The organism is Rhodococcus sp. ARC_M6, assembly GCF_022810305.1.
In the GTDB taxonomy this organism is placed as follows: domain Bacteria; phylum Actinomycetota; class Actinomycetes; order Mycobacteriales; family Mycobacteriaceae; genus Rhodococcus_F.
This window is the reverse complement of sequence record NZ_JALGQH010000001.1, coordinates 519045-576715: the sequence shown is the minus strand read 5'-3', so window position 1 is coordinate 576715 and position 57671 is coordinate 519045. Positions and strand designations below refer to the sequence as shown.

Annotated in this window: 51 protein-coding genes (2 of these 51 cut by a window edge); 28 read left to right on the top strand and 23 right to left on the bottom strand. The window is 60.8% G+C overall.

All coding sequences use genetic code 11. From position 1 onward, the window contains the following. Window positions 1-1269, top strand: partial view of an MFS transporter gene (locus MTX36_RS02590; RefSeq protein ID WP_243618177.1) — the 3' portion only. It extends 351 nt beyond the left edge of the window; the window shows 1269 of its 1620 coding nt (coding positions 352-1620); its start codon lies beyond the left edge, outside the window; it ends in the stop codon at window positions 1267-1269. 55 nt (window positions 1270-1324) lie between these two features. On the opposite strand, the gene MTX36_RS02585 is transcribed toward MTX36_RS02590, so the two are convergent. Both MTX36_RS02585 and MTX36_RS02580 read right to left on the bottom strand, forming a co-directional pair. Further along, window positions 1325-2821 (bottom strand): MFS transporter, encoded by a 1497-nt coding sequence (locus MTX36_RS02585; RefSeq protein WP_243618176.1) that lies wholly within the window; start codon window positions 2819-2821, stop codon window positions 1325-1327. A 30-nt stretch (window positions 2822-2851) separates the two neighbouring features. Further along, complete coding sequence (locus MTX36_RS02580) at window positions 2852-3703, bottom strand: SDR family oxidoreductase (protein ID WP_243618175.1); 852 nt, start codon at window positions 3701-3703, stop codon at window positions 2852-2854. Window positions 3704-3819: 116 nt separating this feature from the next. Here MTX36_RS02580 and MTX36_RS02575 point away from each other — a divergent pair, with 116 nt between their 5' ends. Continuing rightward, on the top strand, window positions 3820-4242 hold the full coding sequence (locus tag MTX36_RS02575) for a helix-turn-helix domain-containing protein (protein ID WP_243618174.1): 423 nt from the start codon (window positions 3820-3822) through the stop codon (window positions 4240-4242). Between the two features lie 86 nt (window positions 4243-4328). Here MTX36_RS02575 and lpdA read toward each other — a convergent pair whose 3' ends face one another. Together lpdA and MTX36_RS02565 are read right to left on the bottom strand one after the other, a co-directional pair. Further along, window positions 4329-5732 carry a dihydrolipoyl dehydrogenase gene (gene lpdA, locus MTX36_RS02570; RefSeq protein ID WP_243618173.1) on the bottom strand — a complete coding sequence of 468 codons (1404 nt, stop codon included), beginning with the start codon at window positions 5730-5732 and terminating at the stop codon, window positions 4329-4331. 49 nt (window positions 5733-5781) lie between these two features. Further along, entirely contained in the window at window positions 5782-6768 is a 987-nt protein-coding gene (locus tag MTX36_RS02565) for a dipeptidase (RefSeq protein WP_243618172.1), read from the bottom strand. 238 nt (window positions 6769-7006) lie between these two features. Here MTX36_RS02565 and MTX36_RS02560 point away from each other — a divergent pair, with 238 nt between their 5' ends. The 3 genes from MTX36_RS02560 to MTX36_RS02550 all read left to right on the top strand — a co-directional run bounded on the left by MTX36_RS02560 (window position 7007) and on the right by MTX36_RS02550 (window position 11447). Beyond that, window positions 7007-8071, top strand: coding sequence for an alpha/beta hydrolase family protein (locus tag MTX36_RS02560; RefSeq protein ID WP_243618171.1), 1065 nt, complete (start codon window positions 7007-7009; stop codon window positions 8069-8071). Window positions 8072-8252: 181 nt separating this feature from the next. Beyond that, a complete protein-coding gene (locus MTX36_RS02555) occupies window positions 8253-9317 on the top strand; it encodes an alpha/beta hydrolase family protein (protein ID WP_243618170.1) in 1065 nt (354 codons plus the stop codon). Between the two features lie 81 nt (window positions 9318-9398). Further along, on the top strand, window positions 9399-11447 hold the full coding sequence (locus MTX36_RS02550) for a prolyl oligopeptidase family protein (RefSeq protein WP_243618169.1): 2049 nt from the start codon (window positions 9399-9401) through the stop codon (window positions 11445-11447). On the opposite strand, the gene MTX36_RS02545 is transcribed toward MTX36_RS02550, so the two are convergent. Next, complete coding sequence (locus MTX36_RS02545; protein WP_243618168.1) at window positions 11425-12258, bottom strand: alpha/beta fold hydrolase; 834 nt, start codon at window positions 12256-12258, stop codon at window positions 11425-11427. The genes MTX36_RS02550 and MTX36_RS02545 overlap by 23 nt on opposite strands. Before the next feature lie 45 nt (window positions 12259-12303). Further along, window positions 12304-13218, bottom strand: coding sequence for a polyphosphate kinase 2 (gene ppk2 / locus MTX36_RS02540; RefSeq protein ID WP_243618167.1), 915 nt, complete (start codon window positions 13216-13218; stop codon window positions 12304-12306). Window positions 13219-13355: 137 nt separating this feature from the next. Here ppk2 and MTX36_RS02535 point away from each other — a divergent pair, with 137 nt between their 5' ends. Then, a complete protein-coding gene (locus MTX36_RS02535) occupies window positions 13356-13559 on the top strand; it encodes a PspC domain-containing protein (protein WP_243618166.1) in 204 nt (67 codons plus the stop codon). A 130-nt stretch (window positions 13560-13689) separates the two neighbouring features. Here the strand turns inward: MTX36_RS02535 and MTX36_RS02530 are convergent, their stop codons facing one another. The 3 genes from MTX36_RS02530 to MTX36_RS02520 form a co-directional block, all read right to left on the bottom strand. Next, window positions 13690-13833, bottom strand: coding sequence for a hypothetical protein (locus MTX36_RS02530; protein WP_243618165.1), 144 nt, complete (start codon window positions 13831-13833; stop codon window positions 13690-13692). Between the two features lie 63 nt (window positions 13834-13896). Continuing rightward, window positions 13897-14085: a hypothetical protein gene (locus MTX36_RS02525; RefSeq protein ID WP_094271649.1), complete on the bottom strand. Its 189-nt coding sequence runs from the start codon at window positions 14083-14085 to the stop codon at window positions 13897-13899. A 339-nt stretch (window positions 14086-14424) separates the two neighbouring features. After that, window positions 14425-15861: a wax ester/triacylglycerol synthase domain-containing protein gene (locus MTX36_RS02520; RefSeq protein WP_243618164.1), complete on the bottom strand. Its 1437-nt coding sequence runs from the start codon at window positions 15859-15861 to the stop codon at window positions 14425-14427. A 452-nt stretch (window positions 15862-16313) separates the two neighbouring features. Here MTX36_RS02520 and MTX36_RS02515 point away from each other — a divergent pair, with 452 nt between their 5' ends. After that, on the top strand, window positions 16314-17108 hold the full coding sequence (locus MTX36_RS02515; RefSeq protein WP_243618163.1) for an IclR family transcriptional regulator: 795 nt from the start codon (window positions 16314-16316) through the stop codon (window positions 17106-17108). 3 nt (window positions 17109-17111) lie between these two features. Here MTX36_RS02515 and MTX36_RS02510 read toward each other — a convergent pair whose 3' ends face one another. Beyond that, complete coding sequence (locus MTX36_RS02510) at window positions 17112-17651, bottom strand: VOC family protein (protein WP_243618162.1); 540 nt, start codon at window positions 17649-17651, stop codon at window positions 17112-17114. A 765-nt stretch (window positions 17652-18416) separates the two neighbouring features. Here MTX36_RS02510 and MTX36_RS02505 point away from each other — a divergent pair. Then, on the top strand, window positions 18417-19253 hold the full coding sequence (locus tag MTX36_RS02505) for a type IV toxin-antitoxin system AbiEi family antitoxin domain-containing protein (protein ID WP_243618161.1): 837 nt from the start codon (window positions 18417-18419) through the stop codon (window positions 19251-19253). Window positions 19254-19510: 257 nt separating this feature from the next. On the opposite strand, the gene groL is transcribed toward MTX36_RS02505, so the two are convergent. From groL to MTX36_RS02490, 3 genes are all read right to left on the bottom strand, one after another. Further along, window positions 19511-21133 carry a chaperonin GroEL gene (gene groL, locus MTX36_RS02500; RefSeq protein WP_094274835.1) on the bottom strand — a complete coding sequence of 541 codons (1623 nt, stop codon included), beginning with the start codon at window positions 21131-21133 and terminating at the stop codon, window positions 19511-19513. Window positions 21134-21378: 245 nt separating this feature from the next. Then, entirely contained in the window at window positions 21379-21936 is a 558-nt protein-coding gene (locus MTX36_RS02495; protein ID WP_243618160.1) for a DUF6764 family protein, read from the bottom strand. A gap of 80 nt (window positions 21937-22016) precedes the next feature. Further along, window positions 22017-22802 (bottom strand): HAD-IIA family hydrolase, encoded by a 786-nt coding sequence (locus MTX36_RS02490; protein ID WP_243618159.1) that lies wholly within the window; start codon window positions 22800-22802, stop codon window positions 22017-22019. 80 nt (window positions 22803-22882) lie between these two features. Here MTX36_RS02490 and MTX36_RS02485 point away from each other — a divergent pair, with 80 nt between their 5' ends. Beyond that, complete coding sequence (locus tag MTX36_RS02485; RefSeq protein WP_243618158.1) at window positions 22883-24031, top strand: CdaR family transcriptional regulator; 1149 nt, start codon at window positions 22883-22885, stop codon at window positions 24029-24031. Window positions 24032-25457: 1426 nt separating this feature from the next. Then, window positions 25458-26918: a wax ester/triacylglycerol synthase domain-containing protein gene (locus MTX36_RS02480; protein WP_243618157.1), complete on the top strand. Its 1461-nt coding sequence runs from the start codon at window positions 25458-25460 to the stop codon at window positions 26916-26918. 462 nt (window positions 26919-27380) lie between these two features. On the opposite strand, the gene MTX36_RS02475 is transcribed toward MTX36_RS02480, so the two are convergent. After that, on the bottom strand, window positions 27381-28088 hold the full coding sequence (locus MTX36_RS02475; RefSeq protein ID WP_243618156.1) for a hypothetical protein: 708 nt from the start codon (window positions 28086-28088) through the stop codon (window positions 27381-27383). A gap of 1138 nt (window positions 28089-29226) precedes the next feature. Here MTX36_RS02475 and MTX36_RS02470 point away from each other — a divergent pair. After that, window positions 29227-30480 (top strand): FAD-binding oxidoreductase, encoded by a 1254-nt coding sequence (locus tag MTX36_RS02470; protein WP_243618155.1) that lies wholly within the window; start codon window positions 29227-29229, stop codon window positions 30478-30480. Here MTX36_RS02470 and MTX36_RS02465 read toward each other — a convergent pair. Continuing rightward, complete coding sequence (locus tag MTX36_RS02465; protein ID WP_279394082.1) at window positions 30452-31876, bottom strand: amino acid permease; 1425 nt, start codon at window positions 31874-31876, stop codon at window positions 30452-30454. The genes MTX36_RS02470 and MTX36_RS02465 overlap by 29 nt on opposite strands. Window positions 31877-32181: 305 nt before the next feature. Between MTX36_RS02465 and MTX36_RS02460 the strand changes: the two genes are divergently transcribed. Then, on the top strand, window positions 32182-32649 hold the full coding sequence (locus MTX36_RS02460; RefSeq protein ID WP_243618245.1) for an SRPBCC family protein: 468 nt from the start codon (window positions 32182-32184) through the stop codon (window positions 32647-32649). Window positions 32650-32699: 50 nt separating this feature from the next. Here MTX36_RS02460 and MTX36_RS02455 read toward each other — a convergent pair whose 3' ends face one another. Next, window positions 32700-33368: an NAD(P)-binding domain-containing protein gene (locus tag MTX36_RS02455; RefSeq protein ID WP_308198179.1), complete on the bottom strand. Its 669-nt coding sequence runs from the start codon at window positions 33366-33368 to the stop codon at window positions 32700-32702. A 57-nt stretch (window positions 33369-33425) separates the two neighbouring features. Here MTX36_RS02455 and MTX36_RS02450 point away from each other — a divergent pair, with 57 nt between their 5' ends. The 7 genes from MTX36_RS02450 to MTX36_RS02420 all read left to right on the top strand — a co-directional run bounded on the left by MTX36_RS02450 (window position 33426) and on the right by MTX36_RS02420 (window position 40916). Continuing rightward, the gene (locus MTX36_RS02450) at window positions 33426-33827 is read left to right on the top strand and encodes a helix-turn-helix domain-containing protein (RefSeq protein ID WP_243618153.1); all 402 of its coding nucleotides are present in this window, start codon (window positions 33426-33428) and stop codon (window positions 33825-33827) included. Between the two features lie 94 nt (window positions 33828-33921). Continuing rightward, window positions 33922-34311 (top strand): helix-turn-helix domain-containing protein, encoded by a 390-nt coding sequence (locus tag MTX36_RS02445; protein WP_243618152.1) that lies wholly within the window; start codon window positions 33922-33924, stop codon window positions 34309-34311. Window positions 34312-34434: 123 nt separating this feature from the next. After that, window positions 34435-35367, top strand: a complete 933-nt coding sequence (locus MTX36_RS02440) for an arabinofuranosidase (RefSeq protein ID WP_243618151.1) — start codon at window positions 34435-34437, stop codon at window positions 35365-35367. A gap of 128 nt (window positions 35368-35495) precedes the next feature. Further along, window positions 35496-36209 (top strand): phosphatidylserine decarboxylase, encoded by a 714-nt coding sequence (locus MTX36_RS02435; RefSeq protein ID WP_169635197.1) that lies wholly within the window; start codon window positions 35496-35498, stop codon window positions 36207-36209. Beyond that, entirely contained in the window at window positions 36206-37105 is a 900-nt protein-coding gene (locus MTX36_RS02430) for a phosphatidylcholine/phosphatidylserine synthase (protein WP_374230408.1), read from the top strand. Before MTX36_RS02435 ends, MTX36_RS02430 begins: the two co-directional genes overlap by 4 nt. Before the next feature lie 21 nt (window positions 37106-37126). After that, a complete protein-coding gene (locus MTX36_RS02425; RefSeq protein ID WP_243618149.1) occupies window positions 37127-39283 on the top strand; it encodes an AAA family ATPase in 2157 nt (718 codons plus the stop codon). Between the two features lie 10 nt (window positions 39284-39293). After that, entirely contained in the window at window positions 39294-40916 is a 1623-nt protein-coding gene (locus MTX36_RS02420) for an amidohydrolase (RefSeq protein WP_243618148.1), read from the top strand. Between the two features lie 89 nt (window positions 40917-41005). Here MTX36_RS02420 and MTX36_RS02415 read toward each other — a convergent pair whose 3' ends face one another. The 4 genes from MTX36_RS02415 to MTX36_RS02400 all read right to left on the bottom strand — a co-directional run bounded on the left by MTX36_RS02415 (window position 41006) and on the right by MTX36_RS02400 (window position 45367). Next, the gene (locus MTX36_RS02415; protein WP_243618147.1) at window positions 41006-41914 is read right to left on the bottom strand and encodes a hypothetical protein; all 909 of its coding nucleotides are present in this window, start codon (window positions 41912-41914) and stop codon (window positions 41006-41008) included. A gap of 310 nt (window positions 41915-42224) precedes the next feature. Beyond that, entirely contained in the window at window positions 42225-43247 is a 1023-nt protein-coding gene (locus MTX36_RS02410; protein WP_243618146.1) for a DUF2804 domain-containing protein, read from the bottom strand. Then, window positions 43244-43996 (bottom strand): isocitrate lyase/phosphoenolpyruvate mutase family protein, encoded by a 753-nt coding sequence (locus MTX36_RS02405; RefSeq protein ID WP_243618145.1) that lies wholly within the window; start codon window positions 43994-43996, stop codon window positions 43244-43246. The genes MTX36_RS02410 and MTX36_RS02405 overlap by 4 nt, the downstream gene beginning before the upstream one ends. A gap of 90 nt (window positions 43997-44086) precedes the next feature. Continuing rightward, window positions 44087-45367, bottom strand: a complete 1281-nt coding sequence (locus MTX36_RS02400; RefSeq protein WP_243618144.1) for a cytochrome P450 — start codon at window positions 45365-45367, stop codon at window positions 44087-44089. Between the two features lie 129 nt (window positions 45368-45496). Here MTX36_RS02400 and MTX36_RS02395 point away from each other — a divergent pair, with 129 nt between their 5' ends. Genes MTX36_RS02395 through MTX36_RS02385 form a run of 3 tightly spaced genes read left to right on the top strand, consistent with a single transcriptional unit; the run spans window position 45497 to window position 48853 of the window. After that, a complete protein-coding gene (locus MTX36_RS02395; RefSeq protein WP_169635203.1) occupies window positions 45497-46111 on the top strand; it encodes a TetR/AcrR family transcriptional regulator in 615 nt (204 codons plus the stop codon). 26 nt (window positions 46112-46137) lie between these two features. Continuing rightward, window positions 46138-47484 carry a hypothetical protein gene (locus MTX36_RS02390; RefSeq protein WP_243618143.1) on the top strand — a complete coding sequence of 449 codons (1347 nt, stop codon included), beginning with the start codon at window positions 46138-46140 and terminating at the stop codon, window positions 47482-47484. Between the two features lie 40 nt (window positions 47485-47524). Further along, on the top strand, window positions 47525-48853 hold the full coding sequence (locus MTX36_RS02385; protein ID WP_243618142.1) for a hypothetical protein: 1329 nt from the start codon (window positions 47525-47527) through the stop codon (window positions 48851-48853). Here the strand turns inward: MTX36_RS02385 and MTX36_RS02380 are convergent. Continuing rightward, window positions 48810-49223, bottom strand: a complete 414-nt coding sequence (locus MTX36_RS02380) for an NUDIX domain-containing protein (protein WP_374230407.1) — start codon at window positions 49221-49223, stop codon at window positions 48810-48812. The genes MTX36_RS02385 and MTX36_RS02380 overlap by 44 nt on opposite strands. A gap of 180 nt (window positions 49224-49403) precedes the next feature. Between MTX36_RS02380 and MTX36_RS02375 the strand changes: the two genes are divergently transcribed. The 6 genes from MTX36_RS02375 to mnhG are packed head-to-tail and all read left to right on the top strand — an operon-like array spanning window position 49404 to window position 55650. Further along, window positions 49404-52238 carry a Na+/H+ antiporter subunit A gene (locus MTX36_RS02375; RefSeq protein WP_243618141.1) on the top strand — a complete coding sequence of 945 codons (2835 nt, stop codon included), beginning with the start codon at window positions 49404-49406 and terminating at the stop codon, window positions 52236-52238. After that, a complete protein-coding gene (locus MTX36_RS02370; protein ID WP_243618140.1) occupies window positions 52235-52840 on the top strand; it encodes a Na(+)/H(+) antiporter subunit C in 606 nt (201 codons plus the stop codon). Before MTX36_RS02375 ends, MTX36_RS02370 begins: the two co-directional genes overlap by 4 nt. After that, on the top strand, window positions 52837-54474 hold the full coding sequence (locus MTX36_RS02365; RefSeq protein WP_243618139.1) for a Na+/H+ antiporter subunit D: 1638 nt from the start codon (window positions 52837-52839) through the stop codon (window positions 54472-54474). The genes MTX36_RS02370 and MTX36_RS02365 overlap by 4 nt, the downstream gene beginning before the upstream one ends. Then, a complete protein-coding gene (locus MTX36_RS02360) occupies window positions 54471-55040 on the top strand; it encodes a Na+/H+ antiporter subunit E (RefSeq protein ID WP_243618138.1) in 570 nt (189 codons plus the stop codon). The genes MTX36_RS02365 and MTX36_RS02360 overlap by 4 nt, the downstream gene beginning before the upstream one ends. Then, complete coding sequence (locus tag MTX36_RS02355) at window positions 55040-55309, top strand: monovalent cation/H+ antiporter complex subunit F (protein WP_279394080.1); 270 nt, start codon at window positions 55040-55042, stop codon at window positions 55307-55309. Before MTX36_RS02360 ends, MTX36_RS02355 begins: the two co-directional genes overlap by 1 nt. Further along, entirely contained in the window at window positions 55306-55650 is a 345-nt protein-coding gene (gene mnhG, locus MTX36_RS02350) for a monovalent cation/H(+) antiporter subunit G (protein WP_243618137.1), read from the top strand. Before MTX36_RS02355 ends, mnhG begins: the two co-directional genes overlap by 4 nt. On the opposite strand, the gene MTX36_RS02345 is transcribed toward mnhG, so the two are convergent. After that, window positions 55616-56908 carry a phosphatase PAP2 family protein gene (locus tag MTX36_RS02345; protein ID WP_243618136.1) on the bottom strand — a complete coding sequence of 431 codons (1293 nt, stop codon included), beginning with the start codon at window positions 56906-56908 and terminating at the stop codon, window positions 55616-55618. The two genes, mnhG and MTX36_RS02345, sit on opposite strands and share 35 nt — an antisense overlap. Window positions 56909-57071: 163 nt before the next feature. Next, a protein-coding gene (locus tag MTX36_RS02340; RefSeq protein ID WP_243618135.1) for a glutamate--cysteine ligase crosses the window boundary here: on the bottom strand, window positions 57072-57671 show its 3' portion. Its footprint extends 525 nt past the window's final position; 600 of the gene's 1125 nt are visible here — the last part of the coding sequence; its start codon lies beyond the right edge, outside the window — the gene reads right to left on this strand; it ends in the stop codon at window positions 57072-57074.

Below are 57671 nucleotides of genomic sequence, written 5' to 3'. Positions count from 1 at the left end.
GGCATGGAACTCTTCATAGCCCGCGCCGGCCAGGGCGTGTTCGCGGCTCTCCTCGCGCCTGCCGCACTCTCGATGCTCACCACCACCTTCATCGGAGAGAAAGAGCGCGCCAAGGCTTTTGCCGTCTACGGCGCAATCTCCGGCGGTGGCGCTGCCATCGGCCTGCTGCTCGGCGGCGTTCTGACACAGTACGTCGACTGGCGCTGGTGCCTGCTTGTGAACATCCCCATCGCACTCATCGCCATCGCCGCTGCGGTTCCCGTCATCAAGGAGACCAAGGCTCACGGCGATACCAGCTACGATCTGCCCGGCGCAGTCCTCATCGCACTCGGGCTCGGCTCCCTGGTCTACGGATTCACGCGCGCCGAGCATGGTTGGGGTCAGACCGACACACTTCTGTTCATCGGCTTGGGCCTCGTCTTCCTCGCCCTCTTCGTCTTTGTCGAGAGCCGCACCAAGAACCCGCTTCTGCCACTGAGTGTTCCGTGGCATCGTGACCGCGGCGCCGCACTGATCGGCTCCATGCTCGTGGGCGCAGCACTGCTCGGCGGCACCCTGTATCTGACGTTCTACCTGCAGATCGTGCTCGGCTTCAGTCCCGTCATGGCCGGCGTCGGATCTCTCCCGATGGCCTTCTTCATCGTCATCGCATCAACCATTGCGGCGCAGCTGTCCACCAAGATCGGGCCCAAGCCTCTGATGCTCACCGGACCATTGGTCTCGGCGGTCGGCCTGTTGATGCTCACTCAGATCGAGGTTCACAGCTCGTACTGGACCCATGTTTTCCCCGGACTCGCAATCTTCGGCTTCGGCTTGGGCCTGCTCATGGTGCCCATGCAGAACCTTGCCCTGATCGGCGTTCCCGACCATGACGCCGGCGCAGCCAGCGCCCTCGTCAACGCCACCCTGCAGATCGGTGGCGCACTGGGCACCGCGCTGTTCACGACGATCTACGCGTCTGCCAAGTCCGCCTTCAGCGCAGACAACGCGATGCCTGCGCCTCCCGAAGGCCTTCCCGCAGAGATGATTCCCACCGATATGGCTAACGCAGCCTTGCCGAGCGCCGACCAACTGTCGCTTCTCCCGCAGCCGGTTCAGGACTTCATTTCTTCGCTCACCGACTACTTCTTCGGCGCCGAAGTTTCGGGCTACTCCGCCGCATTCGGCTGGGCTGCAATCCTTCTCGCCGTCATCACTCCGGTGGTGTTTGTGCTCGTCCGCGCCAAGAAGGGTGACTTGCCCGCTGAGGGCGCAGTCCACATGGGCTAGACCCCTGTGCGCCTTTTTGGTAGTGGACGCTACCAAAAAGGCGCACAGGCGGAGCCTACTTCGACGACGGAATCACGCGCCATGCAATGACAGCCGCTACTGCCAGCAGCACTGCTGACGTCACGGATGTCCATTGCATGGCGTGCACGAATGCAACTTTTGCGTCGTTGAGTAACTCTGATTCCGGCGGCAGCACGTTAACCGCAGATGCAAGGGAATCCGTAACCTTGTCGGCCAGTGCCGGCGGTAACGAGTCTGTGTTCAGCCCAGCTCGGTAGAGCGTCGCGATCAAACTTCCCAACAGCGCAATTCCCAGTGCAACACCGAGCTCGTAGGCTGTCTCGGATACCGCTGATGCCGACCCAGCTTTGTCCGGTGGAACTGCCGTCATCACAGCATCCGTCGTCAATGTAAAGGCAAGCCCCACACCTAATCCCACCAAGACCAGGGCAAGTGCCAGCCAAAAGTACTGCGCGGCGTCACTGGCAATCGCGATGCCGCCCATTCCGATCGCGGCAAGTGCCAGCCCACCGCCGATGACGTAGCCTCGCCCGAAACGTAGGACCAGGCTGCCCGCGATTCCCACCACTGCGACCGACGCGAGTGTCACCGGAAGTTCCCGAATACCCGCTTGCAGTGGTCCGTTCCCTCGCACGAGTTGCAGGTACTGCGAGAAGAAGAACAGCAATCCACTGAAAGCCAGCACGGAGACAAATGTTGCGGTGACAGCACCCGCGAATGCCGGATGACGGAACAGCGATACGTCGATCAGCGGGGACGACGAATACTGCTGTCTCCGAATAAAGATCCAGCCCGCAGCGACCCCCACGACGAGTGCCCCCATCGGCACCCACAGATTCCCGCCACTGACTGCTGCCTTGACGGCATACACCAGGGCAACAATCGCGATCATGGACAGAGCTGCACTGAACAGGTCAAATTTTCCCGGGTTGGGATCACGCGATTCGGGAATCAGGATGTACCCGAACACGATCAAGATGATGATCACGGGGACGTTGATGATGAACACCGATCCCCACCAGAAGTGTTCCAGCAGAGCGCCACCCACGAGCGGACCGATGGCGGCACCGCCAGATGCTGCCGCCGCCCAGATCGCGATCGCGGTGGTCCGCTGCCGTGCGTTCTCGAACATGTTCCGGATGATGGACAACGTCGACGGCATCAGTGTCGCGCCGGCAACGCCGAGAAGGAAACGTGCGGCGATCAACCACCCTGCCGTCGGCGCGAATGCCGCCAACAGAGAGGCCAAGCCGAATCCTGCTGCACCGATGAGCAGCAGACGCTTCCGACCGACGCGATCGGCGAGCGTGCCCATCGTGACCAACAGTCCAGCCAGGGCGAGAGAATAGATATCGCCGATCCAGAGAAGCTGGTTCGACGTGGGCGCCAGATCTGCACTGAGCGCCGGTACAGCGAGCGACAGGACTGTGCCGTCGACCGCGAGCATCACCACCGCGAGTACAAGAACCGACAACGCCGCCCACTCGCGGCGTCCCGCCAAACTGACATCTTCGCGATCGTCATGGGACATAGCGACACGCTACCGCCTGAGCGGTCGAATTTATGCCTGACGCAAGACCTCGATCACCGGCGTGCTGCTGCGGCCGATCAACTTCTGTAGGTCACCGGATTCGGTATCCAACGCGCCCTTGGCAATTGCCGCATCGGAATCGGCAAGAATCTGTGCAACGGGAGCAGGCAATCCGACACTTTCCAGAATTCCCCGATAGACGTCCTCCGAGACAAACTGATACTCGATGGGCTTGCCCGCGAATTCACTGATCTTCGCAGCCAATTCGGTGTATGTGAGCCTTTCGTCGCCGCCCAGTTCGTAGACCGCGCCGTCATGTCCGTCGGTGGTGACTACTACTGCGGCAGCGTCGGCATAGTCCGCACGCGCAGAAGCAGCGATCTTTCCGTCCGCTCCCGCTCCGACCAGTGCGCCGCGTTCGACGACACCGGTCAGGTCATTGGTGAAGTTTTCCCAGTACCAACCGTTGCGTAGGAGTGCGAAGGAAACGCCGCTCTTGGCAAGAACATCCTCCGTTGCCTTGTGCTCGGCGGCCAACTTCATCGGAGTGTCCTGTGCACCCAGAATGCTGGTATACGCAATGAATCCGACGCCTGCAGCCTTGGCTGCGTCAATGATGTTGGTGTGCTGTGTAAGCCGTGAACCCACTTCGCTGCCCGAGATCAGAATCAGCTTGTCGACGCCGATCAAAGCTGCTTCCAATGCCGCGGCGTCGGAGTAGTCCGCCTGCCGGACCACAATTCCGCGGGCCGCGAGATCGGCAGCCTTCTCCGGATTACGAACCACGGCCACGACGTCCGACGAGCGTGTCCCCCGCCCGATCAGTGCCTCGACGACAAGTTGTCCGAGGTTTCCCGTTGCGCCGGTGACTGCGATGCTCATGCGATCTCCCAATTTAGGTTGAAGCGTAAAGTTCTTACAACCATCATGCACTAATTTTTCGTAAGTGCAACATGAACAGATAGCACTGTTGCTTGGTGCAGTAGTAACCTGAATCCATGACCAGCACCGATACCCCGCACAGTGCTGCCGAAACAGCTGATCCCAATGTGGACCCCACCCTCGAATCCGACGTCTTCGCTCGTGGTTGCAACTCGCGGATGGCCCTGCAGAACGCCACCGGACGCTGGGGAGCACTTGCGCTCGCAGCATTGAACGAAGGCCCGTACCGGTTCAGCGCACTGCGTCGCCGCGTCGACGGCGTCAGCGAGCGCATGCTCTCACAGACCCTGCAAACACTCGAGCGGGACGGCCTCGTGCACCGTGAGGTGCTTGAAACCATCCCACCCAAAGTGGAATACAGCTTGACCGAACTCGGCGCCGACGTCGCCGAGAAGATCACAGCACTGATCGAATTACTCGAATCCCAGGTACCGAAAATCGTTGCGTCCCAGACAGAGTACGACGCCCGACGTCAGTGAGCCCCGACCGAAAACTGGGCAGGAACGGAAAAAGCCCCGTTCGTCTTTCCTGATCGGAAAGACGAACGGGGCTTGCCCGGAAAAGATCAGAAGTTGATCATGTGGCCCGCGAGGCCGTGGATCGCTTCCTGCAGCGCCTCACTGAGCGTGGGGTGCGTGTGGACGTTGCGTGCCAACTCGTTGACCGTGAGGTCCCACTTCTGGGCCAAGGTCAGCTCGGGCAGCAGTTCCGAAACATCGGGTCCGATGAGGTGGCCGCCGAGCAGTTCGCCGTGCGTCTTGTCGGCGATCAGCTTGACGAAGCCCGTCGGGTCGCCCAGGCCGTGGGCCTTGCCGTTGGCAGCGAACGGGAAGTTCGCGACCTTGATGTCGTAGCCCTCGGCGATAGCCTGCTCTTCGGTCAGACCGAAGGATGCAACCTGCGGCTGGCAGAAGGTGGCGCGCGGCATCATGCGGTAATCGCCGAGCGTCTGAGTCTCGGCGCCGCCGATGGTCTCGGCTGCAACCACTGCCTGTGCTTCGGCGACGTGTGCCAGCTGTAGCTTGGCGGTGACGTCACCGATGGCGAAGATGTTGGGAACGTTGGTGCGCATGTAATCGTCGATCGCGATCGCGCCGCGGTCGGTGAGTGCAACACCGGTGTTCTCGAGACCGAAGCCCTCGACGCGAGGTGCGAAGCCGACGGACTGCAGAACCTTGTCCACGACAACGGTTTCGATGTTGCCGGACTTGTTGTCCTTGATCGTGACGGTGACCTTGCTGCCGTCGTCACTGATGGACTGGACGCCGGCACCGGTCTTGACGGTGACGCCGAGTTTCTTGTACTGCTTGGCGATTTCCTTGGAGATGTCTGCATCTTCGTTGGGCAGCGCGCGGTCGAGGAATTCCACGATCGTCACGTCGACGCCGTAGTTCTTGAGGACGTAGCCGAACTCCATGCCGATGGCGCCGGCTCCGACGATGAGGATGGACCCGGGGAGTTCCCGCGTCATGATCTGCTCTTCGTAGGTCACGACGTTCTCGCTCAGCGAGGTGCCCGGCAGCAGCTTGGTGTAGGAACCGGTGGCGATGATCGCATTGTCGAATGTGATCGTCTCGGTGCCTCCCTTGCTGAGTTCCACGTTGATGGTGTTGGCGTTGACGAAGGTTCCCTTACCGTCGTACTCAGGGATCTTGTTCTTCTTCATCAGGAAGTGAATGCCCTTGACTCGCCCGTCCGCGACCTTGCGGCTGCGGTCGAAGGCGGAGCCGAAATCGAAGGACACGTCTCCGGACATGCCGAACGTCTTCGCTTCTTTTGTGAAGATGTGCGCGAGTTCGGCGTTACGGAGAAGCGCCTTGGACGGGATGCAGCCGACATTCAGGCATACACCGCCCCAGTACTTCTGCTCGATGATGGCGGTGCTCAGGCCCAGTTGTGCCGCGCGGATAGCAGCGACGTACCCACCGGGGCCGGCTCCAAGGACAACGACGTCATAGTGTGAGGTCACGGTTAGTCAGGGTAGTCCTGCGTTGTTTCCTTGTCCCCGGATGGTCGCATTACTCGTCGGTAGACCAGACTTGCGCGGCAACTCGGGCGAAGTTTCCGCCGTATAGGGCCTCGATGGCCGGTTCGTCGAAGCCGCGCCGACGCAGGACGACGTCCAAGGTGAGAGTGTCTTCCGGCGGTACCCACTGCAGCGGACCCCACTTTGTGTACATGTCCGAGAACGACGACGCATGGTGGTCGATCTCCTCGAGAAAATCTTCGGCGTCGAAGGAATAGTCCGAGCCGATTCCGACGTGATCGACGCCGACGAGGTTGACGGCTTCCTCGATGTGGTCTGCCATCGCCTCGAGACGAGCCTGTGTGTCGGTCGGTCCGTTGACACCGAGGAAGATGCCGACGCCGTTGATCCCGATAACTCCACCGGTGCCGGCGCAGGCCTTGGCCTGGTCGTCGGTGATGTTGCGAGGGTGGTCCCACAATCTGCGGAGGTTGGAATGGCTATAGATCATCGGCCGCTCGGTAGCTGTCGCCAGATCCAGTCCGGTTTGCACCGAGCAGTGCGATCCGTCCACCATCATTCCGACGCGATTCATCTCGGCCACGAGGTCGCGTCCATAGGCGGTCAAACCGGTGTCGTCGGCGTCGAGGCACCCACAACCCGCAGCGTTGACGTGGTTATACGTCGGCAACATGGACCGCACGCCGAGGTCGTAGAAGTACGCGATGTTGTCGGGATCTCCGTCCAGCGGATTGGAATCTTCGAGGTCGAACCCCAAGGCGATTCCACCCGACTGTTGAATCTCGACAACTTCGCCGATTGTCTGAACCGGGGTGATTTCAGGATATTCGACGCGGGCCTGCCAGGCGAAGCTCTTGACTAACGCTGTCGAATCGGCCCGAGACTGCGGCGCGTAACCAACGTTGACCGAAACGTAACTGCCTTCGGGCCGCTTGTACCGCAATAGGTCCGCTATGGAGGCATTGGACTGCAACGGCAGGCAGCAGTGCTGTTCCCAGATTGGATATGTCCGGTTCACCCAATAATCATATCCGTAAACATCTACCTTCGACCGAGACTGGTCATTCGTTCAGCAAATCCTTGGTTCACTAGCAAATAGCGCGCTGATCCTGTAGAAAGATCAAGACTTACACGCTCTCTATGCGTCGGAATTTGCAACTCGTACAGAGCAGTGTCGAAGAATGCAGTGCCGAAGAAAGACCGTTCCACCCCGGGGCGGATCTGTAGGGGCAATTTAGGTGGAGGGTTCTGAGCGTATGCGTGCTCGTACATTCAAGCGTGGCCGTTTGGTCGCCGCGATAGCAGCAGTGTCCGTACTGCCGATGCTGATCAGCCCGGCTATGTCCTCTGCTGACAGCGGAGCAACCGACGCAGCGACAGCCACGGCGGCGGCAGCCAAGGTCAACACCACGGGTTCCAAGCTCACGAGCAAGACCACCGCCGGTGGCAAGACCACCATCAAGGTGTTCTCCCCGTCCATGGGCCGCGATATTCCGGTCGAGGTCCTCACGCCCGCAGATACCACCCAGCAGTACCCCACGCTCTACCTCCTCAACGGAGCGGGCGGCGGCGAAGATCGCGCGACCTGGCAGCGCAACACCGACATCATGAACTTCTTCCAGGACAAGAACGTCAACGTCGTCACCCCGATCCAGGGTGCCTTCAGCTACTACACCGACTGGGAAAAGGCCGATCCGGCTCTCGGTGTTCAGAAGTGGCAGACGTTCCTCAACGAGGAACTCCCGCCCGTCATCAATGACACGTTCAACACCAACGGCGTCCAGTCGATCTCCGCGATCTCCATGACCGCCACGTCGGTTCTGAACCTCGCCATCGCAAAGCCCGGCTTCTACAAGAGCGTCGGCGCGTACAGCGGTTGCGCCGAGACCAGCACTCCGGTCGGCCAGGCTTCCATCGAACTGGTTGTCGGCATGCGCGGCGATGCAGACGTCACCAACATGTGGGGCCCCGTCGGCGGCCCGGGCTGGATTGCCAACGACCCGGTTGTCAACGCCGAGAAGCTGCGCGGCACCGAGCTGTACGTCTCCACCGGATCCGGCCTGCCCGGCCCGCATGACACCCTCGCCAACCCGGCAATCAACGGTCAGGTCGGCACCTTGGCCAACCAGGTCATCGTCGGCGGCGTCATCGAGGCTGCAGTCAACTACTGCACGCACAACCTCGCGTACCGCCTCAAGGACCTGAACATCCCGGCGACGTTCGACTTCAAGCCCACCGGCACCCACTCGTGGGGCTACTGGCAGGACGATCTCCACAACTCCTGGCCGATGATTGCCAACTCCATGAGCGTCAAGAACTAGAGAAACCGGTTTGACCATTCGGCCCCGCTCCCACAGCTTCTCGGGAGCGGGGCCGAATGCTGTAGTGCTGAGCACCGGAACAGTCAAAAAGCCCACCTGACCATGATGTTTCTGCTTTACTGACCGAAGACATCGATCCCGAACGTCTTTCGGGGCACAAGTAGTGGAGGTTTCAGAGAGTATGGGCGCTCGTACATTCAAGCGCGGCCGGGTGGTCGCCGCGATAGCAGCCGTTTCCGTATTGCCAATGCTGATCAGTCCGGCCGTGTCCTCCGCCGGTGGAGATACAGCAGCGAGCGGAAATACAACTGCCACCGCGGCAGTGGCCAAGGTCAACGCAACGGCTTCCAAGCTCTCGAGCAAGACCACCGCCGGACGCAAGACCACCATCAAGGTGTTCTCCCCGTCCATGGGCCGCGACATCCCGCTCGAGGTCATCACCCCCGCAGATACCAGCGAGCAGCGCCCCACCCTCTACCTCCTCAACGGAGCGGGCGGCGGCGAGGACTCTGCGACGTGGCAGCGCAACGCGGACGTCATGAACTTCTTCCGGGACAAGAACGTCAATGTCGTCACCCCACTCGAAGGTGCCTTCAGCTACTACACCGACTGGGTGAACGACGATCCCGAACTCGGTCGCCAGAAGTGGCAGACGTTCCTCACTGAGGAACTCCCGCCCGTCATCGACAAGGAATTCAACACCAACGGCGTCCAGTCGATCTCCGCGATCTCCATGACCGCCACGTCGGTTCTGAACCTCGCCATCGCAAAGCCCGGCTTCTACAAGGCTGTCGGCGCGTACAGCGGTTGCGCCGAGACCAGCACTCCCGTCGGCCAGGGCGCTATTCAGCTCGTTACCGGCGCCAGGGGCGGCGCAGACATCGCCAACATGTGGGGCCCGCTCGACGGCCAAGGCTGGATCGACAACGACCCGGTTGTCAACGCCGAGAAGCTTCGCGGCACCGAGCTGTACGTCTCCACCGGATCCGGTCTGCCCGGCCCACATGACACCCTCGCGAATCCCGCGATGAAGGGCGAGATTGCCAATGTGGCGAACCAGGTTATCGTCGGCGGCATCATCGAGGCTGCAGTCAACTACTGCACGCACAACCTCGCGTACCGCCTCAACGCACTGAATATCCCGGCGACGTTCGACTTCAAGCCCACCGGCACCCACTCGTGGGGCTACTGGCAGGACGATCTCAACAACTCCTGGCCGATGCTCGCGCGTTCGCTCGACATCTGAGTTCAACAATTCGACCCCGCTCCCCCAGCTTCTCGGGAGCGGGGTCGAATGCTGTCAGCGGGTAGCAGTAAGAATGAACCCATGACTTCCGATAACGATCCGTACCTGTGGCTCGAAGATGTCACGGGCGAGGCCGCTCTCGATTGGGTGCGGGCGCACAACGCCGTCACCGAAGCAGAACTCGCCTCCGGCGTGCGCTTCGAGGGGATGCAGTCGGATATCCGCGAGGTCCTCGATACCGACGCGCGCATCCCGTACGTCCGACGACGCGGCGAGTACCTGTACAACTTCTGGCGAGACGGCATCAATATTCGTGGACTGTGGCGACGCACAACCCTCGAGCAGTATCAAAGCGAGAGCCCCGAGTGGGACGTGCTCGTCGATCTCGACGCGTTGGCCGAGGCCGAGGGCGAGAACTGGGTCTGGAAGGGCACACAGTTGCTTCGCCCCCTTCGGAACCGCGCACTGATCAGCCTGTCCCGCGGCGGAGCGGATGCTGCTGTGGTTCGCGAATTCGATATCGAGCGGCGTGAATTCCTGGCGCCGGACGGCGTGGACTCCGGCTTCTACCTTCCTGAAGCCAAGACCGATATCGACTGGATCGACATCGATACCGTCTATGTCGGAACGGATACCGGCGAAGGTTCGCTCACCGATTCGGGTTACCCGCGCCTGGCGATGAGGTGGAAGCGCGGCACTCCCCTTTCCAGCGCCGAGACGATCTACGAGGGCGAGAGCACCGACGTCGCAATCTCTGCTTCCCATGATCCGACGCCGGGCTTCGAGCGCGACTTCGTCACTCGCTCAGTCGATTTCTACAATTCGCGACGGTTCCAATTCACAACGGACGGCGAGTTGGTTCTGATCGATACGCCCGAAGACGCGGGAATCTCGATTCATCGCGAGTGGTTGCTGATTCGCACCAAGTCACCCTGGACCGTCGAGGGTACCGAGTACGCGACGGGCACCCTGCTGGCCGCTCGATACGACGATTACCTCGCCGGTTCCCGCGACCTGACGGTCGTCTTCGAACCCGACGAGCATTCTTCACTCGACCAATACAGTTGGACCCGGGATCATCTGATTCTGGTCATCCTGACCGATGTGCGAACCACTCTGCGCATTCTCACGCCCAGCGAAGACCGTTGGGACAGTGCACCGTTCAACGGTCTACCCGAGCTCACTACAATCGAGATCCTTGATACCGATCCCGATGTCAGCAACGAATACTTCCTCAATTCCAGCGGATACACCTCTCCCGCAACACTTCTGCACGGAGTTATCGGCGAATCCGAGCCTGGCGTCGTCAAATCTGCCCCGGCATTCTTCGACGCCGAAAGCATTGTGACACAACAGTTTTTTGCCACTTCCGTCGACGGAACCCAGATCCCCTACTTCGTGGTCCGAACCGAAGGCACCCAACCCGGCCCGACGCTTCTGTACGGCTACGGCGGATTCGAAGTTTCGATGACGCCGTCGTACAGCGGTTCCATCGGACGAGCGTGGCTCACGCGCGGCGGTACGTACGTCGTCGCCAATATTCGTGGCGGCGGCGAGTACGGGCCAGGTTGGCATACACAGGTTGTGAAGGCCGGCCGTCACAAGGTTCACGAAGACTTCGCGGCTGTCGCGTGTGATCTGGTCGAGCGCAAAATCACCACACCGGAGTTGTTGGCCGCTCAGGGTGGCAGTAACGGCGGATTGTTGATGGGCATCATGCTCACGAAGTACCCAGAGTTGTTCGGCGCCATCGTCTGTCAGGTTCCGCTGCTGGATATGCGACGGTTCCATCTCCTCCTGGCCGGCGCATCCTGGATGGCGGAGTACGGCGACCCCGACAACGCGGACGAGTGGTCCTTCATCTCGGAGTACTCGCCGTACCAAAACATCGATGCCGACGCGTCGTACCCGCCGATTCTGATCGCAACGTCTACTCGCGACGACCGCGTGCATCCCGCGCATGCTCGCAAGATGGCGGCGCGGTTGGAGGAACTGGGCAAGCCGGTTCTGTACTTCGAGAACATCGAGGGTGGGCACGGCGGCGCCGCCGACAATGCGCAGCTGGCCTACAAGAGTGCGCTGACCTACGAATTCTTGTGGCAGAAGCTCAGCGGTCACGCAGCCAGGTGACGACGCGCTCGGTCACAGCCTTGGGTTTCCGGATCCAGCCGTTGTGACCGAGTGGTTCGTCGATGTGCGCCATCGTCACTTGTGATCCGGTGAGCTTGTCCACCAGGTTCTTTGCGGATCGGCGCGGAGCAAGATCGTCGTCGCCGATTGTCAGGGACAAGACCGGCACGCTCAGCCGCGCGATCCGCTCCTCGTAGTCGATATCGGCGCCCACGGGTTCGATCTTGCCGGTGCGAGCAAACCTGGCCCAATCCGTGATCAGTACCTTCGATTGCCGTCCGAAGCCGCCCACATTCAGGCGATCACCGGGCCAGAAGCCGGCGATGTTGGCCGTCATCGACATCGCCGACGAACCCAGATACAGCCCCGGAGCCCGGATTCCCGGGAAGCCTCGGTGGTAGGGCGAACCGGAAGCCACCAGGATCACTCCACCGAGGTGGCCCCGAATCCTCGACGCGTACATCACGCCCAACTGCCCACCCATACTGTGGCCGAGCAGGAACGGTGTGCTGGCCGGGAATCTTTCGCGCACAACCTCAAACGTCGCCGGGAAATCGACCGACACCACGTCCTGATACCCGAAGGTGCTCGACGCACTGGGACGTGGCCGGCTGTCGCCTTGGCCGCGCAGCTCCCCGCTAGCGGCATTGAAGCCTGCGGCCACCAGGGCCTCCGCCACCGGATCGTAAAACCCCGCCGGTACACCGAGACCCGGAAACATCACAACAACGGGGGCGTCGTCCTTCGGCCCGGGGAACAGCCGGATCGGAGTCAGGGTTCCGTCGGGCAGCTGGATCGGCACGGTCTCCATGCCTCTCACACTATCCACCCGAGCGTCGCAGGTCAGCCCATCCGGTTATTCGAGGCTGCCGACGATCAGAGGGTCGGGGGTGCCCACAATCTCGTGGTCCTTGTTGTCGTAGTCGAACTGGCTCAGCACATGTCGCATCGCGTTGATCCGAGCGCGCTTCTTGTCGTTGCTCTTGATGACGGTCCACGGTGCGGCCGCCGTATCGGTGAACCCGATCATCTCTTCCTTCGCCGCGGTGTACGCATCCCACTTGTCCAGGGAGGCAATATCCATCGGCGAGAGCTTCCACTGCCGCACCGGATCCACCTGGCGAATCGCGAAACGCGTCCGCTGCTCCAGAGCTGACACGGAGAACCAGAACTTGATGAGGCTGATGCCGTCGTCGACAAGCATCTGCTCGAACAGCGGAACCTGCCGCAAGAAACGATCGTGTTCTTCGTCGGTACAGAAGCCCATCACGCGCTCCACCCCGGCCCGGTTGTACCAGGAGCGATCGAACATCACGAGCTCGCCGGCCGCCGGAAGATGCTGCACATAGCGTTGGAAATACCACTGCGTCGACTCGCGCGCCGACGGCTTTTCCAGCGCGACGACGCGAGCACCACGCGGATTGAGGTGTTCCATGAACCGCTTGATGGTGCCGCCCTTGCCGGCAGCGTCGCGGCCCTCGAACACTATCGCGTGACGGGCACCGGTCTCTTTCGACCAATTCTGGAGCTTCAGCAGTTCGATCTGCAGAAGCCGCTTGACCTGCTCGTACTCGTCGCGAGGCATCCGCGAGTTGTACGGATATCCCTCACGCCAGGTGTCAACCTCGAAACCTTCCGGCGCAGTGAGCAATACGGGATCGTCGTCGTCACTGTCGTCGACGGTGAAGCCCGTCGTATCGGTCAGATCCACAGCGGTTGTGAGATCCGCGAAGGCACTCAGGAAGGGACGTCGTTCTGCAATGTCGGTCACTCGTGACAGGTTAGCCTCCGACAGCAACCATTCGGTGACGCTGCGGTGAACAGGCGCGTCCGAGCGGCTCGAAGATCAGGGAAAGATCAGGGAAATTCCCGATGGTGTGTATGACCAGCAGACATGAGAATGGACATATGACATTCGAAAACCACACACCACGACCATTCACCCGATCCGCCGAGAACAAGAAAATCGCCGGCGTTTGCGGTGGATTTGCAGAGTACTTCAACCTCGACGCCAATCTTGTTCGCATTCTCACCGTTATCGCGACTGTTTGCACCGGCGGAACTGCGGCTTTGGTTTATCTTGCGGCTTGGATGTTGATGCCATTGGACTAGTACTTTAGTACTAAACATTGCCTATTTCAGTGACAATTCGGCTATCAAATAAAACAATCGATTCGATCGATAACAGCATTTCGGGGCCATGCGTCATACGTATGGCCCCGAAACGGAAAGTATATAGCCCTTACTTAGCGGCCTTGAGTTCTCCACCGCTCAGTGCAGCGAGGGCGGTGAGACCCTTGACTCCGAGCGCGGTCAGACTACCCATGCCGGTACCGATGATCGTGCCGGCAGATCCTGCAGCATCCATAATGGAACCTTCAATCATGACGCTCTCCTTCGAAGTTGGTTTGTTGTCCAGGTGCTCTCAAAGCAGTTCAGAGCCGAAGAATCAGGGAGCGGGAGTAATAACTTCGGGACTGAAGCTGATGGAATCGAACGATCCGAAGATCCCACCGGCTGCATCACTCAACGAACCGAAGAGGTTCGCTCCCAAGTTGTCCACCCCCAACAGCATTGCGATGAGATCCATCACGCCCTGGCCATTGTTTACTGCCAGGATATCCATCATTGAACCCATGTCTGAACTCCCTACATAGAAGATTCCCCCGCCGGGAAGGCGTCTGTCGCGACGTCTCCTGCGGTCAACACGTGATGTGTTGTCCGCCACTCTAAGCCGCTCCATTGCAATTCGTCAGCAAAACGGACAAAAAAATTGAATTAGCGATTCTCGTGAATCTCTAAGTCCGACTTACGTTGTCGGTTCAATTTTCGACCGACATAAACTGGACAATGGTCCATATAAACAAATTGAACAATTGTCCAGATAAACATTGACCTGCCCCAGCGCAGACTCTCCACGGGCACGCTCAGCCCGGTAGGCCGTCATGGAGACTGCCTACCGAACTTGGGCAAGAGACTATTGCGCAGGGATGCGAATATCGCCTTCGACTGCAGCTAATAACGCGTCGAAACTCTCGCGCAGCAGCACCACGTAGTGCTCCGGATCAGGCATCGCTCCCCGCGCCACGATGACATTGAGCGTCAACGCGCCGCCTGCCGCGGCAATCAAGAAGTGGCGCAGAACATCTCCGTCGACAGGTGCTTGTCCACCGAGAACGGCAACCGCCGGAGCACCTTCGAAGACATTTCCGTCGATGGTCACCGGAACATTGCTGATCGTGGTGTGTTGCGTGACGTCGCGGTCCGTATTCATCTTGTTGAGACGCCGTGCCAACCCGGTCAAGCGAAGCAATGCCGCGGGTGACGATTCGATCCGGGTGCTGAATTTCCGCACCGCCAGGTTGGAACTACGCGCCTTCGCCACCAGCGCGGAATCCCTGATGCGCGTGAGCTTCTCCACCGGATCGGCTACGTCGGAATGCAGATCCACAGTCAAGAGTGCGAGCTGGTTCGCGGATTCCCACTCGGCAATCTGCCGCATCGAGCGCGGAACCATCGCTGCCAGTGGACGTTCCGGCCGCTCGCCCTTCTCCTCGAGATACTTGTCGAGCGCTCCGGCCACCACCGTCAGGAAGATATCGTTTACCGTCACACCCGGCACTGCCGCTCTGATCGCCTTGATGTCTGCGCCGTCAAGCGTGACAAATTCGAGAGCCAGATCCCCCTCCAACACATGGTTGAAGCGCGTCGGCGGACGATCTGCGACATACTTCACCAACTCGCCGGATTCCTCGGCGCGGGCGATCTCCTCGGCCGCAACCTTCGTGGCCGAGAGCCCCTTTCCGAATCGAATCAGTTGCCCGGGCATTCCGAAAGCAGTGCGCCCCAGCATCTCTACGAGTGGAAGTCCTGACTCTCGGGCGGATTCCTTGGGCTTTGCCGGCCCGGAGAACAATCGATTGGTGAGGTTCCGAATCTCCAGACCGTCGCCGGCACTGTGATGCGTCTTCAACATGATCAACGTCAGGTCGCCCGGCAGGTCGTCGATGCCGTGAATCCCGGTCATGACCTCCAACTCCCAGGGAGGCCGCGTCAAATCCATCGGCGAACTCAACGACTTACCCAGGAGCGCTCGAACTGGAGCCCACCCCGGCCCCGACGCCTTGTGTACCCGAACATGCTCGTCGACGTTGAACTCTGGTGCCGGCACCCAATACGGATAGTCCAAATCCAGGGGAACTCGCTGCACTCGACTCGTAAACAAGGGCCAGTAGCCGAATCGTTCCGTAATCCACCGCACTGCGTCGGCGTGCGTCATGTCCGCGAGCGGATGACCCGTGGTGTCGAAGAAGTAGGCGCAGACCATATGGCTGAGATGCCCGTCGGACTCGTTGTAGATAAACTCTGCGTCGCGGGGGCCTAGTTGAGATACCCCTGAGCTCCGAAAAATCATGTGCGCCCCTATTCCTGACTGTGGAAGTTGGTCCGGATTCTAGCGACCCGAAGTCCGGCATTTTGTGTTCTGAGGAGATTCATGACGACTCATTCACTCCCCGATCTCGAACCGAATTGGCGCCGACGATTCCCTGTCACTGCAGCGCGCCTACACGCGGGAGGCACAGCCGGCCATCTGGAGTCGAGATGCGCGCAACCGCAAACGTGACCGCCGATCACCAACTCAGCAATGTTGGCAATCTTCCAGACATGCGTGAACTGGTCCACTTCTCGCGACTTTTCGACAGAAATCACCCTATACTGGACATGAATGCAACCAACAGCAATGCTGAGGCTATCTATGCCGCCGGCCGTAGGTCCCGCTGAGCGGGCTAGCCGTTTGCTAACCCCATTCCAGCGCCAGTATCGTGACCGTGATCACAGAATTACGGCAAGGTCAGGAGTTCATTCGTGAGAACCACTCGCAAGGTGGACGATCCGGTATCGGTAGTGGATCGAATTTCGGCCATCCTCGAAACATTCGAAGGCACCGGGCCCCTCACGCTGTCGCAGGTAACGCAACGAACAGGCATCCCTCGTTCAACAGCGCACCGCCTACTCGAACAACTCCTCGCAAAACGCTGGCTCACCCGGCTTGATCATCGATACGAACTTGGCAGCAAGTCGTATGAACTCGGCCAGTGGGCGCTCAACCAGAACCGATTGCGCCTCGGCGCCGTACCTGTCCTGAACCAACTAGCTCGCTCGACTGGCCTGACTGTGCATCTCGCCGCGGTAAATAGTGGGGACACACTCTATTTAGGCCGCGTCCCGGGGCGCATACCGCTGACACTGCCCAGCCGAGTCGGTTCCCGAATGCCCGCGCACCTCACCGCCGTCGGCAAGGTGATTCTTGCCAACCTCGACGAAGACAAGGTTCGCGGTTCCATACCCACGCCGCTCCGCAAATCGACTCAGTACAGCATCGACTCGCAGGACCACCTTCACCAAGAGTTCGAACGCATCCGCGAACGCGGCTTCGCGACGGACCGCGAAGAATCTGTCCTCGGAATCGCTTGCATAGCAACATCTATCGGACCACGTGATCATCTCTACGGAAACCGGTCTGCTATCTCGGTCTGCGGGCCGATCGACGACATGAAGATGAACAAACTCGTCTCGACTGTCAGAATCGCAGCCCGCGATATCTGGGACACCTGCGTCGCCAACGATCTGCGATCCCAGGATCGTTCCGAAGCTTCGTAATTGCTAGTCGTTCTGCTCGGCAACGCGAGCCATGAGCTGCGCGTAAATTGCGCGATCAGTACGCGGTCCACCCGGCGTCGAAGCGCCGTAGCGCTCGATCTCGGCCGCAATGTCCAGCGGCCGTGTGTACGCGACGCCCGGGGTGAGTTCACCGTCGAGTTGACCATCCGGCACGAGCCACGTGACTTCGAATTCGATTCCGTCGGGGTCCCGGCCGTAAAGGGCCTTTGTGGCAGCATGATTGGACGCTCCGGTGAGGGCGTTCGATGCCAGCATCCGATCACGGCAGAGCGCGAGTTCGCCCAAGGTCTCCACCTCCCACGCCAGGTGATACAGGCCTACGGCACCGTCGCGTGCACGCGGCGCTCTCGCCTGGAAAAGCCCCAAGTCGTGGTCATTCGCCGAATTCGCTCCCCGCAGGAATGCTCCGCCGGGAAAGCTGACCGGTAGCCGCTCGAACCCCAATACGTCGCAGTAGAACGCCGCACTCCCCTCGACGTCGGAAACGAACAACACCGCATGGTTCAGGCTTCGGACAGCCATTGCATTCCTACCTTCAGCTCGGGTACTCAACGAGCACATTACTTTTGCTCGTGCCGCACCGCAGCACCGCCACAGCCGGCGCAGATCGTTGCGTGCAACCATGAAGTGCCGCAGCCATATTCGTGGTGAAGGTACGAGACGTCAATACCAGTGGCTCAGCGCAACGACCAAACTCGTCAAACACCGGGCTGGATGACTCCAGCGCACGTGTTTGACGAGATAGCCGTTGCATCGATCAGTCGAACCGCCCTGCTGTCAATGAATTTCGGGAAACCCAAGTACTTCTATTGACCCCAGGGGAGATCTGACCCTGTCCAGAAGTTGTCGAACATCCCGGATAAAACTGCTGCCGCTGTAACCAGAACCGAATTAATCACGCTGATTTTTTCCCCTTCGGTAGATCATGAGTCAATTCATCACACATCCGCACAAGCCTGCCTGTGACATCTCACAAGGCGCGAAATCTGGTAGTACATAAAGGAATCCAGTGTTTCTTACATTCAGATTTCCGCCGAACCAGCCGCCCTCCGTGGCGATGTCCGGCATCACGCTAACGCAATTTTGCCCGCGTTGGTGAGCTTTCGACCTACTGCATTAGGACTAGTTTGCAACCTGTTCTATTTTTGCTGGTCATGCACCCAAATGCCCGGAAAATAATGGCTCATTTGTCATCCTCCCCGCCCACAACCATCCACAAGTACGTCATTTATCCACAGGAAAGTTTCGACGACTGCGCTCCGGACGTCCAACCGCAAGAGTTCTTGCATGGGCCTCGTCACCAGGAAACAGTTGCTGGCACAAGGCGTCGGGCGCAGCTCCATCAGCCGCGCCCTGCAATCGGGAAAGCTCCACCGAATCCTGCCGTCCGTGTACTCAACTGCAAAACCCACCTACCTCGACCGCTGCGCAGCAGTCACGCTGTGGAAGCCGGATGCTGTACTCAGCCACAGCAGTGCCGCATCGCTGTGGGGCCTGCTCGACGAGGACCCGAAACTCGTCGAAGCCACCGTGCCTCCGACGTCCCGAGCAGACGGCTCAGATTGGGTGCGGCTCTATCGGAGGAATTTGGCGTCCCACGATCTGTGCGACGGATTACCCGTGGTGCCCATTGAACAATGCTTCATCGACGTGGCGACCACTCTGCCGCGATCTGAACTCGAAGCGTTCTTCGACCGGGCGATTGCAAAACGGGTGCCGTGGAAGACGGTTGCGCGGCTATGCGACGAGAGCCCCGGTAGACACGGGATAACCGCTGTGCGGGAACAACTTCGCACCTGTTGCCCGCTTACGCACTCCGAGCCGGAACGTATCGTTGCCCGCGCATTGACCTCGCGCAATTTCCACTTGGAGATCAATGCTCGGGTGGGCCCGTACTTCGGCGACCTGGTAGACAAGAAGGCTCGCGTGATCGTGGAGATCGACGGTCGCGAATTCCACAGCGAGCCTGAGGTATTCAATAACGATCGGCGGCGACAGAACGCACTGGTGCTAGACGGATGGCTAGTGCTGCGATACTCCGCGGCGACTGCGATGGCGCATCTCGACGCAGTGGCCGACGAAATCATCACTGTGGTGCGCAGACGCCGCCACAACCGCGCCTAAACGCACACAACTCCCGCCGACGCACGGGAACCCGCACACACCACCAACTAGTGGACGAAAATACCCACACGCGCCCACGATCACCGCGCCCACGCAGACGCCACCACAACCGCGCCTAACCGCACACAACACCCGCCGACGCACGGGAACCCGCACACACCACCAACTAGTGGACGAAAATACCCACACGCGCCCATAAAGAAAGCCGGCCCACTCCCGAAGGAGTGGGCCGGCTCAGTGGAGCTAAGGGGATGGACTCAGAAGTCCATGCCGCCCATGCCGCCGGTGGGATCGCCTGCGGGAGCAGACTTCTCCGGCTTGTCAGCGACAACAGCTTCGGTCGTCAGGAACAGAGCCGCGATGGACGCTGCGTTCTGCAGTGCCGAGCGGGTGACCTTGACCGGGTCGTTGATGCCTGCAGCGAGCAGGTCTTCGTACTCGTTGGTCGCAGCGTTGAGGCCGTGACCTGCGGGCAGGTTAGCGACCTTGTCTGCAACAACGCCGGGCTCGAGGCCAGCGTTGAATGCGATCTGCTTGAGCGGTGCGGACAGTGCAACGCGAACGATGTTCGCGCCGGTTGCCTCGTCACCTTCGAGCTTGAGAGCGTCCAGGGCGGGAGCTGCCTGGATGAGTGCTACGCCGCCACCGGCGACGATGCCCTCTTCGACAGCTGCCTTAGCGTTGCGCACTGCATCTTCGATGCGGTGCTTGCGCTCCTTGAGCTCAACCTCGGTAGCTGCGCCGGCCTTGATGACTGCAACGCCGCCGGCCAGCTTGGCCAGACGTTCCTGCAGCTTCTCGCGGTCGTAATCCGAGTCGCTGTTCTCGATCTCAGCGCGGATCTGGTTGACGCGACCTGCGATGGCGTCGGCGTCGCCGGCACCTTCGACGATGGTGGTCTCGTCCTTGGTGATGACAACCTTGCGTGCCTGGCCGAGGAGCTCGAGGCCTGCGGTCTCCAAGGAGAGTCCGACCTCTTCGCTGATGACCTCTCCACCCGTGAGGATGGCGATGTCGGCGAGCTGAGCCTTACGACGGTCACCGAAGCCGGGAGCCTTGACGGCAACAGACTTGAAGGTGCCACGGATCTTGTTGACGACGAGGGTGGAGAGAGCTTCGCCCTCAACGTCCTCGGCGATGATCAGGAGCGGCTTGCCGGACTGGATGACCTTCTCCAGCAGGGGCAGCAGGTCCTTGACCGTGGAGATCTTGGAGCTGACGAGCAGGATGTAGACGTCTTCGAGGACGGCTTCCTGGCGCTCTGCATCGGTGGCGAAGTACGCCGAGATGTAGCCCTTGTCGAAGCGCATGCCCTCGGTGAGCTCGAGCTGCAGGCCGAAGGTGTTGGACTCCTCGACCGTGATGACGCCTTCCTTGCCGACCTTGTCCATTGCCTCGGCGATGAGCTCGCCGATGGACGGGTCGCCAGCGGAGATGCCAGCGGTAGCAGCGATCTGCTCCTTGGTGTCGATCTCCTTGGCGGTCTCGAGCAGGCGAGCTGTGACAGCCTCGACAGCCTTCTCGATGCCGCGCTTGAGGCCGAGCGGGTTCGCGCCGGCTGCGACGTTACGCAGGCCTTCGCGGACCAGTGCCTGAGCGAGAACGGTAGCGGTGGTGGTGCCGTCGCCAGCGACGTCGTCAGTCTTCTTGGCGACCTCCTTGACGAGCTCGGCACCGATCTTCTCGTACGGGTCGTCGAGCTCGATCTCCTTGGCGATGGAAACACCATCGTTGGTGATCGTGGGGGCGCCCCACTTCTTTTCGAGAACAACGTTGCGACCCTTGGGGCCCAACGTCACCTTGACAGCGTCGGCGAGGGCATTGAGGCCTCGCTCGAGGCCGCGACGTGCCTCTTCGTCGAACGCGATGATCTTTGCCATTGCGAAGTGATCCTCCGGATAGGGGGTGACACACAAGGTGACCGCTCGTCGGGTCACCTCATCGGCACAGGGCGACCGAATTTTGCCTGGTCACCCATCTAGCCTGTGGTCTGAGTCAGTGCCCGCGACGGACGACCGGGGGTGTCGATGGTTCCCGATCTCACTGCCTCGACCTGGCACTCACACCTCGTGAGTGCCAACTGCATTTTTAGCACTCGAACGTGCCGAGTGCAAGGTAAAGGAACTCAGCCTGCGATGCAGAACTGTCCGTTGGTGAAGTTCACTGCAAAAGAAAGGGTGCCCATGCAGTTGACTCCGTTGGCATCGGATGTCGCGCCGGCGCCCCAGCCAGCGATGGCGAGCGTGACGTTTCCGTCGGCTGCACCGGCGCGGGCGATGCCGCCACCGAGTGCGTAGGCGTGCGCCTGACCGTTGCCGCGTGAAGCACCGAGTGCCGTACCGAAGCCGTTGGCGTAGCTGTTGGAGTAGCCGTTGTCAGTCGAGACGCTGACGGCCGTTCCACTTTCCATGGCACCGGCCTGCGAGCGTCCCGCGCCGACGGACTGCGCGCCGCAGCTCGCGGTCTCGGAAACCTGAATGTCATTTGTTGCCGGCGGCGAAGCACAGGTGACGGGAGCGGCGGATGCTGCTCCCGCTCCGGTCAGTGCCAGCCCGGCAGCCAAGCCCATTCCTACAGTCAATACAGCCCCTGTTCGCGCCAGGCGGCCCCCCAACCGATTACTGGCACTTCCGTTACCTCGCGAAAACGAGCGGCGGGACCAGACTGACGAGATCAAGGGCATAGAAAACTCCTTCTTAGAACACGTTCATGGATTCGGGCGCGACAGTACCCGCTCTGACGAACCCCGTCACGCTTGGAAGGTCACGACTTGAGCAAGGTTTCCAACAGCGCTGGAAGATCCGCTACGGAGTCGATGACGTAGTCCGGCTGTTGCGTCGCCAATTCGAGCACTGCCTGCCGAAACTTGCCGGTACGCACCAGAACTCCGATCAACCCGACGCGCTGAGACGAGAGGACATCACCGATCAGATCGTCGCCCACCATGACCGTTGCCTCGGGGTCCACGTCCATCAATTCGGTTGCCGCGAGAAACCCCGTCAGCGACGGCTTGCCGACGGCGGCGATATTGACGCCGGCGACTTCCTCCAAGCCTGGCAAGTAGGTTCCGGTGTCGACGCGCAGGCCCGTGGCGGTCTCCCACATCATCCCGCGGTGCATCGCGACGACGGGCACACCGTCGAGCAGATACTCGAGGACACGACTCAGTGCCTCGTGGGTGAATTCGGGGCCGGCGCCACCGAGGATGACAACATCCGGATTCTTGTCGACGAGTTCGATCCCCTCGAGATCACTCGATACGTCGCCGTTGCTGAGCAGCCACGCCTTTGCCCCCGGATACGTGGTGCGCACGTACTCCGCGGTGAGCCTGGCGGCAGTGACGATCTGATCAGGCTCCACGGCAATTCCGGCGTCGCACAGGCCTCGCGCGATCAACTCCGAGCTGCGCGACGTGGTGTTGGTGAGAAATCCGCAGGCCAGCCCCCGCTCGCGGACATCGCGAACTGCAGCGCCTGCTCCCTCGATCGGTTGCCAGGATGTGAGCAGGACCCCGTCGATGTCGAATAGAACGCCTTCGATGTCGGCCATCGCACCAGCCTATAGTCGCAATCAACCTATCGCCGGGCATCGGAACACACTGGCGGTAACGGCTCAGTAGGCTCACCGTCATGGAACTGCGCGACGACGACCTCTTCTCTGTTGCGGGTTCACTGGCGGAATTGCTCGGGGCTCCGGTCACGATCGAGGACGAGAACTCGACAGTTCTTGCTTACTCGGGCGGCGAGCAGGCTGTGGACGAAGCCCGGATCGGAACGATCCTCGGCCGGCAAGTTCCGAGCAGGATTCGTGAATTGCTCTCCAATGCCGGAGTTTTCGACAGGCTCCATCGCGAGACGGACACCATCTACGTCGACCTCGCCGACCCGGTGATCACTCCCCGGCTCGTTATCGCTGTGCGGGACAACAACATTGCCGTCGGCTCCATCTGGGTGGCACTTGGCGGCCCACCGACGCCGACGCAGGAATCGACATTGCGGGCAGCAGTGCCTGTGGTTGCCGAGCACATTGCATCCGAACGCGACCGAATCAACAGCACCCGGCGTCGCCAAACCGAACGAGTAAAGGCGCTGATCGGAGGCGGTGAGCAAGCATTTCGAGCAGCTGAGGATTTACGCCTGATGGGGCCCCTGACTGTCGTTGCCGTCGGCACTGTCTCAGGTTCGATGCCGAGCGGTGTGGTTGCGTCCCTGGGACTGTATCTCGACACCCTGGCCGTCGACGCCGTAATCGCGCAGTTGATCGACTCGACCTACCTCGTTGTTGCTGCAGACGAAGCAAACACGCGCCGACTACTCGAGGACTTTCTGGGCCGGGCCCGCGAGCGTGCAATTCTGGCAGTCGCAGTGGGCCGTACGGTGAAATCGGCGAGTGAATCGCACCTGTCACGCTCCGATGCCGATCACGTTCTGGGGGCGCTGCGCCACGGCAAGTCCGGTGGCGTTGTTGCCGGAATGAAAGACACCCTGGCATCGGTGCTTGCGCTACATGTGGCTGACATCTTCGACGGACTGGGCGAATCAACCCCACTGGGCGCTTTGGACAGGCACGACCGTCAACACGGGAGCGAGCTCGTTGCCACCGCTCGAACCTTCCTCGACATGGGCGGGGATGTCGCAAACTCTTCGGCCGCACTGCATGTTCACCCCAACACCCTGCGCAACCGTCTGCGCCGGTGCAAAGACATGTGCGGAGTCGATCTGACGGACGCCGACACTCGGCTGATCCTGATGCTCCAACTGAAACTGCGAAACGCCTGAACAATCCCGGAAGGCCCGGGACGATATCGGCACACCGTCGATATCGCGCGGCTTTGGCAGATTTTCCACCATTGTTCCACCAAAAGTACTAGTAACACTCCACCTAAAGTACTAACACCTGGACATTAGTCCAGCTGAAATAGGCAATTCACCAATACCCATTTACTGAACTAGTTAGCCTTCCGCAAGATTTTCATAAAGTGGTCACAAAATGCGACTTTGGACGCTTGACCTGCGGAAATAGAACCAGTTTCAGTTTCTTTCACAATTCTCTAGTCAAAGCAGACCTGCTTGAGCTAACCTCATCTCGTCACGCCACATAAGACCTTGAGAGGCAATGGAAAATCTCAGCGGCACGATCGCTGCGATTCTATGTTCCGACCAGAACTGCTCCATGTGGAATACATCGGCCGATATTGGACATATGTCCAAATAGGTTTTCCAAGATCTACCGAAAGGGTGGAAATCTGTATGAGCGTAATGTTCCTTCAGGCAACAGCTGCACTGTTCACAGGCTTACTGGACAATGTATTTTGGGGATCGCTTGAGCCTGGTGTTGCTGGCATCACAGGCTCGCTAGCCGGATCAATCGAAACCAATTCATCGCAACCCTGAGCTCTTTCAGAACATCGTCCAACGACAGGAGTAAATGATGGATTTAGGATCAATGGTCCCTTACCTCAAGGAACCCTTCGTACAGCAGTTAGTTGCAGCCCTCATCTCTTTCGGTTCCGTACAGTCGATTGACTTCGACTGGGCGCCGAACCCTGAATAATATTTTCAACAACCTCATGGAACGAGAAATATAGTGGATACCGCCAGCCTTATCGACGCTGTTACGAGCATCGATTCACAGTCACTGCTTCCCCCGCTTGTTTTTGTGCAGAAAATAGTTGACGGCATCTTCGGAGCTGTCTCTGCGTTCATCAACCTGGGAGCTAGCGGCTCCGCAGGTATTGGTGGAAGCATCCAGACCGCCCTCGGCTCGACCGTCGCCCCATAATCAGGAGAGGAGACATAATGTTCGATCTGTCTATGACCTACCTGTCAGACCTGGTGGGATTCGGCTCTATTGACCTGGTGGGTACGATTGCGAAGTACCTCGACACCCTGTCCTCATACACTAAGCCCACACCCTAAGGAACGGTGATTTACGATGATTCAACGATATCTCACAGGTTTGATCACTTGGGCCACTGGGACCATAGGGTTGACCGGCGCTGGAAGTAAGATCCTGCAGAAGCCCAACTAAAGTCCGGGGTGCACCAGCTTTCTCCATTTGCTCTTCCGCAAATCGGAACCCTGATCTGTCTCCGAACTCTGATGATCCCCGAGGCTCCAATTAGCCTCGGGGATCATCTGGTTTCCAAGCACGATCGTTCCGACGCTCAGAACTTGACCCAGCACCGCCCTGTGAGGAGTTGACATGAGACTGCCCAACCTGCTGGATATGGGTATCGCACAGGTGAATCCGCGTGACGCCGAATTCATCTACTACGAGGCTGACGGGCACCCGAACCATCTGGTCGGCGTGTATTTCTTCGAGACCTCTCAACACCCAGCCGCAGAATTCACACAAGCGCAAGCCGTCGAGTGGGTCACCGCCCGACTCGGACACAATCGCATGTTCACACACCGAGTCCAGCGCACGCCGCTGGGGCTTGGCCATCCGTACTGGGTCCCGGACTCAGACCTGGATGTTCGCGACCACGTGCGAGTCACCAAGATTGCCGAACCAGGCTGGGCTCCTTTTCAGAAACCGCTCAGCGAACTACTGACGTCGCACATGGATCTCAGCCGTCCGCCCTGGGAGATGCACTTCTTCACCGGAATCGAAGGGCTCGACGCACTACCTGGCCGGCTCACAGCAGTGGTTCTCAAGTCTCATCACAGCGGGGCCGACGGAATTGCCATCCGAATGCTGGGTGAAGCCATTTTTTCGAATACTCTGCGACCGAGAGGGTTCGAGAGGGAAGTGCCTCTCATGAAGGGGCGCCTATTCGCTCGTTCGGTACTGGAATTTCCTGGACGCCTCTTCCAGTTCGCCAAGAGTATTCCCCGCAATCGAGCTGCGGTCCGAGCTGTAGACGAGGCCAAGGCTGCCGGAAAATGGGCCGAGGGACTCCACGAGAGTTCCGGAATTCGATTCAACGGCAAGGTGAGCGGGTCTGCGTTAGTGGAGCCGATCACGCTCTCGGGCGCTGAGGTTCGGTACGTAAAGAATGCAGTTCCTGGGGCGACTGTCAACGATGTTCTTCTGGCAGTAGTAGGTTGTGCACTGGCGCGATATCTGACGGAGAAGGGCGAGGAGCATCAAGCTTCTCTGTTCTCGATGGTTCCGCGTTCCATGCGCAAGCAAGAGGAGTGGGAGTCCGCAAACCAATTGGTGAGTTTGTCAGTTGACATGCATACCAAGGTCAAAGACCCACTGGAACGGCTGGCGCTCATTGCGGAGTCGGCGCGCTCGGAGAAGACCCGCACATCTCACATAGAAGTGCGGCGAATGAGCACTGCGGTGGAGACCTTACCCCCGCTGATAATGCGATTGTTGGCGTACTCACGTCGACTCTACGATTACAACCTGGATCGGCCACGGTATCAGCACACCATGGTGAGCAACATTCCACTATCTGTCGAGGGCCTGACCCTGAACGGGGCACCCGGCGTTGCTGTGCTCGCCAATCAAGCACCAGTCCACGGTGATGGACTGCGCCATTTCCTGGTTGCTGCGAGAGGCGGTGGACTGACACTGAATGTGATTGTGGACGTCACAATGATGCCGGATCTAAGCCACTATCTGGAGTTGCTTCGCGCGAGTTTCGAGGAACTCAAGGAAGCAGCCAACAGTCGTGCGTTGCAAAGTGACACCGTGGAGATCGCATCCTGAGACCTTCTCTGTCTAGATCTACTGGCCCGGCTCATCATTTTGATGGGCCGGGACCTTTATTGTCTTGGGCATTTCCGCACATAGCTCGCCTCCGGATGGCGGGACGCACCTCCTGACACAAGCCTGTGCACTTACGCACGCAAGCTGCGTGGTCCGTCAGCCAAGACCGCGCGAACAGATCACCAGGTGCGATATGTAATTCGCGGCCGTTCGAACTACGACCTTGGCGTAGCGCGTAGCGGTCGCCCTGACCTTCATCCAAACGATCAGCTTCCAGATGCGGCCGCTCCGAACAGAATCAATAGACACCTTCAAAGTTGTTATTCCATCTGCATTGGCAAATCCGACCCGCGCAAAACAGCGCTGCCTGTGTGGATCTAGTACAGGCAGCGCTGTTAGTTCAAACATCACCTGGCCGTCGCTATAAAAGCACTTTCCAAGGTGACCCGATATCCGGCCTGATTACGGGTGCAGCTGGCCTGCGCCCGCATTGAGTGCCGAAGTCGGCGAGTCGGCAGGGATGCACGAGGTGGGCACAGAGACTGTCCCACCGAGGGGCCCGGTGGCCTTCGACTGGAAACGGAAGCCGTTGTTCGCAAAATTCCCGTAGGTGCCTGCGGCGCCCTGGGTGTCGAGCTTGACATCCAGATTAGGGCTCTTGGTAGTGAACGACACCGCCGGTACCTGGTATGACGTCGACGTGCCAATCGACCCTGAACCTGTCAGGACCAACTGCGATCCGGTATCGGAGAGAGTGAATGAGCCCGCACTAGTGGAGCCGCTTCCACTCACGATTGCGGCCGAGCCTGCCTTGAAGGTCGCCGGATCGTAGCGATACACGACTCGTACCTGTTCGATACCGGAGAATGTGTAGCCGAAGTAGGTCGTGGCGGGAGGTGTCGTCGCGACACCGGGCTGAATCTTCCAGGTGTTATCCCCGGGAGCAGCTGCCAAAGTAAGGTGGTCAGCCTTCAACGATGCTGTAACTACCTGAGCCTGCTCTGTGTACGGAAACGTTGTAAGCTTGCCGAGGCATGACTGCTGGTAGGTCGTCGTAGTCGCACCGACGGAGTTGGCCGACGCCGGCGCACCTGCTGCGAAGATCAGGCCTGCCGAAGCACCCGCTACTGCGAGAGCAGCCACCGTACGTTTTGCCGTTGAAACATGCATATCTTCTACTCCTTATTCCCTTTCGGGATGGTTGATAGCGTTGATAGCACCTTCTGCCAAACTTGGTGTTGATATAGCACGCCACCTCGTCAGCAGCCCCACATCACTAGAAGATTCCGGCGATGGGAAGTCTTTGAAATTCAGCTCCCATTAAGGACCACGAGTAAACAAAAACTGTGGTGATAGATGAGCCGATCAGCGAGAAGAGCTGAGCGATAATTCCGTTCAGCGCTTCTGTTCGTACGATTCACGATGAGATACTGATTCATGTCGACATTCAACCGAATCCGAGCGCATAGGGAAGAGATTATCTCACTCCTCTTAATATCTGGACCCACGCGACTGATCTAATTGGCAATGTCGGTAAACATTCATTCCTCCAATCAACTGGCGCTGCGTTCAACCCCCGCGGGTTCGATCGAGATTCCGAATTTCGAGCAACAAACTGGAAGTCTGATCTAAAGTCCGGGAGCCGTTCATCACTGCCGCTTATGTGATGGTTGTCACCATAGCCCGTATCGGAGGAACTTGTAACAGTTTTTTGAAGAAAGTTTTTTCAGGCAGTTTGACGGGCCCATTTGCCTTCACTCAAAGGATTCTGCTAACTAATCCTAAAGTCGTAGGCCGACCGCCCATTTTCGGAAATTATGGGTACTAAAGTAGTAGAAACGAGCAACTTTCCGAGCGCGCTTAATACTTTAGTGCTAACCCTAAAGTACCTATCGCATGATCAGCCACATATGGAAAATTCCTTCATTTCCTTAGTTGAACGAACGAAATCGCGTCAAATTTCAGCCTCCCGCGAGCGAAAATCAGCAATTTCGAGCCCCAACATGAGACCGGTTCTATATCGGACGCAATGGCACACGCCAGGCCTGGATGCGAGCATCAACCCACGCCGCCGAACACACACACATGTCTGCACGCAACTAACCTCCACATGGCGGGATGCGCGTCGTCGCCCATGCTTGTGCGCATCCACGAATATGTCGAACTCGGACAGCCTGTGCGAATGCACAACAGCGACGTGCGGACAGTGGCCGAACGGCCACTCCTTTTGCCATCTCCCCAGCCCATGATTGAAAGCGAGCCGGTGTGACCGGCGTCTCGGATTTCAGCAGAGCTAAAGGAGTAGGTCATGGGAACTCGTCAGAGCCCCGATCGTGTGGTCGTGGTCGGCGCAGGCATGGTCGGATTGTCGACGGCCTGGTTCCTCCAGGAACGTGGAGTCGACGTCACCGTCGTCGATCGAGACGGCGTCGCAGCCGACGCCAGCTGGGGAAATGCCGGCTGGCTGGCGCCCGCACTCACGCTTCCACTCCCCGAGCCTGCTGTGCTGCAGTACGGCCTGCGCGCGATGCTCAGCCCGTCGTCACCCGTGTATGTCCCGCTGACGACGGATCTGAAACTGATCCGCTTCCTCGTCGGATTCGCTCGCCACTGCACGCCCTCGAAGTGGCAGGAAGCGATGTCCGTCTACACCGAGGTGAACCGAACTGCGCTGGGCGCATTCGACGAACTTGCCGACGGCGGGGTCAAGGAACACACTCGCCTGGCTGATCCATTCCTCGCGGCATTCGCGTCGGAAAAGGACCGCCAAACTTTGGTGGACGAGTTCCACCACGTCGAAGCATCAGGCGGCGAGGTCGATTTCGATCTCCTCGACTACGACACGATTCACTCACTCGAACCCTCCCTCGGGCAAGGTGTGAAAGCTGGAATCCGGCTGCGGGGTCAGCGTTTCATCGATCCCCCGCAGTTCGTGAATTCGTTGGCCGACGCTGTCCGTGAACGTGGCGCCGAGATCGTCACCGGCTTCGACGTCGCATCAATCGATGATCGCGCCGACAGCGTGACTGTTCGCTCCGCCAACGGCGATTCACGCACAGCAGATGCCGTCGTCATTTCCAGTGGCGCTCGCTTGAACAAGCTGGCAGCACCGTTCGGCGTTCGCAAACTGGTGCAGGCCGGCCGCGGCTACAGCTTCAGCGTCAAACCCGATCACCTGCCCAAGAACCCGGTGTACTTCCCCACCCAGCGCGTCGCCTGCACGCCGTTGCACGACCGCTTCCGCGTTGCCGGAATGATGGAATTCCGCAGCCCCGACGCACCGTTGGATCCGCGTCGTGTGCAGGCAATCATCGATGCTGCCAAGCCCATGCTCAGCGGTATCGATTGGACTGCCCGCGAAGAGGAATGGGTCGGTTCACGCCCCTGCACCACTGACGGATTGCCACTGATCGGCGCTACCAAATCACCGCGCGTCCACGTCGCCGGTGGTCACGGAATGTGGGGAATCGCGCTCGGCCCGCTCACCGGAAAGATGATGGCGGAATCAATGACTGAAGGCACGATGCCGACGGTTATGCGCCACTTCGATCCGTTGCGCTGAGCGCCGGCTTGACCCACAAGTAGTAGGCGACGGTAAGCAGAACCAGCCACACGGCCCCGGCCGCAAGCGCAACGCGGGTCTCGGACATGACGCCCAACAGAATGACGACGAAGGTCAGGAACACGATCGCAAAGATCTGACCGTACGGCCACAGCGGCACTGGAAACTTCAGTGCCGCTGTTTCGTCGGCGCCCAACTGGCTGCGCGAGCGGTACTGCGACAGCAGGATCATGACCCACACGAAGATCGTCGCGAAGGTCGCGAGCGATGCGATGACGAGGAACACCTGGTCCGGGATCAGGTAGTTGAGCACGACGCCGACAAGTAGAGCGATAGACATGATGACAACGGTCATCCACGGAACACCGTTGCGCGAGACCTTCTTCATCACATGCGGCGCCTGACCGGCGTGCGCCATTCCGAACATCATGCGGCCGGCACCGAACACGTCGCTGTTGATAGCCGAGAGCGCGGCGGTGATGACCACGATGTTGAGAATCGAAGCCGCTGTACCCAATCCGAGGTTCTCGAAGATCTGAACAAACGGGCTGTTGTCACTGGTGATGCTCTGCCACGGAATGATGATCATGATGACGGCCAGCGTGCAGATGTAGAAGAGAATGATGCGCACCGGAACGGTATTAACCGCTTTCCGGATCGTGCGCGCCGGATCTTCGGCCTCACCGGCCGTGATTCCGATGATCTCGGTACCACCGAATGCAAACATCACGATGGCGAAGCACGCGAGGAAGCCGCCGAATCCGGTGGCAAAGAATCCGCCGTCGGACCACAGGTTGCTGAGGCCCGTATCGGTCTCGTGGACACCGAAGCCGAACACGATGATGGCAATACCACCCGCGATCATCGCAATAATCGCGGTGATCTTGACCAGGGTGAACCAGAACTCGAGCTCACCGAAGACCTTGACGCTCAACAAGTTCAATGCACCGATGAAGAAGACGACAGCCAGAACCCAGATCCAGCGCGGCACGTCCGGGAACCAGAACTGCATGTACAGACCGAATGCGGTGACGTCGGCAAGACACACGATCACCATCTCGAAGGTGTACGTCCAACCCGTCATGAATCCGGCAAGCGGACCCAGATGCTGGTTGGCGTATTCACTGAACGAACCGGAGACGGGGTTGCGCACGGCCATCTCACCGAGGGCGCGCAGCACCAGGTACACCGCGATGCCACCGATCAGGTAGGCCAGCAACACGGACGGCCCGGCGCGCTTGATCGCCTCGGCACTGCCGTAGAAGAGTCCCGTTCCGATTGCCGATCCCAGAGCGATGAAACGAATATGCCGCGCCGTCAGCCCCCTCTTGAGACCGTCCTGGTTGGCGGTCTTGGCTTCGGTGTTCACTCGGTACTCCAGTCGGCTGTCAGGCATACGTGCGCCGTCTATTGTCCGCTACCAGTCGGCAGACTCCCGACCACCCCTTCACCTGTCGCCACAAATCCGTCCCTGGCAAGCCGTGCGTGAGCGCACATTAGTTCGCCATGTCGACGGGATCCCGCACCTCACATCGATCTGTGGACGGAAATACCCGGACTTCCAGCCGACTTCTGTCGAGGCGGCTACGAGATCAACCCGGGACGTAAGGTGACGCGAGGCACATCAACTCTTGACGGATCGCGTACCGTCGGCAAAAGTGTTTGTAACTCTTCGTATCACCAAATTGACTGGAGAAAATGTTGTCCAACACCCTCGAAGCCAGCATCGACATCAACGCATCCCCGCAGGATGTGTGGGCAATCGTCGCCGACCTCCAGCGCATGGGTGAATGGAGCCCCCAGTGCAAGAAGATGAAGGTCATCGGCGGAACCGTCCGTGAAGGCGCCAAAACCTTCAACATCAACCGCAGCGGATTCCTGATCTGGCCCACCTCCGCCAAGGTTGTGCGTTTCGAGCCCAACAAGTCCATCGCATTTCGCATTGCCGAGAACGGCACCATCTGGTCCTACGAACTCGAACCCACCGCAACGGGCACCAAGGTGACCGAGCGTCGTGAAGCTCCCCACGGAACGTCCAAGGTCTCGCAGTTCCTGGTCAAAACCGTCTTCGGCGGCAACGACAAATTTGAGGTCGACCTCGTCGAGGGCATGAACGCCACCCTCAAGCGTGTAAAGAACGAAGCAGAAGCCGCCAGCGTTCTCGCTTAACCAACGCAGCGAGCTCCGACGAAGAGCGTCGGAGCTCGCCTTTGTCGGCCTTATGCCATCGACGGCACCGCTGACGCCGGGTTGTTGCCCGACGCGACAACAGCCATGACAAAACCGGCCACGTCTTCCAGCTGACGTGCATGGTCGAGTCCACCGATCACTGCCGTCGACGCGCCCAAATCGCGAATCAACCCGGCAGTGATGTCCAACGACTCGTTGTCGTCGCCGCAGATCGCCACCGTCTTAAGCTCGCTGCCATCCGCCACGAGCCAACTCTGCCCCGCGAACAGATGAAGAGCCTTGACTACGCGTGCGCCAGTTGCGATTTCGGCAATGTGCTGGGCAGCCGAGGTAGCCGACTTCAACATTCCGGTACTGAAATCAACCGCATTGGTGCAGTCGATAACCGTCTTGCCCGCAAACGCACCCGTCGGCGCATTCGCCAGAGCAAGAGCGTCGTCCAGGCCCTCCCACAGCACAGCGATCACGACAACATCCGATTCTGCAGCAAGTCTGTCAGCAGCCACCGCCCGCACGGAACCGCCAATCTCCTTGGCTACCAACCCGGCTCGGGGCGTCGACCGCCCGGCAATGACCAGTTCGTGCCCCGCGCGTGCCCACGCCTGACCGAGCGCCGTCGCCATGTTGCCTGTGCCCAAGATTCCGATACGCATGGTGGTTGTCTCCTTCGATCGCCTGAGTAAATGACGTGCAGCAATTACGGTAGAAACGTGGCGCCTACCAAAAGGTAGGAAGAATCAGAGGACGGTGGAACCGTGAACTCGCACTGCGAACCCTTTGTTGCCGACTGCCAGCTTCGACTCGCAACCGATCTAGTCGCTCATGCCTGGGATCCCGTAGTGCTGTCAGCTCTACGGGCAGGTCCGAGACGGCGTCGAGAACTGCTGGCCGGTATCGGCGGCATCAGCGACAAGGTATTCAGCCAAGCTCTCACGCGACTGCTCGCAAGCGGCCTGATCGATCGAGCGGATGACAACGCACGCGGTGTCATCTACCAACTCACAGACCTCGGAGCCTCCCTCGCGAACGGCCCACTGGCCGCACTCGCCCAATGGGCAGCGGAAAACGGAAACGCAGTCCGAACGGCGCAGGAGCACTACTCATCGCGAGCAGCTGCGTCGGGCGCACGGCTCGTGGCGTCGACCGCCCGAAAATGACCAGCGGAGTGCCGTCGTCATGTTCCATTGACCAACTACGGTAAAAACCTGATGCATACCAAAAGGTATGAAAAAATCAGGGGACAATGACACCGTGGACACATACTCCGAACGCCTTGCTGCCGACACCCGGCTTCGACTCGCGACGGACCTCGTCGCACATTCCTGGGATCCGGGTGTGCTCTCGGCACTACGGCTGGGTCCGAAACGACGCCAAGAACTACTCGCAGTCATCGGGGGCATTAACGACAAGGCACTCAGCCAAGCCGTCACGCGACTAGTGAGAAGTGGTCTGATCAGTCGAGTTCACGACAGTGTTCGCGCTGTCACCTACCAACTCACAGACCTTGGAGCCTCCTTCGTCAACGGCCCCCTGGCCACCCTCGCCCAATGGGGAGCGGAGAACGAAAACGCTGTCCTGGAAGCACAGGAACAGCACGCGTCACGGTCGACTGCAACAGCTGCAGCGCGTTCGGTTCAATAACGATCCGCTGAACGGTCGGTAACGATCCTCAGTGCTGCGGCCAAAGTTACTTATGGTGCGCCTGCGGCCGTAGATACTTCACCGGTGAGGCTGACAAAACGAACATGCTTTTCAGCAATATCAATGGTGATGCTCGCTGTCGCAGGCATGCTGGTCGCGGCCCCGGGAACCAGCGGCGCCGCACCACCGGCCTGGCAATACACAATGGTGGCATTCAGCAACACCAGCAGCCTCGACATGGATGTCTACGAGTCGGAGGACGCCACCAACTTCCAACCGGCCCGACTCGCCGCGTATCGGCCACCGTCAGGGCTTGTGCGTGACCCGAGTATCTTCCGGAACACCGACGGGATGTACTACGTCACCTATACAACGGGCGGCGGGTCGAATATCGGCTTTGCCCGCAGCAGCGATCGCGTCAACTGGACGCCCTTGGGAAACTATCCTGTCCCGTTCTGCTGCGCCTTCCTGCCCGGCACCGGCGACGGCACAGGTTCTGCGAGCCCGCCAGGCTCCTCGGGGTCGGCCGGGTTCAGCGACGGACCGTCTCTGTCACCCTTCACCACCAAAGCCTGGGCGCCTGAATGGTTTGTGGACGGCGGCCGCGTCAACGTCATCCTGTCGATGTCGACCGGTGGAGGATTTGTGCCGTATTTGATGACGGCACTGGAACCATCGCTGCGATTGTGGAGCCTGCCAGTTCCCCTCGCCGGAATCGGCGCAGACCACATCGACACCACCGTGGTCAAGGTCGGATCGACCTACCATGCGTTCACCAAGAACGAGACGAAAAAGATCATCGAACATGCTGTCGCACCATCGGTGACGGGACCCTATTCATTCGTCCCGTCCGGAGATTGGGGCCCGATGCTGGAAGGCCCCGCCCTGGTTCAGCTGCCGAACGACACCTGGCGGATATATCTCGACGCCTACACCGAAGGAAAGTATCTCTATTCCGACAGCACCGACGGGCTGAACACATGGTCTCTGTTGAAAGAGCTTCCCGACCTTTCCGGGACGGTTCGCCATATCGGTGTGATGAGAGAACCTGCATAACGACGACTGTGTCGGGTACTACTCGGTGCTAATACCGCTGCAACCCGTGAGCGAGACCACGCTCACGTAATCTAGGGGTGCACTACCCCGCACTGTCAGTGCGGACCACCGAGTAGTTAGAGGAGCCTGTGGCACGCCGACCCACACCCCCCGGAACCCCGCAACCCACCGGAATCGGACATCTTGTCGATCTGGTTCGCCATGCGATTCCGCCGCTACATCCCGCCGGCCTGCCGTTTGTGCTGGCACCGTTGGGCGTTGCAGCCTTGGGCCGCAACCGTAAATGGGTACGCCGCGCGGGCCTGTTCTCCGCTGCCGCCTGTGCCACATTCTTCCGTCACCCGCACCGGGTACCGCCCAATCGCATCGGCGTCGTCGTAGCACCGGCTGACGGCGAGGTCGCCTTGGTCGACAACGCAGTTCCGCCGGCCGAGCTCAACTTGGGCAGCGAACCCCGCCCCCGCGTGAGCATCTTCCTGTCGGTTCTGGACGTCCACGTCCAACGCGCCCCCGTCGGCGGAACCGTCAAAACAGTTGTTCACCAGCCCGGCAAGTTCCTCTCCGCAGATCTCGCGGACGCCAGCGAGGTCAACGAGCGCAACAGCATGCTCATCGAAACCGCATCCGGCCACGACATTGCCGTCGTCCAGATCGCGGGCCTGCTGGCTCGTCGTATCGTCTGCTACGCGGGCGTCGGCGATGTCCTCCCCATCGGCGACACCTACGGATTGATCCGATTCGGCTCCCGCGTCGACACGTACTTCCCGGCCGGAACGACCTTGCTGGTCGAGCCCGGTCAGCGCACAATCGGTGCTGAAACCGTCATCGCGCAACTGCCGTGAAGACACCGAGGATGAAGCCAGCCGTGAAGAAACCGGCGGTAGCCGCAAAACAACCCGGCATCAAGGTGCCCAAACGCACCCAAGCCGTGCGGTTGCTGCCGTCAGTCATCACCATCCTCGCACTGTGTGCCGGGCTGTCTGCCGTCAAGTTCGCGCTTGACGGTGAGCCCGGCATCTCACTCGCGATGGTCGGTGCTGCCGCTGTCCTCGATTCACTCGACGGCCGGATCGCACGACTTCTCGACGCCACCAGCAAGATCGGTGCCGAACTCGACTCGCTGTCCGATTCCATCTCCTTCGGCGTCGCCCCCGCGTTGGTTCTGTACGTGACCTTGTTGGACGGCACCGGTTTCGGCTGGATCATCGCTCTGGTGTTTGCCGTCAGCATCGTTCTGCGCCTGGCGCGGTTCAATACTTTGCTCGACGACGACGACGTTCCCGCTTATGCCCGCGAGTACTTCGTGGGCGTTCCGGCACCGGCCGGCGCATTGATCGCCCTCACTCCCCTGGCTGCGACCGCGCAGTGGGGAGACGGATGGTGGTCGTCGCCGGTAGTTGTTGTTGTGTGGATGCTCTTCTCCGCCGCACTGATCGTCAGTCGCATCCCGACGCTGGCCATGAAATCGGTATCGGTACCTCCGCATATGGCGGCCGCACTACTGGTGCTGGTTGCCTTGACCGCGGCCGCATTGATCACCTTCCCGTACGTGCTGCTGATCGTTCTCGTCGCGATCTACCTCATCCACATCCCGTTTGCGGTTCATTCCAAGCGCTGGGTTGCGGCACGTCCGGAAACCTGGGACATCAAGCCGTCGGAGCGTCGCGCGATAAGGCGTCAGCCCACCGCCGGCGGACGACGCTCGATGGTGCGCCTCGGGTTACGACGCCCTCGCTAATTGACGACGTAGTCTCGGTATGTGACTTCGCCGGAACTCGCCCTGACCGTCCGCCTCAACACCTCCGCCGCAGATTTACGACGCGGGGTTGTGCGCTTGCATCCCGAAGCGTTGGCGGCGTTAGGCATCCGTGAATGGGATGCCATTGCCTTGATGGGTGCCCGCGGAACCGCTGCTGTGGCGGGGCGGGCACCCACCGGCACTCCGGCCGGCACGATTCTGCTTGACGACGTCACGATGTCCAACGTCGGGCTCACCGAAAACTCTTCCGTCGTGGTGGGTCCGGTGACGGTGTACGGGGCACGCTCCGTCTCCGTTACCGGATCCACCATGGCGACACAATCGATCAGCCCCACCGTTCTGCGCCAAGCCCTCCTCGGCAAAGTTGTCAGCGTCGGCGACACCGTCTCGCTACTCCCCCGCGATCTGGGCCCGGGCACCAGCACTTCCGAAGCCACTCAAGCTCTTTCCCGTACCTTCGGCGTCGCCTGGACTTCGGAACTGCTCACTGTCACGGGCGTTGACCCGGCCGGTGGCCCGGTGAGTGTGCAGCCGAATTCGGCGGTGGACTGGGGAAGATCATCTGCCGCTGCTGCGCCCGCTGACGCTGTGGTGGTCGCTGATGTTGCTGCTGTTCCCCTCGACCATCTTGTGGGCGCGCAGGCTCAGGCCGCCAAGCTCACCGAATGGCTCGGCCTCGCACTGGATGAACCTGAACTGCTGCGCACTCTCGGAGCTTCCCCGCACCTCGGTGTTCTCATCACCGGCCCGGCCGGAGTAGGCAAAGCGACACTCGCCCGATCGGTACTGTCGTCCCGCAACGTCGTCGAACTCGACGGCCCCGGAGTTGGTGCCACCGAACCGAATACACGCCTCGCGCGCATCGTCGACGCCGTAGCCGCAGTACGCGGCGGCGGAGTCTTGTTGATCAGCGACATCGACGCACTACTGCCCTCGACGCCGGAACCTGTGTCCGCGTTGATCCTCGAACAACTGCGTAACGCCGTGTCCACCCCGGGAGTGGCATTTGTCGCCACGTCCGCACATCCCGAAAGCGTCGACGCACGCCTGCGCGGCCAAGATCTGTGCGACCGCGAACTGTCCCTGACACTGCCCGACGGCGCCACCCGCCGGGCCCTCCTCGAACTGCTCCTTCGCAGAGTCCCCACCGGCACACTCGAACTGGACGCCATCGCCTCCCGTGCCCCCGGTTTTGTGGTCGCCGATCTAGCGGCACTGTGCCGCGAAGCCGCACTGCGCGCCGCAACCCGCGCATCCAAGTCGGGTGAGGCCCCCGAAATCACGCAAGACGATCTTGTGGGTGCACTCGAAGTGATTCGGCCCCTGTCCCGTTCGAGTACCGAAGAACTCTCCATCGGCAGCGTCACTCTCGACGACGTCGGCGACATGGTCGAAACCAAACAGGCACTCACCGAAGCGGTGCTGTGGCCGCTGCAGCACCCCGATTCCTTTGCCCGCCTGGGCGTCGACCCGCCCCGAGGCGTCCTCCTCTACGGCCCGCCCGGCTGCGGAAAAACGTATCTTGTTCGCGCCCTTGCCAGCTCGGGCCACCTCAGCGTTCACGCCGTCAAAGGCGCAGAGCTCATGGACAAATGGGTCGGCGCTTCGGAAAAAGCGGTGCGCGAATTGTTCCAGCGCGCCCGCGACTCCGCGCCCTCCCTCATCTTCCTCGACGAAATCGACGCCCTCGCACCGCGTCGCGGGCAGAGCTCCGACTCCGGCGTATCGGATCGCGTCGTCGCAGCGTTGCTGACCGAAATGGACGGCGTCGAACCGCTGCGTGATGTTGTGGTGTTGGGCGCCACCAACCGCCCCGATCTGATCGACCCCGCACTCCTACGTCCGGGCAGACTGGAACGCCTCGTGTTCGTGCCGCCGCCGGATGCCGAGGCCCGCAAGGCAATTCTGCGAGCATCCGGAAAATCCGTACCGCTCGCCGAGGATGTCGACTTGGACGCCCTGGCCGTCGATCTCGAGGGCTACTCCGCTGCAGACTGCTCGGCACTGTTGCGCGAAGCAGCGCTCACCGCCATGCGTCGGGACATGGAAGCTGCCGACGTGAGCGCAGAGGATGTAGCGACAGCACGCAAAACCGTAAGGCCCTCACTCGATCCCGAGCAGGTGGCACATCTCCAGGCATATGCGGACAACCGGTAAGGACTGAAATATGAATGCGGATCTGGTGCTGTTCGGCGACGTCGTCACGATGCACGACGCGCTCCCCCGCACGGAAGGCCTGGCCGTCACTGACGGGCGCATCACGGCGGTGGGATCGCGAGCTGAACTCGACGTGTTGATCGGGGCCGGAACCCGAGTCGTGGACGTCGGAAGTGCTTGCATCCTTCCCGGATTCATCGAACCGCACGGGCATCCACTGGAAGAAGCAATCGTGCTGGGCCCGGCCGTCGTGGACATCCGGCCGGTCACGATCGCCGACGCCGACACTGTTGTTGCCGCCATTGTCGAAACCATTTCTGATCGTGGCGCTGCCGGCGCTTTCCTGAACGGCTGGGATCCGTTGCTACAGAAGGGCCTACCCGAGCCCACACTGAAGTGGCTCGACACCACCGCACCTGATTACCCACTCGTGATCCTGCACAATTCCGGCCACGTCGCCTACTTCAATACCGCTGCCGCAGAGCAGGCTGGAATTACCCGGGACACACCAGATCCCTTCGGCGGATCGTACGGCCACGACGCGTCGGGCGCTCTGGACGGCGCAGCCTACGAAACTCCCGCAGTGTTCACTGTTGCCGGACACGCCATGACCATCGGAGACGATTTCCCAGCGCTGTTGGCCGCTGAGTGCGCGCGCCTGAATGCTGCGGGAATCACCACCGTCGCGGAAATGTCGTTCGATCCACGAATGCGACCGGCGCTCAACACAATGTCCGACGCCGGTGTACTCACCACGAGGTTCCGCCTCTACGAAATGTCGACACCTGCCCGCACAACCGACGCCGCACCCGGCGACGGCAACGACCTGGTCCGGCAAATCGGAATCAAGGTGTGGTCCGACGGTTCGCCGTGGGTAGGCAACATCGCCACCAGCTTCCCGTACCTGGACACCGAGGCAACCCGCGGACTCGGAATCGCCTGCACCCACGGCCATGCCAACTACACCGGCGAGCAGATCCACGACATCAGTGCCGCCTACTTCGACAAGGGTTGGCAGATTGCCTGCCACGCTCATGGCGACGACGCAATCACGATGGTCCTCGACGCGTGGGAACAACTGCTGCAAGAGTACCCACGCGACGACCACCGCCTGCGGCTCGAACACGTCGGAGCGATGCGTGCGGACCAGTTCCAGCGGGCCGCAGACCTGGGAGTCACCGTCAGCATCTTCATCGACCACCTGCACTACTGGGGTGACGTACTAGTCGACGACCTCTTCGGACCCGAACACGGCAGTGTCTGGGCCGCAGCAGGTTCCGCACTTTCCGCCGGTCAACGCTTCACCTTCCACAACGACGGCCCGGTCACTCCCGCCAACCCCTTGCGGAACATGCAGGACGCCGTCACCAGACTCGCACCCAGCGGCCGCGTCGTAGCACCGGAGGAACGGATCCCGGTGGATGCTGCGCTGCGCGCTCATACCGTCAACGCTGCCTGGCAACTCTTCAGCGAGGAGAACATCGGCGCGATCTTCCCCGGCGCCTATGCGGATCTGGTTGTCCTGTCGGCAAATCCCCTCGACACGGAACCCACCTCGTTGTCCGACCTGAAGATCCTTGCCACGGTGCTGGAAGGGCGGACTGTGTACGGAGAGTTGAGCGCCGTCGGCTAGCTGGCACCCTTTGTGCACAGTGAGCACCCCTTTCAGCAGGCGGGAAAGGGTGCTCACTGCACAAAACCTGTGCTCACTTCGGGGAACTGTCAGGCGCCGCGGCCACGCTCGAACGCCGCCGTGATCCGGCCCGCCACCAACGACGGCGTCGACAAGTCCGCCCACGTCCACCGCGCAACCTGCCAGCCCGCTTCGCGCAATCGATCCTCGCGAAGCTTCTCCTCCCACAGAACATCCTCGGCAGAGCGGCCCGCGGGCACCAGCCGGCCGTACTTGACGCGACCGTCGAACTCCCCGACAGTGCGGTGCTCCCGCCACAGAAAGTCGACTCTCGCATTGCCGAGTTGTACCTGCGGCTGCGGGATCGGAAGTCGCTCGCGGACGAAGAGCGCCAGGCTCCGAGACTCGCCGACGCTTTCGATACGTGCATCCATCGAGCTCACCGCCTGCAATGCGTGGCGGTGCGACGGGTGCTGCGGCACGCGGGACAAACTGCCCTTGATTTCGTCGATCCCCACCGGCGTGCGGTGCAGCGCAGAATTGCCCGCTACCAGCGCCTGCTCAAAGGGCAGCGAACGCGCAAGATCCACCACGGTGCGCGCTGGAGTCGTGACTGCAAGGCCGTCGACAGTAGTCACTTCGTAGTCTGTGAACTGCGCCGAATGCACGTGCCTGTCCGTGGACTGCCGGCTGCCCCCACGACGGTTCCGGCTGAGATGCACACGATCGAGCGGCGTGTTCCAGAGCTCGAATCCGTGGATCACAGCAGCCGACGCGTGGCTGACGATTGAGTCAGCGTGGGCAGCATTCGCCACGGCACGAATACGTACACGATGCCGCTCATGCGCTGCCAGATCGGACAGTTGAGCCGTCGATACGTAGGCGCCGCGATGGATTCGGGTCCACTCGCCGTTTGAGCAGGTCCTGCGGATCTCGGCGTCGGTGCCCCCGGTAGCGAGGTGCTCAGGCCTGCGGATGATGTGCGGTTGTTCCCCCATGACCAGTGATCCTCGCGCATCCCGGCAGTCGAAAGCGGACACGATTCGGATCTGTGGATAACTCTCGAAGTGAGCACCGTTTATGCACAGTGAGCACCGGTTTCAGCACCCTGGAAAGAGTGCCTACTACACAGAAACGGTGCCAGCTTCCGAACGGCCGCGCAGCACACCACAGCCAACACCACGAAAACCACAGCGCCCATTCGACGACACCGAAGCGAGCACCCTCTGTGCACAGTGGGCACCCCTTTCAGCACGCTGGAAAGGGTGCCCACTACACAGAAACGGTGCCAACTTCAGCAAAGCACCCTTACCAGCGGTTCCGAACTTCCTCCGCAAACCCAAGGAGATCATGAACCGCGACAGTGCTTCCATCGTCGAGAACAACAGTGCCGGAGAACTTTCCGAAGACCTGGTGCTGGATCGATCGCAGTACACCGACATTGAACGTCGCGGCTCGGTCGATGATCGGCTCGAACTTCATCTCGAAGCGGCCGTCGTTGCTCGTGAACTTCCACGGTGCGCCGTCGTAGGTTCCCGTTGGAAGCTCAAACTCGAGCCGATCCAGTTTGTGCGCAACACCATTCACAAAAACGATGTTCTCGCTGGCCGCTGAGGTATCACCGAATCCGTAGCCGATGTTGAAGCCGAACCGCTCTCCGTTCACCAACCCCGATGCCGAACCCCAGTACCAGGTGTTGTCATACGTCCAGACACCCCGGCCCCAATCCAGCACTCCGAAAGCATCTTCCGGAGCAAACGCAAATTCCTGCCCACCAACCCGAACAGTGCCGCGGGCGGGCAAGCAGTTGATCTTCTGGTTGTAGTAGAACGACCGGGGAGCCTTCGGGAACGGCGTCGCGATCACCATGCGATCGTCAGCCGGACTCTGCAGAAACAGGTCGGCCGAGAATCCCTTCCCGCCGTCAAATGCCGGGTAGTCGACAACCACACGGCGCCCACCATCCACATGCCGAAACTCGAAGCGCGCCTTACCCTTCGATACAACAACATCACCGGAATCAGCACTGCCGGGCAGACCCAGCTTGCCCATCGGAAACGGCAGCATCACGCTTTCCGTGACCTCGTGCGGCGTCGCAAAGTCTAGCCACGACACACCGAGCAAGCCCATGTAACCGTTGTCCGCGACAGTCAACGCGATGCCGTAATCCGGTGTGAGCACGCAGTAGTAATCCCACTCTTTGAGGCGGAACTTGGGTGCCTGCACGGCTGAACGCTGATACTTCCGAATCTCCGAGGGCGCCCAGCCCGCCTCCACGAGATGCCCGCGAGCATCAAGAAGCGGGCCGGGCGTCAGAACCTGATTGCTCAAGCCCAGCGTCCCAGAATCTCGGTGGCGCGATTCGACAGCGCCATCTGGAAGAACGGACCGAAACTCACACGGGCCACTCCGAGCGGCCCGAAACTGGCCGGGTCATCCTGATCCGGGATACCGATTGCGTTGACCGGCAACGGAAGTTCCGACGTCAGACGAAGCTGAGTAGCGTCGTCGTGCCGTCCGACGGGATACAGAACATCAGCGCCCGCATCAGCCGCCAACTTGAGGCGTGCAATTGCGCGGTCTACCCGATCGGACTCGTCGCCCACCTGCTTCACAAACAAATCGGTACGCGCATTGACAACGACGTGCACGCCGGCGGCGTCGGCGGCCGTGCGAAGCCCACCCACAAAATCGGCATGCTCCTGCGCCTCACGCAACCGCCCGCCCTCGCTGTGCACGGTGTCCTCGATATTGAGGCCGACAGCACCGGCGTCGAGCAAGCCTTCGATCAGAACAGCGGGCTCGAGCCCGTAACCACTCTCGATGTCCACCGAGACGGGAGCGTCGACGGCGCCGGTGATCTGCTTGATTCGACGCACCAACTCGCCGAACGTGATGCCCTCATTGTCAGGCTTGCCGATGGAATCGGAAACCGGATGGCTGCCGACGGTCAGGGCTGCAAAACCCGCAGCCACCGCAAGATTCGCCGACCACGCGTCCCACACCGTGGGGAGGATTACTGGATTGCCGGGCTGATGCAATGCCAGCAGAGCAGTGGCTTTCTCGTTGATCGACGTCATGCGGTGGCTCCTGAAAGTAGGCGACAAGTACCCCTACTGTGCGCCTTTTTGGTAGCGCTGGCTACCAGAAAGGCGCACAGGGTGTAGCCCCTAGTGAGCTACCGGGCAGCCGGAGCCCTCCGCGCCGCCCTTGTAATCCACCTGAAATTCCTTGATGCCGTTGATCCAGCCGGAACGCAGTCGACGCGGGTCACCGAGCTTGGTGATGTCCGGCATGTTGTCGGCAATCGCGTTGAACATGAGGTCGATTTCCATGCGCGCAAGGTTGGCACCGATGCAGAAGTGCGCGCCCGTGCCGCCGAAACCCAAGTGAGGATTGGGGTTACGGGTGATATCGAAGGTCATCGGGTTCTCGAAGACCTCCTCGTCGAAGTTGGCCGAGCTGTAAAGCATGACAACGCGCTGACCCTTCTTGATCGAGACGCCGGCCAGTTCGGTGTCTTCGAGGGCGGTGCGCTGGAACGCGGTGACCGGAGTTGCCCAACGGACGATCTCGTCGGCCGTCGTCTTGGGACGCTCCTTCTTGTACAGCTCCCACTGCTCGGGGTTTTCGAGGAAAGCGATCATGCCGTGGGTAATGGCATTGCGCGTCGTCTCGTTGCCGGCAACCGCGAGGGTCAGTACGAAGAATCCGAAGTCTTCGGGAAGGAGAGATTCGCCGTCGATGTCGGACTGAACGAGAGTCGTGACGATGTCGTCGGCCGGGCAGCTACGACGCGCATCTGCCATTTGGTACGCGTATCCGAGCACCTCGATGGACGAGGCTGCCGGATCACCCACATACTCCGGATCGTCGTAGCCCATCATCTCGTTGGACCACTTGAAGAGCTTCTCGCGATCCTCCTGCGGAACGCCGAGCAAGTCGGCAATCGCCTGCAGTGGCAGCTCACTGGCCACCTGCTTCACAAAATCGCCGGGGCCTTCAGCGATGGCGGTTTCGACGATATTGCGTGCCCGACGGTCCAATTCGTCGCGCATGCCGTTGATCGAGCGCGGCGTGAACAGCTTGGAGATCAGCTTGCGCTGTTTGGTGTGCTCGGGGGCATCCTTGTTGATCAGGCTCGCGCGCTGCATCTCGACAGCTTCACGTGGCATGTCATCGGTGAAGCGCGGGATTGCGGTGTTCTCCCAGCTCGAGAAGACGTCACTGCGCTGGCTGACCTCTTTGACGTCTTCGTGACGTGAGACCACCCAGTAGCCATCATCCTGGAATCCGCCGACGGTAGGCGGCTGCTCACACCACCAGATGGGTGCGCTGCGACGCAGTTCCGCAAACTCTTCGAACGGAACGCGGTCGGCGAGGATGTCGGGGTCGGTGACGTCGAATCCGACCGGCAGATTGGGTGTGCGAGTTGTGTCCGAGATGGTCATAGCATCCTCTGATCGGTCGGTTTGTGTCCTGCACCACAGAGTAGCTTTCACTGACGCGCTGTCAAGTAAAAGACGGTAAGTCTCGCCGAACTACCCCAACCGACACCTCATCGCCGTAAGATTCCGCTAATGACCAACACTGCGGCCAAGCCGACTCTGCGCGAGAAGCAGAAGCAGCAAACACGCGCAGACCTCGTAGAAGCTGCCGACGCACTCTTCACCGAACGCGGCTACGCGGCCGTCACAGTGGAGGACATCGTCGGCCGGGTCGGGTGCAGCCGAGCCACCTTCTACCTGCACTTCCCCGGCAAACTCGACATCCTTAAAGCCCTCGGATCGAATACCGTCATGTCCAGCACGCTCGCGATTTTCACCGACCTGGACCGCGTTCTCGAATCCGGTTCACGCGACGAATTCGCCGGATGGATCAACCGCGCCCTCGACTGGTGCCGCGATCACCACCACCTGATGCGCGCCTGGGACGAGGCCATGGTTCTCGAACCCGAATTTCGAGCCCTCGCCCGCGCCGGCATCTCAGCCCTGCCCAATGCGATGACGTCGTACCTCGCTCGCTGGCCCGAAGAACGACGCGACGAAGCAAAACTTCGAGTTGAACTGCTACTCACCCAGATCGAGCGTTTCTTCATCCGCTGGGCTGAGCAGGGCGCAATCACGGCCGGCGCCGACGCGGCTGCCGACGTCCTGACCGACATCTGGTTCCCCGCCCTGACACCCCCAGTCTGAGCCCGAACCCGCGATAGGTTGGTCTGATGCCAGTCGACCTACGAGCGATCCTCACCACCCTTGCTGCACTAGCGTCCGGGGCCCTTGCCGCGCTAGCCCTGACCAATCCGCCGCTACAAGAGTGGGCGATCGAAGCCTCGCAGTCCGAAATCGACCGGTGGGTCAGCAGTGGGCCGACCTCCGTCGCATTGGGCGCCGTCGTTGCAGTCGTGGCGTGCGCGTTGTCCCAGCGACGCGGTTCCCGCCGTGCGGGATGGATCGCCGTCGCAGTCGCCACGGGCATCATGGCTTTGATCCGGCTCGCGGTCCCCGAAGTCGCGTCACTCGACCTGCTGATCGCCTTCCTCGTGATCAAAAGCATTGCGGCAGGCGTGATTCTAGGTTGCGCCGTCGCTGCGAGCTGGGACCGAATCGCGTCGAAAAATGCTCTGTTACTGGGTGTGATCGCCGGATTCCTGACCGCGAGAGCCTTTGCCTCCGCGACCGGACGGATGAGCACCTCCGCCGTCGGCGAGCCCGCGTGGCTGCTACTCGGAGCAACTTTCGTTGCCGCAATCGCTTGTGCCGCAACGGCGCAGGCCGAATTCCGGATCAGGCGTCCCGACGTCGGCGAGATCCGAATCGCCCTTGTTGCCATCACCGCTCTGGCGATCGGGCACCGCATACTCGGATCAGTCATCGACCGCCAGCAATACGCAAGCGAAGGCACCGCGTGGGTCGTCATGGTCCTGTGCGCCGCAGCAGCGTTGTGGCTCACGGCGGTAGCGGCCCGCCGCCTCGGCGACGATTCCGGTGCCGGCGGCACATTCCTCTGGGCTGCAACGGCACTCGCGGCCGCATCGGCTCCGACTTTGGTGACAGTCACCAGTGTGTCCGGCAGCTGGGGCCAACTGGAATCACCCTGGGCGATCGTGCTCATTGCCGGTGTGGCCGTCGCCGTGGGCTTGCGGTTGAGCGCCCGCATTCCACGCATCGTCCCCTTGATCGTCCTCGCTGCAGTACCGCTGTCGGAACTTCTCCCTTTCACCGCAGCACACGGCACGATCGGACTAGCCGTCAAAATCGCCGCCCTCGGATTTGGCGGAGCCTTGTTGCTGGGCGCCCTCGCACCGGGCAGCCTCGTCGACGCCACCCTGGGCCTCACCATTCCCTTTGCCGCGATGACCTTCTCTTCGATCGCGATCCTCACCGATCTACTCTCGTCGGCACCTACCCGGGTGAACTTCAGCTATGTGGGAGAACCGACAGCGTTCACCTCAATCCCCGTCGACTACTTCACGGCCCAGACAATCGCCACAGCACTCCTGTTCACTGCAATTGTCACGGTGTGCGCAATTCCCGTCACCCGACTGAGACATTCAAATCCGGCGTAACGGGTGCCCGATTGACTACCGTGGAGCAGTGCACGCCGACATGAGGACGCTTCGCATCGCGCTCAGCGGTGTCACGGCGTTTGTTGTCACCGTCGTCGTACTCGCACCGTTTGTGAGCAGTTCGCGCACGTCGATGTCGTCCGGGGACAGATTTTGGTCGATCGGCACGATTGCCACGGGAGTGCTGGCAGTAGTCGCGGTCGGTGCAGCGTCGGCGCTGGTTCGCTCACGGACCCGTACCGCTGCGCTGGTCGCTCTCGGCGGGATGCTCCTCGAACTGCCGGGGTTGCACAACCAATCTTTCGAAGCATTCGCTCCCGTCGCGGCGGGCATCACGCTGGGTGCAATCACGTCAACGCTACCGAGACCTCTGCTGGCCAGCAGTGTCGCGGGAGTTGTTGTTGCCGTCTACGTTTCGACGGCAATCCTGGACCCCAACGCTGTTCCCCGTCGGTATGCCGACTACCTGGCGCAAGATGTTTCACAGTTTCAACCACCGCTCATAGCGGCCACACTGACGGCACTAGTCCTGATTGCACTGTCGATTCTGGCCTTCTGGAACCACAACTCGGATAACCGCCACGACCCGGACGCCGACCCGGAGCAGCGGCGAGAACAGATGGCGGTTCGGCCGGTAGTCATCGCGGGCGTATTGACGCTCACCGGACTCATCGTGAATTGGTCGTTCAATGTCACCACCGTGTGGGCTGCACTCCCGGTCCTCGTGGGAGCGCTGGCCGTCACGGTGATTGCGGCTGTGGCGTTGGGAAGTGGGAATCACATCCTGCTTGTCGCGACTGCATCGGCAGCCACCCTTGCGGTGGTGGTCGCGAATCGTCCACCGGAATCGGTGACATTGGCCCAGGAACTCACCGCCGCCCGGGTGGCGACACTCAGCGCGCTCATCGTGGTGGCCGCGGCAATTGCTGCCTTCCGGCCGTCGGCGATCGTCAGCTACGGGTTGCTGTTCACCCTGACTCTGGCCGGCTTCGTCAACTACGCGGCCAGAACCACCAGGTTGAGTGAGTTCATCGTCGACATCGCGGGAGCCGCCGTGGCCTATGCCATAGTCAGTGCGCTGAAGTCGGAACCGCACCGGACCGGAGGCTCGCGCCTTTTGGTGGGACTGGGCGTCATTTTCGGTCCGACTGCCTACGCGCTACTGGTGTATCCCCGATTCTCGTACGGTTCGACCGACTTCACACCGATCGAGGGCGGCACCGTCGTCTCCCGGTTCGAGCCTTCGGGCGATCTTGTCGTTCTCGGATGTGCCGCCCTGGTGATCGTGACTGTCTGCGCGTACACAAGTTACCGACTCCGCAACTTCAGTCGATCAGGTCCATCGACACCAGTCGCTGGAACACTTTGAGTGAACCGGGCGCCACGTCGTCCATCGCCTCGTATTCGGCCAAGGTGAAGTACCGGAATTCTGCGATCTCGCTTGTGGGCCTCGGCTCACCGTCCATCTCGGCGCGGTAGCAACTCATATGCAGTCCGGTATCAATCGAGTGCCCGAATGCATGGGCTTCGAAGACGTCGAGGAACGCAACGGTGCCCGGCACCAGGCCCACATCCAGTTCTTCACGGACCTCACGATGCAGGGCCTGTTCCGGCGTCTCACCCGGATCGATCTTTCCGCCGGCCATATAGAACGCCGTCTTACCGACCGACCTGGTCTGGATCAGTCGACGGTCCCGAATATGAGCGAGTGCAGCGGTCCGAATGATCTGCGTTTTCACCTCGCCCAACTTACGTGTAGCAGCCGCTGTGGTTGTAGCTCGAACCGACTCGCTGCGCAACGAAACCGTTCCGCCCGGTAATATGTGCACGTGGACGAAGTAATTTCGTCTCGAAATACTCGATAGGTTCGATTAGTTCGGACACCCCGCCGCACCAATGACAACACGACGGAGTGCCTTTTGCTCGCTATTCTGCTTGCCCATGCCGTTGCCGCCCTCTTGGCTCCGCTTGTGGTGCGCAGGTTCGGGCGAAACGGTTTCTTTCCACTCGCACTGGTACCGCTGGCCAGCCTCGGCTGGGTCATCGACAAATGGGGCAGCGTCCAAACGCTGCACATCACTTGGGCTCCGGGCCTGTCGATGGACATCGACTTCAGATTCGACGCGCTCTCCGCGATCATGGCCGTCCTGGTCTTGGGCGTCGGCACCCTGATCCTGGTTTACTGCGCACGATATTTCAACGACGACGAACCCCGTCTGGGGATTTTCGCGGCCGAGATGGTTGCCTTCGCCGGCGCGATGTTCGGCCTCGTGACCAGTGACAACATGCTGTTGCTGTATATGTTCTGGGAACTGACCACAGTGCTCTCGTTCCTGTTGGTCGGGCACTACGCCGAGCGCGCCACCAGTCGCCGCGCCGCCACCCAGGCCTTGTTGGTGACCACTGCCGGTGGTCTCGCGATGTTGGTCGGCATGATCATCCTCGGCCAGGTCGGCGGTAGCTACAACCTCTCCGACCTCGTCGCGTCGCCGCCCACGGGCTGGCTTACGTCCGTCGCGATCGTGCTGATCCTGATCGGTGCGTTGTCGAAATCCGCGATCGTGCCCCTGCACTTCTGGCTCCCCGGCGCCATGGCGGCGCCCACCCCGGTCAGCGGTTACCTCCACGCTGCCGCCATGGTCAAGGCCGGTATCTACCTCGTCGCGCGCCTTGCTCCCGGCTATGCCGATTCACCACCGTGGCGGGTCACCATCATCAGCCTCGGGTTGCTGTCGATGATCCTCGCCGGTTGGCGAGCCATGCGTGCCTACGACCTCAAACTCGTACTCGCGTTCGGAACCGTCAGCCAACTCGGATTCATGATGGTGCTGGTCGGAATCGGTACGCGCGACGCGGCCCTCGCCGGTATGACGATGGTGGTTGCGCACGCCATGTTCAAGGCGGCACTCTTCATGGTCGTCGGCATCATCGACCACACCACCGGCACCCGTGACCTGCGCAAACTCGCCCATCTGGGCAAGAAGGCCCCGGCGCTGGCGGTTATCGCCGGCCTAGCTGCGGCGAGTATGGCCGGTCTGCCACCGCTCCTCGGATTTGTCGGTAAGGAAGCCGCACTCGAGTCGGTACTCGAAACCGACGTCCTCGGACACTGGTCGTCGATCGCCGTCATCACCGTCATCGTGGCGGGCTCGATCCTGACCGTCGGCTACAGCCTCCGTTTCATCTGGGGCGCTTTCGGACGTAAGACACTCAAGAATCCCAGCCCGGCCGTCAGCAAGATGCATGCCCCGAGCTGGCTGTTCCTGTTCGCACCGGGCTTGCTCGCAGTCCTCGGTCTGGCCGCCGGAATCCTGTCGCCGCAGCTCGAGAAGCTGCTGACGCCCTACACACAAACCCTCGCAGCCGGCCCGCACGCCGATTACCACCTGGCTCTGTGGCACGGATTCAACACTCCGCTGCTACTTACCTGCGTAGTCATCGCCGGCGGTTTTGCGCTCTACATCGCGCAACGCCAGATCAGCCGCCTGCACTTCGAGCATCCCCCGCTCGGTAACGCCGACCGTATCTACGACGCCACCCTGCGCGGCATGGACACCATCTCCATGCGTCTGACCGGCGCCACGCAGCGTGGTTCGCTCCCCCGGACGCAGTCGACCATCCTTGCGACGCTTGTCATCGTTCCGCTGGTCCTGTTGATCATCGACACTCGCACGGGTGTGGATATGCGGTTGTGGGATTCCCCCATCCAGTTCACGATCGCGCTGATGATGATCGCCGCGGCACTTGCTGCAATCGTCATGCGCAACCGTCTGGCAGCGGTCATCCTCGTCGGCCTCACCGGTTACGGCTGCGGTGTCCTGTTCGCCTTGCACGGTGCCCCGGACCTGGCGCTCACCCAATTTCTGGTCGAGACTCTGACTCTCGTGATCTTCGTGCTGGTACTTCGAAAGTTCCCGGCCGAAGTCGACGAGAGCAAGGCCATCGGGTTCAAACTGCCGCGCGCGATCCTGGCCGTCGCCGTCGGCGCTACCGTCACCACGATTGCCGCCTATGCCGTCAACGCACGCAATACCCGTCCGATCTACGAGCTCCTCCCCGACGCCGCATACACCATCGGTAACGGCAAGAACGTCGTCAACGTCCTCCTCGTGGACATCCGCGCGTGGGACACCCTCGGCGAGATCTCGGTGCTGCTCGTTGCCGCAACCGGCGTCGCCAGCCTCGTGTTCCGCAACCGCCGGTTCGGTATCGCGCCCCGCGTCGCCGACGCCCCGTCGGTGATCGTCGACAAAGCTGCCGCCAACTCCGATACGACGTGGCTGCGCGGCGGCGATCTCATCGACCCGCGCTACCGCTCCCTCGTCCTGGAAGTCACCACCCGTTTGGTCTTCCCCGCGATCATGGTGCTGTCGATCTACTTCTTCTTCTCCGGCCACAATGCACCCGGCGGCGGTTTTGCCGGCGGCCTCACAGCCGGGCTCGCGCTCGTTCTGCGCTACCTCGCCGGTGGCCGTTACGAACTCGGTGAAGCCGTGCCCATCGACGCCGGAAAGATCCTCGGATTGGGCCTCGCGCTCTCGGCCGGTACCGCCATCATCTCGCTGTTCCTCGGCGCCCCGGCCCTCTCGTCGGCGGTCTTCGAGTTCACCCTCCCACTCATCGGCCACGTCAAACTGGTCACCGCACTGTTCTTCGACCTCGGTGTCTACCTCATCGTCGTCGGCCTGGTGCTGGACGTACTCCGAAGTCTCGGCGCCCGCCTCGACGCAGAAATCGAGGTGAAGGCATCGTGAGTGCCAATTTCATAATGCTGGTCCTGGTCGGGGTACTGATCTCGACGGGCGTCTACTTGCTGATCGAACGCAGCATCACCCGAATGTTGTTGGGCCTGCTCCTGTTCGGCAACGGCATCAATCTCCTGATCCTCACCGTCGGCGGCAGTGACGGAAATCCGCCGATCGTGGGCCGTGAATCGGTACACGAGAAAATCGCGGATCCCTTGGCTCAGGGCATGATCCTGACGGCCATCGTCATCACGATGGGCATCGCCGCCTTCGTTCTGGCACTGGCGTACCGATCTTTCAAGATCAACACCGCCGACGCCGTCGAGGACGATCCCGAGGACACCAAGGTCATCAAGCGTCGACTCCCCGCCGACGCCCCCGACCACGACCGTTCCGACGACCCCGTCACCGGCGCCCCCAGCATCGGCGGCGACGCATTCGACAAGGACGGCAACCCTATTCCCCTCGAACAGTTGGTCAACCTCGAGGACATCGAGTGCTACGACGACCTTCACGACGGCGACTTTGAGGACGAACCGGTGCCCGACTGGGCTACCGACCTTGCACGTAAACAGGAATCCGACAAGCGGAAGGGAGGTGCTCGCTCATGACCATTTCGCACAACCTCATGGGAACGCTCGCACCCCTGCCCGTCTTGATTCCGATGCTGGCCGCCGCCGCCACCCTCGTCGTCGGCCGACGCCCACGATTCCAGCGCGTCATCACCCTCATCGCGCTGGTCGCCGTGGTCGCGGTCTCCGGAATGCTGCTCTACCTGGCAGATCGTGACGGCACCACCGCCATCCAGGTGGGCGGCTGGGATTCCCCGATCGGCATCACTCTCGTCGTGGACCGCCTCTCGGCGATGATGCTGGTGGTGTCCTCGATTGTCCTTCTGGCCGTCATGGTCTACGCGATCGGTCAGGGTATCCGCGACGGCAGCGAAGCTCAGCCGGTTTCGATCTTCCTACCGACATATCTAGCGCTGACCGCCGGTATTTCCAACGCCTTCCTCGCCGGCGACCTCTTCAATCTGTACGTCGGTTTCGAGGTTCTGCTGTCGGCAAGCTTCGTGCTGCTCACCTTGGGTGGGAGTGCGGATCGTGTTCGAGCGGGCGTCTCCTACGTCATGGTCTCGATGGTGTCGTCGCTGATCTTCTTGGCCGGCATCGCCTTTGCGTACGCCGCGACGGGCACTCTCAACATGGCCGATATGGCCCTGCGTTTCGACGACATTCCGCCCGGCACCCGGACTGCGATCTTCGGTGTTCTGCTCGTCGCCTTCGGAATCAAGGCCGCAGTCTTCCCACTCTCGGCTTGGCTCCCGGACTCCTATCCGACAGCGCCCGCACCCATCACCGCCGTCTTCGCCGGCCTCCTGACCAAAGTCGGTGTGTACGCGATCATCCGCGCGCACACGCTCCTGTTCCCGCAAGGTGAACTCGACAACGTTCTGATGATCTGTGGTTTGTTGACGATGGTGGTCGGCATCATGGGTGCCATCGCCCAGAGTGATATCAAACGACTCCTGTCATTCACCCTGGTCAGCCACATCGGTTACATGATCTTCGGCATCGCTCTGTCGACATCCGCAGGCCTCTCGGGAGCCATTTACTACGTCGCGCACCACATCATCGTGCAGACGACGCTCTTCCTCGTCGTCGGACTGATCGAACGTCAAGCCGGCAGCTCGTCGCTACGACGCCTCGGCGGATTGGCTGCGGCCAGCCCGATCCTGGCAATCGTGTTCCTGGTTCCCGCCCTCAATCTCGGTGGCATTCCGCCGTTCTCGGGCTTCATCGGCAAGGTCGCACTCCTGCAAGCGGGCACCGCGGATGCCAGCGCACTCGCCTGGGTGCTTGTTGCCGGCGGCACCGTCACCAGCTTGCTGACGCTCTACGCCGTCGCCCGAGTGTGGACCAAAGCGTTCTGGCGCGCCCGCGCCGACGCCCCCGAAGGTGACCTCGCGGATGTCAGTCCGTCGGCACTGATCGACGAATCCGAAGAGGACATCGCCTTCGTCGATCGTGAAGACGTCGGCAAGATTCCCGCTTTCATGCTGATCCCGACAGTCGGGTTGGTAGCCGTCGGACTCGCGCTGACGGTATTCGCGGGCCAGATCATCGACATCAGTGACCGCGCCGCGAAGGATCTACAGGATCGGTCCATCTACATCGAAGCCGTCCTCGGGGACCACCGCCCGATACCGCATTCGGATACCACCGCAGAGGAGCCGCCGCGATGAAACGTGAACTCGTACTCCGCGTCGGAATCTTGGTGTGGCTGACATTCGTGTGGGTTCTGTTGTGGGGCAACATCAGCTACGGCAACATCTTCGGCGGGCTCGTCGTGGGCCTCGTCATCATGGTCCTGCTGCCTCTCCCCCGGGTACCCGTCGAGGGCCGCGTGCATATTCTCTCGATCCTGCGTCTGGCGTGGGTGATCGTCTACTACGCAGCGCTTTCGAGCATCCAGGTTGCGTGGCTGGCGATCAGGCCGTCACCGCCGCCCGTCACCGGTGTCCTGCGGTACCAGCTCGGCATCAAATCCGATCTGGTGCTCACCCTCTGCATCGACGTCCTGAATCTCATCCCCGGAACCATGGTTCTCGAGATCGACCAGAACCGTCGGATCGTCTACGTTCACGTGCTCGATGTCGGCTCGCAGAAATCCGTCAGCGCGTTCTATCGGTCCGTCGAAGATCTCGAGCGCCTGTTCATCGCATCCTTCGAGCGTGATTCCGACTGGCAACCCAGCCCGTGGCACCAACGTGACTACGAATTCGATGCACCCCGAGCGGAGGACCAGTAATGAACGGGTTCATCACCACCACCCTGATCGTCTCCGGGGTGATTCTCGCGATCGCGGCGCTACTGACAACATTCCGGCTGATCGACGGGCCCAGCTCGCTGGACCGGTTGGTCGCGCTGGACACCATCGTCGCCGTCTCGATGTGTGGACTCGCGGTGTGGGCTGCCTACAGCGCCGACACCACCATCATTCCCGCGATCGTCGCCTTGGCCCTCGTCGGATTCATCGGTTCCGTCTCCGTCGCACGTTTCCGGGTGAGTGACCGATGATCGGCAACATACTCGACGTCATCGGGGCCGTCTCGATCTTCCTCGGCGCGCTCCTCGCACTCACCGCAGCGATCGGAATCGTACGATTCCCCGACACACTGCGTCGTATGCACGCGGCTACCAAACCGCAGGTCGTCGGACTGGTCCTCGTTCTGATGGGCGCAGTGTTCCTGCTTCGAGGAAGCGTCGACATCTGGATGCTGATCCTGGTCGGCGTGTTCACGTTGCTGACAGCACCCGTGATTGCCCACAGCGTGGGCCGCGTCGCCTACCGCGAACAGCGCGAGCAGGACGCCGTCATGAAGATCAACGAACTGGAAGACCCGCCGGAGCTTCGGTAGGTGGCAGGACGTCGTCTGCTCGCTCGCCCCACTGCGCCAACGCAGTACCCGGGCGGGCGAAGAACGTCGCGTAGTACGCCACCGACATCAGTACCAGAACAGCGATCAGCAACGGCCCGAACAACTCTGGATACGCTGCCATCTGGACCGACGCAAAGCGGTAGGACAGCAGAAGTCCGACGAGAATCGCGCTGCCGCCGACGATCAACCGGATGCGGAACCAGCCCCAGCCGCGTTCCGGATCATGCAGCGCCGCATCGAGAGTCAGGCACAGAATTGCTCCGGCAATGAGGTCGACGCCGTAGTGGAATCCGAAGCCCAGCGTTGCCGTCAGCGTTGCGAGAAGCCAGAACGTACCCAGGCTTCGCAACCACCACGGACCACGCCGCGAATGGATGAACAGGGCAACTGCCCACGCCGTATGCAGACTCGGCATGCAGTTACGGGGAGCCTGGTCGTCGAAAGGCAACGACGCGGGAGCTGAAAAATCAATGTTCGGAACGATATTCGGCCAGAAATCACCGATCTGGAATCCGAGCCCTCGCGGGCCGAATGCGAACACCGGGCCTACAACGGGAAACAGTATGTAGAAGACCGGGCCGATCAATCCGATGAGCAGGAAAGTGCGCAGCAGATGATGTGACGGCCAACCTTTACGTGCCTGGTAGAGCGCGACCACGATCACGGCGACCGGAAGCTCGACATAGATCCAGTCGAGAGCCGCCGCGCCGACCGGTCCCATCGCGTCGACAACCTGACCCATCACCCACGACGGATTGCCCAGAGCCTGATCGGCCAGGAACACGTACTCGTCCCACACGTCGGTACCGAGCAGGATGGTGATCGAAAGCCACGTTTCGGCGACCTTCGCGGCAATGATCAACAGTGCGCCCAGAGCAACTCCGTGAAGGACCGCGCTACGACGCTCGCCGCTCAACTTCCAGAACGCATAGACAGCAATTGCCGTGAGCACCCAGGTGCCGCCCGTACCCATCGTGAGCGGTCCGCCCGAAAACCAGCGGATGGCACCCACGACAACATCAATGGCGACTGCAGCGGAGACTGCGTAGATACGTTCGCGGTTATTGAGGCCGACCAAGGCGAGCGCCAATCCCACCCACGGCATCGTGGCCGAACGCGGAACCAGGAAGTAGTCACCGAACAGACTTTCCACCGGACCGAGATAGCCCTTGTACGACGCAAACGTCTGCACACCCAGAACCAGCGCGACTACCGCTGCACCGCCGAGAATCAGCAACTTATGAGAATCGACCCATGACGTATCTGGTCCCCCGGCATTATCTGGTCCCTCTGTTGCCCCCGCCCGGGACCCGCGCTCTGTCAACACCGACCAATAGTAAACGGCGAGTGAACCCGACCTGGACAGATGGTCGGTTTGCCCGACTACGACCTACAAAAAATCAGGTGCCGAGTTCCGCGACCAACGCATCGACGACGGCAACCAGATCGCCGCCCGTAGCCTCGGCAACTCGACGTTGACGCTGGTAGGACGCCCCCCGGCGAGGAATCTCCGCGACCGACGCCAACTCGTCGGCGCACCCCAGAGCCACAGCCACCGGGGTGAGATCCTCGAGCAGTCGTTCCAGATCGTCGGTGACCAAGCACTCGTTTGCATCGGAGTCGAGGATGATCTCGGCGTCGAGACCGTACCGGGCCGCCCGCCACTTGTTTTCCTTCACATGCCACGGCTGCATGTTCGGCAACGTCTCACCCGCACTGAGACGACGATCGAGATCCACGATCAGGCAATGCACCAATGCCACCAGCGCGCCCAGTTCCGCACGCGTCGAAACCCCGTCGAACACACGGACTTCGATGGTTCCCCACTTGGGTGCCGGACGAATATCCCAGTGCATCCCACCGATTTTGGTGATCACACCCGTCTTCATCTGGTCGTCGATGAACGACTCGTACTCACTCCAGGTTTCGAACTGATACGGCAACCCGGCCGTCGGCAACTGCTGGAACATCAATGCCCGATTGGACGCATAGCCGGTATC

Excerpts from the sequence above, each read along its gene's own strand:
- MTX36_RS02355 (WP_279394080.1), top strand. The coding sequence starts at position 55,040 with ATGAACGGGTTCATCACCACCACCCTGATCGTCTCCGGGGTGATTCTC.
- MTX36_RS02490 (WP_243618159.1), bottom strand. The coding sequence starts at position 22,802 with ATGGCCGACATCGAAGGCGTTCTATTCGACATCGACGGGGTCCTGCTC.
- MTX36_RS02555 (WP_243618170.1), top strand. The coding sequence starts at position 8,253 with ATGGGCGCTCGTACATTCAAGCGCGGCCGGGTGGTCGCCGCGATAGCA.
- MTX36_RS02400 (WP_243618144.1), bottom strand. The coding sequence starts at position 45,367 with ATGACCATCTCGGACACAACTCGCACACCCAATCTGCCGGTCGGATTC.
- MTX36_RS02520 (WP_243618164.1), bottom strand. The coding sequence starts at position 15,861 with ATGATTTTTCGGAGCTCAGGGGTATCTCAACTAGGCCCCCGCGACGCA.
- MTX36_RS02560 (WP_243618171.1), top strand. The coding sequence starts at position 7,007 with ATGCGTGCTCGTACATTCAAGCGTGGCCGTTTGGTCGCCGCGATAGCA.
- MTX36_RS02580 (WP_243618175.1), bottom strand. The coding sequence starts at position 3,703 with ATGAGCATCGCAGTCACCGGCGCAACGGGAAACCTCGGACAACTTGTC.
- MTX36_RS02525 (WP_094271649.1), bottom strand. The coding sequence starts at position 14,085 with ATGGGTTCAATGATGGATATCCTGGCAGTAAACAATGGCCAGGGCGTG.
- MTX36_RS02575 (WP_243618174.1), top strand. The coding sequence starts at position 3,820 with ATGACCAGCACCGATACCCCGCACAGTGCTGCCGAAACAGCTGATCCC.
- MTX36_RS02395 (WP_169635203.1), top strand. The coding sequence starts at position 45,497 with ATGACCAACACTGCGGCCAAGCCGACTCTGCGCGAGAAGCAGAAGCAG.
- MTX36_RS02480 (WP_243618157.1), top strand. The coding sequence starts at position 25,458 with ATGAGACTGCCCAACCTGCTGGATATGGGTATCGCACAGGTGAATCCG.
- MTX36_RS02530 (WP_243618165.1), bottom strand. The coding sequence starts at position 13,833 with ATGATTGAAGGTTCCATTATGGATGCTGCAGGATCTGCCGGCACGATC.
- MTX36_RS02385 (WP_243618142.1), top strand. The coding sequence starts at position 47,525 with ATGAGGACGCTTCGCATCGCGCTCAGCGGTGTCACGGCGTTTGTTGTC.
- MTX36_RS02420 (WP_243618148.1), top strand. The coding sequence starts at position 39,294 with ATGAATGCGGATCTGGTGCTGTTCGGCGACGTCGTCACGATGCACGAC.
- mnhG (WP_243618137.1), top strand. The coding sequence starts at position 55,306 with ATGATCGGCAACATACTCGACGTCATCGGGGCCGTCTCGATCTTCCTC.
- MTX36_RS02440 (WP_243618151.1), top strand. The coding sequence starts at position 34,435 with ATGGTGATGCTCGCTGTCGCAGGCATGCTGGTCGCGGCCCCGGGAACC.
- MTX36_RS02405 (WP_243618145.1), bottom strand. The coding sequence starts at position 43,996 with ATGACGTCGATCAACGAGAAAGCCACTGCTCTGCTGGCATTGCATCAG.
- MTX36_RS02505 (WP_243618161.1), top strand. The coding sequence starts at position 18,417 with ATGGGCCTCGTCACCAGGAAACAGTTGCTGGCACAAGGCGTCGGGCGC.
- groL (WP_094274835.1), bottom strand. The coding sequence starts at position 21,133 with ATGGCAAAGATCATCGCGTTCGACGAAGAGGCACGTCGCGGCCTCGAG.
- MTX36_RS02585 (WP_243618176.1), bottom strand. The coding sequence starts at position 2,821 with ATGTCCCATGACGATCGCGAAGATGTCAGTTTGGCGGGACGCCGCGAG.
- MTX36_RS02365 (WP_243618139.1), top strand. The coding sequence starts at position 52,837 with ATGACCATTTCGCACAACCTCATGGGAACGCTCGCACCCCTGCCCGTC.
- MTX36_RS02495 (WP_243618160.1), bottom strand. The coding sequence starts at position 21,936 with ATGCCCTTGATCTCGTCAGTCTGGTCCCGCCGCTCGTTTTCGCGAGGT.
- MTX36_RS02465 (WP_279394082.1), bottom strand. The coding sequence starts at position 31,876 with ATGCCTGACAGCCGACTGGAGTACCGAGTGAACACCGAAGCCAAGACC.
- MTX36_RS02415 (WP_243618147.1), bottom strand. The coding sequence starts at position 41,914 with ATGGGGGAACAACCGCACATCATCCGCAGGCCTGAGCACCTCGCTACC.
- MTX36_RS02470 (WP_243618155.1), top strand. The coding sequence starts at position 29,227 with ATGGGAACTCGTCAGAGCCCCGATCGTGTGGTCGTGGTCGGCGCAGGC.
- MTX36_RS02390 (WP_243618143.1), top strand. The coding sequence starts at position 46,138 with ATGCCAGTCGACCTACGAGCGATCCTCACCACCCTTGCTGCACTAGCG.
- MTX36_RS02360 (WP_243618138.1), top strand. The coding sequence starts at position 54,471 with ATGAAACGTGAACTCGTACTCCGCGTCGGAATCTTGGTGTGGCTGACA.
- MTX36_RS02475 (WP_243618156.1), bottom strand. The coding sequence starts at position 28,088 with ATGCATGTTTCAACGGCAAAACGTACGGTGGCTGCTCTCGCAGTAGCG.
- MTX36_RS02545 (WP_243618168.1), bottom strand. The coding sequence starts at position 12,258 with ATGGAGACCGTGCCGATCCAGCTGCCCGACGGAACCCTGACTCCGATC.
- MTX36_RS02485 (WP_243618158.1), top strand. The coding sequence starts at position 22,883 with ATGGAACTGCGCGACGACGACCTCTTCTCTGTTGCGGGTTCACTGGCG.
- MTX36_RS02510 (WP_243618162.1), bottom strand. The coding sequence starts at position 17,651 with ATGGCTGTCCGAAGCCTGAACCATGCGGTGTTGTTCGTTTCCGACGTC.
- MTX36_RS02535 (WP_243618166.1), top strand. The coding sequence starts at position 13,356 with ATGACATTCGAAAACCACACACCACGACCATTCACCCGATCCGCCGAG.
- MTX36_RS02550 (WP_243618169.1), top strand. The coding sequence starts at position 9,399 with ATGACTTCCGATAACGATCCGTACCTGTGGCTCGAAGATGTCACGGGC.